Raw genomic sequence first — 57,671 nt, 5'->3', positions numbered from 1 at the left:
GGATCGCCGCTTCCCAGTTGTTGTTGTAGACGAGGTCGTTCCAGTCAGGAATCTGGTTGTGCACCGGGCAGCCGGTGGGGCCGTGGCAATAGGGGATGCCACAGTCCATGCAGCGCGCCGCCTGTTTCTGCACTTCCGGATCCGACATTGGGATCGTGAATTCGCGGAAATGGCGGATACGATCCGACGCCGGCTGGTATTTCGCCACCTGCCGGTCGATTTCCAGAAACCCTGTTACCTTGCCCATCTCTTCGTCCCTTACCCTCATGACCGCCTCATCCGCGGCCAATTGTCTGTCGTCAGTCCCGGCATTCCGGGCGGGTTGCTTCTCTTGACCGTCATTGGAACATATCCCCTGAAACATCCGGGCGATCTGGACGGCCTTTCGCCGTCATGATCGTCACGGATCATCGAGACGTTTCCGATATCCGCCACCCGCAATCAGCACGTGGCGAATATCCCGGTGCAAATCACTCCGCGGCGATGCCCATCCGGCTGCGTTCCATTTCCTCGAGCGCACGGCGGTATTCGACCGGCATGACCTTGCGGAACTTCGGACGGTAGTCGGCCCAGTGATCGAGGATCTGCTTGGCGCGGGCCGAGCCCGTATAGTGCAGATGGTTGGAAATCAGCTGGTAGAGGCGCTCCTCGTCATGGCGGGTCATGTCGCCAGAGACATCGACGCGTCCCTTGTGCATGAGATCGCCGCCGTGATGATGCAGCTTCTCCAGCATGTCGTCCTCCTCCGGCACCGGCTCGAGTTCGACCATCGCCATGTTGCAGCGGCTGGCAAAATCGCCGGCTTCATCGAGCACATAGGCGACGCCGCCCGACATGCCCGCCGCGAAGTTGCGGCCGGTGGCGCCGAGCACGACGACGACACCGCCGGTCATATATTCGCAGCCATGGTCGCCGACACCTTCGACGATGGCGATCGCGCCGGAATTGCGGACGGCGAAACGTTCGCCCGCCACGCCGCGGAAGTAGCATTCGCCCTCGGTGGCGCCGTAAAGCACGGTGTTGCCGACGATGATCGAGTTCTCGGCCACAATCCTGGAGTTTTCCGGCGGCCGGATAATGATCTTGCCGCCCGAAAGTCCCTTGCCGACATAGTCGTTGCCGTCGCCGATCAGGTTGAAGGTGACGCCGCGCGCCAGGAAGGCGCCGAAGCTCTGGCCCGCCGTGCCGCGAAGCGTCACGTTGATCGTGTCTTCCTTCAGCCCGCGATGGCGGTAACGCTTGGCAACCTCGCCGGACAGCATCGCACCGGCCGAGCGGTCGACGTTCTTGATGTCGACCTCAAAGGCGACGGGCGTCTTGTCGGTCAGCGCCGGCTGCGCCTGCTCGATCAACACGCGGTCGAGAATGTCATCGATCGGGTGCTGCTGCCGGCTCGTCCAGAAAGTCTCTTCCTTGGCGGCATCGACCTTGTGGAAGATGCGGCTGAAGTCGAGCCCCTTGGCCTTCCAATGCGCCAGCATCTCGTCCTTCTCCAGGAGCTCCGAAGCGCCGATGATCTCGTCAAGCCGGGTAAATCCGAGCGAGGCGAGGATTTCGCGCACTTCGTTGGCAACGAAGAAGAAGTAGTTGATGACGTGCTCCGGCGTGCCCTTGAAGCGCTTGCGCAGCACCGGATCCTGCGTCGCCACACCGACCGGACAGGTGTTGAGATGGCACTTGCGCATCATGATGCAGCCGGCTGCGATCAGCGGCGCGGTGGCGAAGCCGAACTCGTCGGCGCCGAGCAGCGCCCCAATGATGACGTCGCGGCCGGTCTTCAGACCGCCGTCCACCTGCAGCGCGACGCGCGAACGCAGCCCGTTCAGCACCAGCGTCTGCTGGGTTTCGGCAAGGCCGATTTCCCAAGGGCTGCCGGCATGTTTGAGCGAGGTCAGCGGCGACGCACCCGTGCCGCCGTCGAAGCCGGCGATCGTGATATGGTCGGCGCGCGCCTTGGCGACGCCGGCGGCAACCGTACCGACGCCGACTTCTGAGACGAGCTTGACCGAGACATCAGAGGTCGGGTTGACGTTCTTCAAATCGTAGATCAGCTGCGCCAGATCCTCGATCGAATAGATGTCGTGGTGCGGCGGCGGCGAAATCAGGCCGACACCCGGGGTCGAGTGACGGGTCTTGGCGACCGTCGCATCGACCTTGTGACCGGGCAGCTGGCCGCCTTCGCCGGGCTTGGCGCCCTGCGCCACCTTGATCTGCAGCACATCGGCGTTGACGAGATATTCGGTCGTGACGCCGAAGCGGCCCGACGCGATCTGCTTGATCGCCGAACGCTCCGGATTGCTCGACCCATCGGAGAGCGGCATGTAGCGGTCGGATTCCTCACCGCCCTCGCCGGTGTTCGACTTGCCGCCGATCCGGTTCATGGCGATCGCCAGCGTCGTATGCGCCTCGCGGGAAATCGAGCCGAAGGACATCGCTCCGGTCGAGAACCGCTTGACGATATCGGCCGCCGGTTCGACCTCGTCTATTGATACCGGCTTGCGGCCGAGCGCCTCGGCGCTCTTGATGTTGAACAGCCCGCGGATCGTGTTCATGCGCAGCGCCGAATTGTTCACCATCTCGGCGAATTCGCGGTAGCGGTCCTCGGCATTGCCGCGCACGGCATGTTGAAGGGCGGCGACCGCATCCGGCGTCCAGGCATGGCTTTCGCCGCGCATGCGGTAGGCGTATTCGCCGCCGATATCGAGCGTCGTCGCAAGCAGCGGATCCTTGCCGAAGGCGGCGTTGTGGCGGGCGACGGTCTCTTCGGCGATCGCTTCGAGGCCGATCCCTTCAATCATCGTTGCGGTTCCGAAGAAATACTTGTCGACCAGTTCCGACGACAGGCCGATCGCATCGAAGATCTGCGCGCCGCAATAGGACTGGTAGGTCGAGATGCCCATCTTCGACATAACCTTGAGGATGCCTTTCCCGACCGCCTTGATGTAGCGGTAGACGATTTCGGAGGCATCGACTTCCTTGGGGAACTCGCCCTTGGCATGCATGTCGAGCAGCGTGTCGAAGGCGAGATAAGGATTGATCGCCTCGGCGCCGTAGCCGGCGAGCAGGCAGAAATGATGCACTTCGCGCGGCTCGCCGGTCTCGACGACGAGACCGACAGAGGTACGAAGCCCCTTGCGGATCAGGTGATGGTGCACGGCGGCCGTCGCCAGCAGCGCCGGAATGGCGATTCGATCAGGGCCAATCTGACGGTCGGAGAGCACGATGATGTTGTAGCCGCCCTTGACGGCTGCCTCGGCGCGCTCGCAGAGCCGGTCGAGCATTTCAGGCATGCCGGCGGCGCCGCGCTCGATGTCATAGGTGAAATCGAGCGTCTTGGTGTCGAACCGGTCTTCCGTGTGGCCGATCGAGCGGATCTTCTCGAGGTCACCATTGGTCAGGATCGGCTGACGCACCTCGAGGCGCTTGGCATTCGCCATGCCTTCATGGTCGAGAATGTTCGGGCGCGGGCCGATGAAGGAGACGAGGCTCATGACGAGCTCTTCGCGGATGGGATCGATCGGCGGGTTCGTCACCTGCGCGAAGTTCTGCTTGAAATAGGTGTAGAGCAGCTTCGGCTTTTCCGACATCGCCGAGATCGGCGTATCCGTGCCCATCGACCCGATCGCTTCCTGGCCCGTCGTCGCCATCGGCGACATCAGGATGCGAGTATCCTCGGTCGTGTAGCCGAAGGCCTGCTGACGGTCGAGCAGCGACACGTCGCGACGCAGTGCCCGCGGCTCCACCGGCTTCAGCTCTTCGAGGATCAGTTGGGTGCGGTCGAGCCAGCTGCGATAGGGATGCGCGGTGGCAAGCTGCGACTTCACCTCGTCGTCGGAGATGATCCGGCCTTCTTCCATGTCGATCAGCAGCATCTTGCCCGGCTGCAGGCGCCACTTCTGAATGATCTTATCCTCCGGAACCGGCAGAACGCCGGCTTCGGACGCCATGATGACGCGGTCGTCGTCAGTGACGAGATAACGCGCTGGCCGCAGGCCGTTGCGGTCGAGCGTCGCGCCGATCTGCTTGCCGTCGGTGAAGGCAACGGCAGCCGGCCCGTCCCAGGGTTCCATCAGCGCGGCATGATATTCGTAGAAGGCCTTGCGTTCGGCCGCCATCGACTGGTTGCCGGCCCAGGCTTCCGGGATCAGCATCATCACGGCATGCGCCAGCGAATAACCGCCGCGCACCAGGAATTCGAGCGCGTTGTCGAAGCAGGCCGTGTCCGACTGTCCCTCGTAGGAAATCGGCCAGAGCTTGGAAATATCTTCGCCGAACAGCGGCGAGGAAACCGATGCCTGCCGCGCCGCCATCCAGTTGACGTTGCCGCGCAGCGTGTTGATCTCGCCGTTATGGGCGACCATGCGATAGGGGTGCGCAAGCTTCCACGACGGGAAGGTATTGGTCGAGAAGCGCTGGTGCACCAGGGCGACCGCGCTTTCGAAACGCGGGTCCGACAGGTCCTTGTAATAGGCGCCGACCTGATAGGCCAGGAACATGCCCTTGTAGACCACCGTCGCCGACGACAGCGACACCGGATAGAAATTGCTCTCCTCGCCGTCGAACTCGTCATAGATGCGGTTGGAGATCACCTTGCGCAGCGTGAACAGCCGGCGCTCGAACTCGTCGTTGTTCTCCGCATCCTCGCCGGCACCGATGAAGACCTGCACGTGATGCGGTTCGGTGGCGGCAATCGCCGGCGCCTTTGAGAGAGAGGAATTATCAACCGGCACGTCGCGAAAACCGATCAGGACCTGGCCTTCCTCTTCAATAACGTCCTTGATCACCTTCTTGAAGTGCTCGATCTGCTTTTCATCGCGCGGCATGAAGATATGGCCGACGCCATATTCGCCGGCCGGCGGCAGGGTGATCCCTTGCCCGGCCATCTCCTCACGGAAGAAGCGGTCGGGAATCTGCACCAGAATGCCGGCGCCGTCGCCCATTAGAGGATCGGCGCCGACAGCGCCGCGGTGCGTCAGGTTCTCAAGAATGAACAAGCCGTCCTTGACGATCTGGTGCGACTTCTCACCCTTCATATGCGCGACAAAGCCGACGCCGCAGGCATCATGCTCGTTGCGGGGATCGTAGAGGCCCTGCTTCTTCGGCAGGCCGGAGGCGGATTTGGACGTATTGGCCGTCGCGCGCATCTCAGCAGCGGCAAACCGGTCAAATTCCATGGATGGCGTCTTCGTCATCGTCTTTCCTCCTGTCGAAACCCGCGGGCCGCGGGCGGCTTTTCGTCCCGCACCGCAACCCGAAGATAGGTTCGGCGCATGACAGCGCTGTTGCATTGTGAAGATCGCCGCAGACATCTGCTTCCAGGGAAAGCAAACCGTCGCGTTGCGCGCCTGCCATTCGCCTCCGCGCGCCGCCCATCCTAAGGCTTGGCGCTCGGAAGAACTATAGCGTGAAAGCCCGCCTGTTCCAGGGCTTTCGGCGCTTCTTCGGCCGCAAAGGCCAAAATAGGACAGCAACACTGTCCTAATTCATCTGTTCTATGCCAGAAAGCACTTGGCTTCGCAAGAGCGCCGGGTCAAAAATCGTGATTTTGCGACGGAAGATTGCCAGATCAGTCGCAATCACGAAATAAAATTACGTGAAACGGAAATATTTTATTTATTAATTGCGCGGTTCAATTTTCGTGATGGATTATAAGCAATGGTCTTGATCCCGTGAAGGATTGACGTAATGTCCGCTGCGACCCTCCCAACCTGTTTCACTCCCACGGTCTCCGCTATGTTCTTTGCATCCGACAATTGGGCCGGCGCCCACAGATCCATTGCCGAACGCCTGCTGGCGGAATCGGCTGGTTTTGCCCCTGCCTATGGCGCCGGCGAGCTCGACAAACAAGTCGAGGCCCGCTTCTGCGAGATCTTCGAACGTGAGGTTTCCGTCTTCTTCGTCGCCACCGGCACGGCCGCCAATTCCCTGTCGCTGGCAAGCGTCCAGCGCCCTGGCGGCATCACTTTCTGCCATTCCGAGGCCCATGTGATCGAGGATGAATGCGGCGCGCCGGAATTCTTCTCCGGCTCCGCCCGCCTCGTTGCCGTCGATGGCGAAGCCGGCAAGATCGATCCGGCGAAACTCTCCGCAAAAATCGCCAACTTTCCCGAGGACGCCCTCCGTCACGGCCGTGCCAGCGCCGTCACCATCACCCAAGCAACCGAGATCGGCACCGTCTATTCCCTGCCGGAGATCGGCGAGATCGCCGCCATATCACGAAAGCGCAACCTGCCGCTCCACATGGACGGCGCCCGCTTCGCCAATGCGTTGATTGCGCTCGGCGCCACTCCGGCCGACATGACCTGGAAGCGCGGCGTCGACATGCTCTCTTTCGGCGGCACCAAAAACGGCTGCTGGTGCGCCGAGGCGATCGTCTTCTTCGATCCGGAGCGGGCGCGCGAAATGCCCTTTATCCGCAAGCGCGCCGCCCAGCTCTTTTCCAAATCGCGTTTCATCGCCGCCCAGTTCGATGCCTATTTCGAAAACGGGCTCTGGCTCGATCTCGCCCGCCATTCCAACGGCATGGCCGATCGCTTGCGCGCCGGCATCGGCGCCAGCAATGCCGCGCGGCTCGCCTGGCCGACCGCGTCAAACGAAGTCTTTGCCGTCATCAGCAAGCGCGCGGCAAAAACCGCCGAGGAAAAGGGCGCCAAATTTTACGCATGGCCGGTGCCCGCGGCAACGCCTGAACTGGTCTCCGAAGGCGAAACCCTGATCCGCCTCGTCACCAGCTTTGCGACCACGCAAGCCGATGTGGATGGTTTCCTGAAGTGCCTGGCCGCCTGATCGGCCGAGCCCGCCTGCCGGGCAGGCTCCCGGTGCCGACGATGGCTCACGCCGACCTCAGCCCTCTCACCTTTTGCAGAATATCGTCCGAAAGTGCGGCGACCAGCGCCTGATCGGCGCCCTTGCGCGGCACGAGCACGAATTCCACGTCCTCCAGCGCCGGCAGTCTTCCAGCAGCGATCTCTCTCAGCCCCGACGGCGCCATGCTGCGCGGCTGCACCAGCACGCCCATCCCGGCCCGCGCCGCCGCCGTCAGCCCGCTGAGACTGCCGCAAGTGCAGACGATCCGCCACGGCACGCCATTGCGCCCGAGCGCTTCCAGGGCGATCGCCCGTGTCACGCTCGGTGGCGGGAAAGCAATCAGCGGCAGTGGCCCGGCTGCCAGCAGCCGCTCAGGATCGCGCGCCAGCCAGACGAGCGGCTCGCGATAGACGAGCTTCCCGCGTGCGTCACCGAGCCGGCGCTTGGCAAGCACCAGATCGATGTCGCCATTGTCCTGCATCTCGTAGAGGACGCCGGAGAGCGCCACGGTCAGTTCAAGGTCGACGGACGGGTGCGACCGAACGAAATCTTCCAGCGCCGCCGGCAACTGGCTGGTGACGAAATCCTCCGAGACGCCGAGCCGCAGGCTGCCGCGCAGGCTGTTGCTCTTAAACAGCGACTGCACCTGCCCCTCGATCGAAAGCATGGCGCGCGCATGCGTCAGCAGCGCTTCGCCATCGCCGGTCAGCATGACCTTGTGCGTGTCGCGCGCCAGAAGCTTGCGACTGAGCGTCGCCTCCAGCCGCTGAATATGCTGACTGACCGTCGATTGCCCGAGACCCAGCCTTTCTGCGGCGAGCGTGAAACTGCCCATCTGTTCGACAGCGACGAAACTGCGCAATTGCGAAAGGTCCAGCATGACATCCAGTTTCTTGATAACTGTTATTTCTTGCATCCTGGATCATAATGGCGGACAGAACAATAACCAATCTTGTTTGCCGCGAGACCGCCATGCGCCGCTTTCTGCCCGATAACTTCACCAGCCTGCTTGTCTGCACCGTCATCCTTGCCTCGCTGTTTCCGGCAAGCGGCACCTTCGCGGATTATTTCGGCATCGCCACCGATCTCGCCATCGCCGCCCTGTTCTTCCTGCACGGCGCCCGCCTCTCGCGCGATGTCGTCATCGCGGGCCTCCTGCATTGGCGCCTGCATCTCGTCATCCTGCTGACGACCTTCGGCATCTTCCCGCTGCTTGGCCTGGCGCTCGGCTTCATACCGGACGCGATCCTGCCGCAGCCGCTCTATCTCGGCATCCTCTTCCTCTGCGTGCTGCCGTCGACGGTGCAGTCATCCATCGCCTTCACCTCGATGGCCGGCGGCAACGTGCCTGCCGCCATCTGCTCGGCCTCCGCCTCGAATATTTTTGGCATGTTTCTGACGCCGCTGCTCGTTGGCCTGCTCTTTTCCGTCGGCGGCCATGGCGGCTTCTCCCTCGACGCGCTTCAGCAGATCCTGCTGCAACTGCTTGCCCCCTTCATCGCCGGCCAGATCCTGCAGCCCTGGATCGGCGACTGGATTCGCGCCAGGAGGAAGATTCTGATGCCCGTTGACCGCGGCTCGATCCTGATGGTCGTCTATCTCGCCTTCTCGACGGCAGTCGTCGAAGGACTCTGGCATACCTTCTCGATCGCCGATATCGGCGTCGTCATCGTCGCCGACACCTTCCTTCTGGGGATAGTGCTGTTGCTGACGATGTTCGGCAGCCGCCGGCTCGGCTTCGGCAAGGCCGACGAGATCACCATCACCTTCTGCGGTTCCAAGAAAAGTCTCGCAAGCGGCGTGCCGATGGCAAACGTCATTTTTGCCGGCCAGTCGATCGGCGCGATCGTGCTTCCGCTGATGCTCTTCCACCAGATCCAGCTGATGGTCGGCTCCGTCATCGCCCAGAAATACGCCGCCGCCGCGGCCCGCCGCGCAACCGAACAGCAAATCAAGGATGCCGCCAGCCCCGCCTGAACAGCAGTAAAGCGAGCGCAATAAAAAACGGCGCCCCAAGCGGAGCGCCGTCCATTTATCCGCACGGGATAATGATCAGCCGTTGACGACCTGCGCCTCGATGGCCTTCGGAGCCTCGACCGGCTCTGCGGCAATCGCGATCTTGCGGGGCTTCATGGCCTCAGGAATATTGCGCAGAAGGTCGATGTGCAGCAGGCCGTTCTTCAGCGAAGCGGCGGTCACCTCGACATGGTCGGCGAGCTGGAAGCGGCGCTCGAAGGCGCGCTTGGCAATGCCGCGATAGAGGAATTCACCGCCTTCGGCGGTTTCCTCGTTCTTTTCACCCTTCACGGACAGCACATGGGCATGGGCCTCGATCGAAAGTTCGGTCTCGTCGAAACCGGCGACCGCCATGGTGATGCGATAGGTGTTTTCACCGGTGCGCTCGATATTATAGGGCGGATAGGTCTGCGCCTGCTCCGGCTGAGCAAGGCTGTCGAGCATGGTGAACAGGCGGTCGAAACCGACCGTCGAACGATAAAGGGGAGAGAAGTCTACGTGACGCATGATGTCCTCCTGTGGAAGCGACGTGTTGCGATAAAATGTCCCTGAAACCCCATGTTTGGCGGCCCCGGGACGGTTGCGCGGGCCCTTCTTGGCACCCGCAGCAAGGAGATGGTGATGGGATTTGCGGAGTTCAAGACCTTTTCGGAATCGCCTTGAACGGCCCGTGAACCCCGCATGAACGGCCGGTTCGGAACGCATTCAGACGCAAGCGCCTAGAGATAGCAGCGTCGGGTAAATCTGGTCCCGGCGGCTGAAGTGCATCGTCCCTTCTTCTTCAGCCTCAACCTAGGCCGGCTGCGGGCACCCTCATGCTCCTGCCGGCCCTTTTCTCCCGCCGCTTTGCGGGCGCCGCCGCTTTCCAAGCCGGGAGCCATGCGCTATCCCTGATAACGAAGCACGCAGCAGCGGCGCATTGGCAAAGTCATGGATCAGGTTCTCTATTCGACGCCCGACAATCCCGCCCCGGAAAACCGCACTGAAGGTTATTTTGAAACCCATGACGGCCACCGGCTGCGTTACGCCGTCTTTCGCTCCGGCGCCCAGGTCGCCAGGGGCACGGTGGTCATTCTCCATGGCCGCAACGAGTATATCGAAAAGTACTTTGAGACCATCCGCGACCTGACGGCGAAAGGCCTCTGGGTCGCGACCTTCGATCTGCGCGGCCAGGGCGGGTCGCCGCGGCTGATGAAACGCCGCAATCACGGTCACATCCGCCGCTTTGTCGATTATGAGCACGATCTCGACACCTTCCTCGAAAAGGTGGTGCTGCCGGACACGCGCCTGCCTTTCTACCTGCTCGCCCATTCCACCGGTGGGCTGATCGCGCTGTCAGCCGCCCCTTATCTGACCACTCGCATCGACCGCATGGTGCTGTCCGCTCCCTTCATCGGCCTGACCGGCCAGACGGCCTCACCCCGCGTCATCCGTGCCCTTGCAGGCACGCTGACCGCTCTCGGCCTTGGTTTCCTGCCGTTGACCTCGAAATTGAAGGAGCCGGACTTCAGCCACAACCCGCTGACCTCGGACGAACAGCGCTTCGACCGCAATGTCGCGATGATGAAGGCTCATCCGGAGCTGACGCTCGGTCCGCCGACAGCCCGTTGGCTCACCGAGGCGTTCAGGACCATCGATCGGGTCACCTCACCCAACCATCTTTTTTCGATCACCATACCGACCATCGTCATCGCCCCGACGCGTGACGGCGTCGTTCCCTATACGGCTCAGGAGCGGCTTTCGCGCTATTTCCGCGCCGGTCAGCTGGTGCCGATCAATGGCGCCCGCCACGAAATCTTCCAGGAACGGGATATCTACCGCGCCGCCGCACTCGCCGCCTTCCATGCCTTCATTCCTGGCAGCGATGCCGAGGAAAACCAGAATGTCCCAGCCCTCGGCACGTGAGCCCGGATCAGCAGGCTGACCGCGGGATCAGCCGAGCTGACCGGGGGATCAGGGGAGCTGACGGGGATCAGCGCTGCAGCACGGCGATCGCCTGCTCGTAGACCGCCCGGCTGCCTGCGGCGATGATCGAGCCGCCATTTTCCGGCCGGCTGCCGTCCCAGGTGGTGATGATCCCGCCCGCCCCCTCGATTACGGGAATGATGCCGCCGACATCATAGGGCTTCAGGCCGTTCTCGATGACGAGGTCGATATGGCCGGCAGCCAGCAGCGCATAGGCATAGCAGTCGCAGCCGTAACGGAAGAGCCGCACCTGGCTCTCGATCTCCCGGTATTTTTCCATCTCCTCGCCGCCGAAGAGGTGCGGCGATGTGGTGAACAGAATGGCGTTCGAGAGCCGGTCGCACTGGCGCGTCACCAGCCGCAGCTCGCCCTCCGGCCCGGTATAGATCGAACCGTTTTCGTCGGCGAAATAACGCTCGCCGGTAAAGGGTTGTTCGATCATGCCCATGATCGCCCGACCCTCTTTCTGCAGGCCGATAAGCGTGCCCCACACCGGCACGCCCGCTATGAAGGCGCGGGTTCCGTCGATCGGATCGATCACCCAGACATAGTCACGATCGAGCCCGACATTGCCGTGCTCTTCGCCGAGAATGCCGTGATCGGGGAAATTCTCCTCGATCAGCGCCCGGATGGCGAACTCGGCAGCCCGGTCGCCTTCCGTCACCGGATCGAACCCCGAGGAAAGCTTGTTGGCGACATCGAGGCCGGAGCGGAAGCGCGGCAGCGTCTCGGCGCGGGCGGCCTCCGCCAGACGATTGAAGAACGAACGGTCAGGAAGCATGGTGGCACCATTTGGCTGGCGGGATCGGGGTTTCATAGCGAAACGTGACGGGAATGCAAACGCCGCGGGCAATATCCGACGAACTGCCCAAAGATGACGCAGCGCAATATATTGCTTGACATTTGTGCAATGCAATAGTAGCGTCGTCGGTACAGTCTTCTGACTGTAAATACCCTCCTTGGGTGTTTCCTCCCTAGACTTAGCCGCGCTGACAAGCGCGGTTCTTTTTTGGCCTTGCGAAAGACGACGGCCACACGAAGATCGCCAAACTGATAAAGAAGCCTATTCGGCGGCCAGCGCCCGGTCGCCGGCGAACTTATCGACGTAATCCGCCATCTGCTGCATGAAGGCCGTCACAGCCTCGGCCACCGCGGCAAAATCCTCGCGCTTCTCTAGCGTCACTTCGTCGACATAGATCGCCCGATTCACCTCGATCTGCAATGCATGCAGGCCGCGCGAGGGGCGGCCGTAATGTTCGGTGATGAACCCGCCGGCATAGGGCTTGTTGCGGATCGCCGCGAACCCCATTTCCTCGAGGATGGCGATGGCGGCGCGCGAAAGTTCGGCCGAAGCGCTGGTGCCGTAGCGATCGCCGATGATAAAATCGGGCCGTCCGGTGCAGCCGGCGACGCGCACATTCCCGGGCATCGAGTGGCAATCGATCAGCACGCCGAAGCCGAACTGCACATGGGTACGGGCGATCAGCCGGCGCAGCGCCGCATGGTAAGGCTTGTAGACCGCTTCGACCCGATCCAGCCCCTCCTGCACCGGCAAGCGCCGCGCATAGATCTCCATGTTCTCGGCGACGATGCGCGGAATGGTGCCGAGCCCGCCGGCGACCCTCAGCGAGTTGACATTGGCATAGGGCGGCAGCAGCCCGTCGAACATCCTGGGATCGAGCTCGTAAGGCTCGCGGTTGACGTCGAGATAGGCGCGCGGAAAGTTGGCGGCGAGAAGCGGTGCGCCGAGGGTGACGGCCGAACCGAAGAGCTCATCGACATAGTGATCCTCGGAACGGCGGATGGCGATGCCTTCGAGCCTCGACTGGGCGATGAATTCCGGTGGATAAATGCGGCCGCTATGGGGGGAGTTGTAGACGAAGGGAATGGTCTGCGACACGGGCTCATGGACTTCAAAAAGCTCGTATTCGCGGATTTCCGGCACTTTCTGCCCTCTTTACCATGTCATGAACTGACTGCTTCGGCCATGTTGCCAGTTGCCCGGCCCCAAGTCCATACTATGTAGAAGGGATGGCAATCACGCACAGGCAATTCACCGGTTGTTTACCGGGCAAAGACTAGTGTAAACGGCTGGCACCCACCCAAAACCTATTGATCAGCGGTCTGGATTGATGACTCAGAAGATACTTCTCGCCGAAGACGACAACGACATGCGCCGCTTCTTGGTGAAAGCGCTGGAAAAGGCCGGCTACAAGGTCCTTTCTTATGATAACGGCGCCAGCGCCTATGACCGGCTGCGCGAGGAGCCGTTTTCCCTGTTGCTGACCGATATCGTCATGCCCGAGATGGACGGCATCGAACTGGCGCGCCGCGCCACCGAACTCGATCCCGACCTGAAGGTCATGTTCATCACCGGTTTTGCCGCCGTGGCGCTGAACCCTGATTCGAAGGCGCCGAAGGATGCCAAGGTCCTTTCCAAGCCCTTCCACCTGCGCGACCTCGTCGACGAGGTCAACAAAATGCTTGCCGCATAAGGCTTGCCGGGCGGCGCGTCACAAAACTGAAAAAAGCCTATTGACGGCTCCGAATGTTTTGTGATCTATGCGCCGCCATCGGATGGGCGTGTAGCTCAGCGGGAGAGCACTACGTTGACATCGTAGGGGTCACAGGTTCAATCCCTGTCACGCCCACCATCCAGATTGCTTGACCTAGAAGGCCTTTCGAGAAATCGAGAGGCCTTTTTACATCGCGGCTTGCGGGCGTGATACACCTGCTCCAGTAGGAGTTTCAGACTTGGCCCAGGTCATCAAACGACGCAAAACTCTTGTGGTTTCCAACGACAAGATTTCCCTGGCAAAAGGTGTCAGCCTTCCTGAGGGACGCTACCCCGTCACTGCCGAGTACGTCGTCTCCCATATGCGCGGCAGGCCGGTCGAGCAGGCCGGCCGTATCATGCTTCACCTGACGCGTCAGAACCTCCTGGACTACGGTGTCGATCTGACCGGCAGCGCGATGTTGGGCAGTGACATCGATGTGAGCGGCAATGTTGCCCGCAAGGAAGCCATCCTGGAATGAATTCTTGGGCGGGGTGTTCGCGACCGCGTTAAGGAAGCAATTCAGGCCGAGAACGCCGCCAGATCACGTCGCAGAACCATGCGAATACCTGACTTCCAGCGTACGACCGGTTCGCCGGCACAGTCAGAGGTAGGAGATTATTCGCACCGGCAGCCGCCCCCCTCGTTTCCGCCGCCCTCGCCTTGCCGGCCTTAGCCGCGCCTGCCTCCGCCCATCGCAGTTACCTACGAGCCATCCCCGGAGTCGCGCAGATCACAGCGACGGCTCGACAGCATGTGAGGACATGCTCACGCGCTCGCCACTTGCATTAGCGTTTTCAAGTTTCAACCCCTCGTTAGTCAAGCATCAAGAGCCGCCGAGTTTGTGACGAACAGATGACGAGTTTGTGACAAAACGCGTGTTATTTCAGCAACATAGCTATGCCCGCCTGTTGTCATGATCGATATCCTTATTGCGGCGCAATATCCCCCATGTAACTACCGCGGCGAGGCAGGCAACTGGTTAAAAAGATGCCGCTTCGCTCACACGGGGTGAAGATCCGTAGGGACTGCCGATGGCAACGGTCTTCATCCTCTCGCATCTGAACTGGAGGTTATTCCATGAACATCAAGAGCCTTCTTCTCGGCTCCGCTGCTGCTCTCGCAGCAGTATCCGGCGCTCAGGCGGCTGACGCTATCGTTGCTGCCGAACCGGAACCGGTTGAGTACGTCCGCGTCTGCGACGCTTACGGCACCGGCTATTTCTACATTCCGGGCACCGAAACCTGCCTCAAGATCAACGGTTATGTCCGTTTCCAGGTTGACGTTGCTCCGAACGCCAGCTCGATCGGCGCCAGCGGCGGCGGTTCCGTTGCCAACGACTCGGACTGGGATGCCCGTACGCGCGGCCAGGTTCAGTTCACGGCCAAGAGCGACACCGAATACGGTCCGCTGACCGGTGTCATCGTCATGCAGTTCAATGCTGACAACGCTTCGGCCCAGAAGGCCCAGCTCGATTCCGCTTACATCGACATCGCCGGCTTCCGCGCTGGTCTGTTCTACAGCTGGTGGGACGATGGCCTCTCGGGCGAAACCGACGATATCGGTTCTCAGGTCACCCTGCATAACTCCATCCGTTATCAGTACGAAACCGACGCCTTCTACGCTGGCATCAGCGTCGATGAGCTGGAAGACGGCCCGTTCTACAACGGCGAAACGCCCAACAACGTCGGCGTTGCCGTTGGTCTCGGCGGCAAGGCTGGTATCTTCAGCTACCAGATCACGGCTGGTTACGACACCGACAACGAAGAAGGTGCCGTCCGCGCCATGGGTACCGTTGCTGTCGGTCCGGGCACGCTCGGCCTCGCAGTCGTCTACGCCTCCAACCCGAACGCCTACTACAACAAGGCTGAATGGGCGATCGCTGCCGAATACGCCATCAAGGCGACTGACAAGCTGAAGATCACCCCGGCTGTTCAGTACTACGACAACTACGGCGTCACCGCTGGCGAGTTCAACGACGACGTCAGCGCCTGGAAGGCCGGCGTAACGATCGACTACCAGATCGTTGACAACCTCTCCACGAAGATCTCGGTCCAGTACCTCGATCCGGACAATGCTGACGACGTCACCTCGGGCTTCTTCCGCCTGCAGCGCGCGTTCTGATAAAACATGGCTGCCGGCTAGAACAGGATGATTTTAGGTCCGTTCGGGCTAAAATCTGAATCCTGTTCTAAATTAAGAGTTAGAGGATGATGTCGTCCGAAAACTGCCTACAATTTCGGCATCATGCTCTAGCCGGCAGCCGCAAATTCCTGATCTGACTGACCTCCGATCGGGAAAGAATGGGTCTGGACTTCCCTGCCTGGACCCATTCCCCTGATCAGACAGTGCATTCAAGACGGCAGGCGCTCGACGAGTGCCTTGCCACCGTCAAATCATGCCAGCTTGTCGATACCTGACAAGGACGCCGTTGCCCTGCTTTCCGGCCGGCAAGCTCAGCGGGCTTTTCACCCATTTGCCGTCAACGGCTGACCAGGCGCAGCCGGCGGGAATCTTATGCCGTGGGGATAGCGGAACCAAATTCGGACACAGAACAATGCCATGGCGAATCGAGGATGGGGCGGTGATTCGCCTTGCCAGCACATGGGGTTTGAAATCGAAATGAACTTATCTGCGCTTGCCGCCGCCGCATTTTTGTCCGCCGCCCTTGCCTTGCCGGCCACCGCCGCACCGGCCTCTCCTGCCGAAACCTTTCCCGGCGCGGCCGGCGTCATTACCCTGTCCGGCAAATGCGCCAAGCTCGTCGTTGCCAAATTCGACGCCACCAAGGGCTGCAAGAACGAGCTTGCCAGCGTTACGCTAGCCAACGGCTCGGTGACGTTCATCTTCACGTCGGATGGCAAGGCGCTCGGCTTCCAGGGCGATGGCGCCGGGATCAAGCCCGCGTCCAATGGCAATGCCCGCTTGCCCCTCAGCCTTGTCACGACAGGCGTCGGCAACAAGATGACCGGTCAGGTCAAGGTCGCCGGCTTCTGCACCTTCGGCAATCCCTATGCCGGCAAGCCGATCGCGATCGAATGCACGGCCGAAAGCAAGGATTCCTCCTTCACCGGCAGCTTCCGCACCGGCGGCAAACTGGTGAAAAAGGGCAAGTAACAAATATCAGGCGCACCAGGCGCCGCCCGCCCCTGGCTTGCGCGCCAGCCCCTCGTTAATCAGCTGCGCTCCGAAAGAGCGGCCATCGCGCGAAACGACGCGCGGGGCGCCGGAAGACTCGGTCTTGCCTGCCGCATTCATGGTGAAGGGTCCGGCGTTCAGCAGCGCCAGCAGCCGCGATTTGGCGGCAAAGGCGATCCTGCGCTCGTCATCGCAGCGCGCCCGGTCGACGATCGGACTTGCCATATCGGCGATGACGATCTTCTCGCCCTTGTACCAGAAGACGCCGCCGTCGCCGACGCAGTTGATATGGGCGCCCTGGCCGCAATAGCCGAAGGCGGCCGTTCCCGTTTGTGCATCCCCGGGAGAGACCGCGGTCGGAACCGCCTTGACCGGCTGGATGACTGGCGTCGGGATGGCGGCCGGCGGCAACGATTGCGGCGTGACCGGTGCCGTTTTCGGCGTCGGCGCGGCAAGCGCCACCTGCTTCGGCGGCACATCCCTCCTGGCGACAGGCCTCGGCTCCGCCGTTTCCCGCGTGGCCGGCGCCGATTGGCGGGCAAGCAGCGGCTGAATGCTCTTCCAATGATCGTGAGCAAGAATGCCGCCGATCGCGGCAATGCCGATCACCGCCCAGGGCAGCAATCCACCGCCGCCGCTGCGCGCCCTGCTCTTTCCTCTCGCCGGCGCCTTGCGGCGGCCGCGTGTCGCTGTCTTGCCCATCTGTCCGATTCCCGTGAGGCCGCAATTATCGCCGGCCAATCCTTTCCGAAAGGTTGGCGCGGCGACAGGATGATGCTTGCGCAGCTGATCTTTTCCAGAAACGGCATCGACGCCCCGAACACACTTCGGCCGCAACCCCGGCGGCGCGCCGCTCGGGATGAGCATCGATAGACAGCAAAACGCCCGGCATCATGCCGGGCGCCGGTCTTGCTACAATGGCTCGCCGCTCATTCAGAGCGTGCGGCCGAAGGATCGTTTTTCCCCGTTCGACGTTTGCCGATATCGATGCGCTCGTCCGCCGCCTCACGTATAGCCTGCCATTCATTTTCATGCCGGATGGCAATATCGCGGGGTACAAAGTTAATCGTCATTTGGTTCTCATCCTGTTTCGAAATTCCGGTGGCAAGCGCTAAAAAGGCCGCTGGACAAGCGCTATTTCTTGGTTTCCGCGTGGCCCTTGAGGTCGGGACCGCCTTTGGAGAGATCCGCACCGCTCACATGCGCCGGCACGTGGATGTCATGAATGACGCCGGGCGTCAGCGTCAGGTCGACATGATGCGGCGGCAGCACCTGCACCTTCTGCATGCGGTTCGGCTTCGCCCGCTTCATGCGGTCGGATGCCTCCGTGCGTTTGTCGGGAACGTGGGTCGAAGTGTGCATCATCGGCCTCCTTTTCAGCTCAACCAGGGCCTAACGAGCGGGCGTCGGGATGGTTCCCAAAAAAACTGACAATCTCCCGGCAATGACCGGCTTGACTGAGCCGGGAAGTTGACTACCTAGAGCCTGTCCGCAGCCTTCCAGACATCGGCTGCGGACAATGTTTGGTGCCGGGCCCCTCTGGCGAGAGTTTTTACGGCGCTCTCGTGATGTCGGTACCGCCTGCAGCTTAGCCGGCGGATTTTTCATCGATGAAAAAACTCACCATGCCTTGCCAGCATCCCCGTTGTGGCATGCCGCGTTTTTCGCTCTCCAGGCTCTCCAAAAAGATTTGCGGCCGTGAGGTACGGCCATGAATCAACCTGCAACCCATGAATCCTCGCTCGGCTATTTCCGCTGGGCTTTCATCGTAACTGCTCTCGGCCTTATTCTCGGCGCCGTGCTCGGCTGGCAGACGACCGGCACCATCGGCGGCATGGCGACCGTCTTCTTCATCTGCACCGTGCTTGCGGTACTCGAGATCTCGCTCTCCTTCGACAATGCCATCGTCAATGCCAACAAGCTGAAGGAAATGACGCCGCTCTGGCAGAAACGCTTCCTCACCTGGGGCATCATCATTGCCGTCTTCGGCATGCGCATCGTCTTTCCGTTGGCGATCGTCGCGATCGCGGCACGGATCGGCCCCTGGGACGCGCTGGTGCTGGCTGCCCGCGAGCCCGCAGAATATGCCCGCATCATGAACGATGCGCATCTGCCGATCGCAGCCTTCGGCGGCACCTTCCTAATGATGGTCGGCCTCAGCTATTTCTTCGACCACGAGAAGAAAATCCATTGGCTTCGCGGCCTGGAGAAGGTGATGGCGCGCTCGGCGACCATCAGGGGCATCGAGATCGCCTTCGTGCTGGCGCTGATGCTTGTGTTCTCCTGGCTGATCGGAGGCGAGGAAGCCAGCGTCTTCGTCCATTGCGCCATCTACGGCCTGCTCACCTTCCTGGCGGTCGAGGTCGTCGGCGAGCTGCTCGATGCCTCGCAGCAGACGATGAGCGCCGCCGCCAAGGGCGGCCTTGGCGCCTTCATCTATCTGGAAGTGCTGGATGCCAGCTTCTCCTTCGACGGTGTCATCGGCGCCTTCGCCTTGACGCAGAACCTCTTCGTCATCGCCATCGGCCTCGGCATCGGCGCCATGTATGTGCGCTCGATGACGATCATGCTGGTGGAGAAGGGAACGCTTGCCGAATACCGCTATCTCGAGCATGGCGCGTTCTATGCCATCCTGATCCTCGCGGTGATCATGTATGCGCAGACCCTGGTGCACATCCCCGAGGTGATCACCGGGCTTGGCGGCGCGGCCCTGATCGGCCTGTCGCTCTGGTCATCCATCCGCCACAACAGGCGCGAGCGGGTGGAAGACCACGCCCGGCAGGAAGAGCTTCACGCCTGACGCCAACAAGCCGCAGCGCTTGGCGTTGCGGCTCCCTTGGCCAAAAATGATAAAGCCCGCAACCATCCGGCTGCGGGCTGTTTCATTCATGCATTGAAAATCTTAGCGGGTGACCCGATCGAAGGAGGCCGGATCGATGCCGAGTTCACTGAGGTCGCGGGCGCGCGGCCGGCGGCCGGCTTCGACAGCGGCGCTGACCGCGTTTGCGGCGCCGAGCACGGCAAATGCACGGCCGAGGAAACCGGTGCGGATTGAACTGCGGATAGCGGACATTGTGTTTTGCTCTCGTTCTATGATTGACCACCTGCAAATGGGGCCGCCCGTCCTGCAGGACAATGCACGTAAACTCATCTCAGCCATGCAAGAAAGAAGAGGCCGGCGCATGTCTCCAAGGCCGGCCTTGAGGCAGGGGTAAGTTTGTCTTTTCAGTCTTCGTTTGCCGCCAGCTGCGCAAGCACCTGTCCCCGGCCACGCAGCCGCAGGATCAGTGGGATGAGGAAGGCGGCTGCCGCGACAACGAGCAGGCCGGCTGCGATCGGTGACATGACCAGCGTCGTGACGTCGCCCTGGCTGATCGCCAGTGCCCGGCGCAGCTGCTGTTCAGCAAGCGGCCCGAGGATCAGGCCGACGACCGTCGGCGCAATCGGATAGCCGAAGAGCCGCATCACGTAACCGAGCAGGCCGAAAGCCAGCAGCATGCCGAGTTCGAATACCGACGGATTGGCGCCGATCGTCCCGAGCGTCGCAAACAGCAGGATGCCCGCGTAAAGCCACGGCTTCGGAATGGTCAGCAGCCGCACCCAGAGCCCGATCATCGGTAGGTTCAAGACCAAGAGCATCGCATTGGCGATGAGCAGGCTGGCGATCAGACCCCAGACGAGCTGTGGGTTGGTGGCAAACAGCAGCGGACCGGGCTGCAGCCCGTATTGCTGGAAGCCGGCAAGCATGATCGCCGCCGTCGCCGTCGTCGGCAGGCCCAGCGTCAGCAGCGGCACCAGCGTCCCGGCCGCAGACGCGTTGTTCGCTGCCTCCGGACCGGCCACGCCCTCGATCGCGCCATGGCCGAACTCCTCGGGGTTCTTTGCCAGCCGCTTTTCCGTCGCATAGGAGAGGAAGGTGCCGATTTCCGCGCCGCCCGCCGGCATGGCGCCGATCGGAAAGCCGATCAGCGTGCCGCGCAGCCAGGCCTTCCACGAACGCGCCCAGTCCTGCGCGTTCATCCAGAGCGAGCCTTTGACGGCTTCGACCTTATCTTCGATCCGGTTGCCCTGCGCGGCGATATAAAGCGTCTCGCCGATCGCGAACATCGCCACAGCGAGCGTCGTTACCTCGATACCGTCGAGCAGGTCGGGTATGCCGAAGGAAAGTCGGGCCTGCCCCGTCTGCTGGTCGATGCCGACCATGGCAAGGGCAAAGCCGATGAACAGCGAGGTCAAGCCCCGCAGCGCCGAATCGCCGAAAGCCGAGGAGACGGTGACGAAGGCAAGCACCATCAGCGCGAAATATTCACGCGGTCCAAACACCAGCGCCAGCTTGACGATATAGGGGGCGATGAAGGCGAGCCCGAGTGTCGCTAGCAGGCCGGCGACGAAAGAACCGATCGCCGCCGTCGCCAGCGCCGGCCCGCCACGCCCTGCCCGCGCCATCTTGTTACCTTCGAGCGCTGTGACGATCGAGGCGCTTTCGCCTGGCGTGTTCAAGAGGATCGAGGTCGTCGAACCGCCATACATGCCGCCATAATAGATGCCGGCGAACATGATCAGCGAGCCACCGGGGTCGAGCTTATAGGTGGCGGGCAACAGCAGCGCCACGGTGAGTGCAGGTCCGATGCCGGGCAGCACGCCGACGGCAGTGCCGAGCGTCACGCCGACCAGCGCATAAACCAGGTTCATCGGCTGCATCGCAACCAGGATCCCCTGCCATAGGAATTCGAATGTGCTCATCTTGATATCCCAAGCGCGTTCCCGGCCGTGCGTTACCCGATCCGGCGCTGCGCAAAATCAAAAGTGCCGACAGCGCGCGCGCCGTCAGAAGAACAGGCGTTCGAGCGGGCCGGCCGGCAGCGTCAGCTGCAGCAGCTGCGAGAAGATCGCCCAGACGACGAAGCTGAAGACGATGCCGAACGGCAGCGAGATCCAGAGCTTGCGCTTGCCGAAGCCGCGTGCCGTCAATGCAAACAGTAGACCGGTGGCGATCGAGAAGCCGGCAACGCGCAGAAGCAGCATCTGTCCGACAAGACCGGCAACAATCCAGATGACCGGCGCAACTTCCTGCCGATCGCGTTCCGGAAACTCGCCGCGCCAAGCTTCGGCGACGGTCCAGATCCCAAGACAGAAGAGGCCGAAGGCCACCACTTCGGGCATCGTTGCCGGGCCGATGCGGTCGTACTGCGCGATTGTTTTCAGATGCGATGCATCCCAGAACATCACGCCGGCGACGACAAAGAGGAAAGCGGCAATGATGCACGCCGCCCAATCAGGGCGGCGCGTGGTTGCCGAGGAGATGTTATCCCCGCTCATTGAACAAGTCCGATCTCTTTGAGGATGCCTTCGGTGGCGGCGACATCCTTTTCGAGCTGCGCCTTGAAGGCGTCGCCGGACAGATAGGTGTCGGCCCAGCCCTTGGTCTTCAGAGTTTCCTGCCAGGTGGCGGAGCTGTGCAGTTTCTCGAAATCGGAGGTGATGGCCGCGACCTGCTCTGCCGACAGGCCGGGGGCAGCGGCGACCATGCGCCAGTTCTGGATGCTGACATCGGTGCCGGCTTCCTTCAGCGTCGGAGCATCAACGCCGTCGATTCGCTTGTCGCTGGAAACCGCGAGAAGACGCAGCGTGCCCGCTTTCACCTGCGATTCGAACTCGCTGTAGCTCGAGACACCGGCGGTGACCTGACTGCCGAGAATGGCGGCAAGTGCTTCGCCGCCGCCGGAAAAGGCGACATAGTTGATCTTGGTCGGGTCGACCCCGGCGGCCTTGGCGATCAGGCCGACGGTAATGTGATCGGTGCCGCCGGCCGAGCCGCCGCCCCAGGAAACAGCGCCCGGATCCTTCTTCAGCGCGGCGACCAGATCGGCCATCGTCTTGATATCGGAAGAGGCGGGAACCACGACCGCCTCATATTCGCCAGTCAGGCGAGCGATCGGCGTGACATTCTTGAGCGTCACCGGCGACTTGTTGGTCAGGATGGCGCCGACCATGACATAGCCGCCGACGATCAGCGCGTTCGGGTTGCCGGCAGCCTGGCTGCTGAATTGCGCCAGCCCGATGGTGCCGCCGGCGCCGGGGACGTTCTGGACCTGGACGTTACCGGAAATCTTCTCCTGCTGCAGCGCTGTCTGCAGCGAACGGGCGGTCTGGTCCCAGCCGCCACCGGGCGCGGCCGGCGCGATGATGGTGTAGTCGGCCGCATAGGCCGGCAGCGCGATCGCCGCTGCGATAATGGTTGCAATGAACGTATGCTTCACGATGTGTCCTCCGTCGGCGGCTGAGCGCACCGCCTGTTATTCTCCAGGGAATCGGGAGGGTAGCCGGCCGGCGGACACAGTTGTCCTGAATGACGATCGGAAGACCTCCCAAAGCTTCAGTTCTCCGCCTCCACGGAGAAGAAGTAGCCAAAGCCACCACAACAAGCTGTCATCTAGCTGACATTGGCCAGATATCCAGGAGGAAAGGACACTTTTTTGCCGTAATTGCCGGCGTCGTCTTCGCTGAGAGCCTTCACTGAGCCCGCAGAACCTCGTTCCAGTGCGCGATCAACCGCGCTCGCTTCACCTGGTCGAGATAGACCATCAGCCCGGGGCTGACAGGCACCGGCCGAAGCTGGGCGCCGAGTAGCTCCTGCAGCGTATTGGCCGTGTTCTCGCCGGCCACCTCGGGACTGACCGCGGGGATCTGCAGCTCGCGCGCCATGATCGTCTGGCCCTCCTTCGACATGAAAAAGGTAAGGTAGCGACGCCCGAGCTCCGGCTCGGCGGCCGCCTGCGGCACCAGCCCGATCCGCGACATCACCACCGTATAGTCCTTCGGCAGCACGATCCCGACATCAGGGTGCCGCGACGCCCAATCGGCGGCGTAGGAGCCGAGAATATTGTAGCCGAGCACGAAGCGCCCGTCGGCGACGCGTTCGAGGATCGCCGAGCTCGTCGAGTAAAGTTTGACGCCGGCCGAGCCCATCGCGCCGATCACCGACCAGATGTCGCCGAACTGCTCCTGGTCGCGCGCCATGAACAGAAAGCCGACACCGGAGCGCTCGATATCGTAGGTGCTGATCCGGCCATAGACCGCATTGCCCTTGCGCTTCAGATAGTCGATGAATTCCGCCCGCGAGCTTGGCACCGGCTCATGCGCGAAGCTCGGCTTGTGATAGACGAATACGGCCGGCTCGAAGGTCAGCGCATAAGCGGTGTTGCGCCAGTTCGCCCATTTCGGCCACGCGGCGCTCATCGGCAGGTTGCTGACCTGCGCATAGCCGTCATTCGAAAGCTTCACCTGCAGATCCATCGCCGAGGAGAAAGCAAAATCCGCCGTCTTCTTGCCGGCATCCGTCTCCCCGACGATCCGGTCGTAGATTTCGCCGGTCAGCATATCCTCATATCTGACCGCGACATCGGGATTGGCCTCCTGAAAACCCCGAATCATCGGCTGCGCCAGCGGCTCGTCGAGCGAGGAATAAACGGTCAGCACCGGCGCGTCGGCCTTGCCCGATTTCGCCGGAAAAAAGACCTGATCGGCCAGGGCAAAACCCGGCCAGAATGCCAGCAGCAAGATGAAAATTCTCCTCATGCGGCAACAATGCCCGAGCGTAGCGGGAGGAGCAAGGGCGCGCCGGAGCGAGGCCCTCCGCAAGGCCGGCTCAACTCGATCACGGGTCGTTTTGGTGCCGACCGGCAAGCGTTGACCAAGCGGTATATTTCGTTTCCAACCGACGAGAAGCCCTTCTTTCACCACAAAGGATTAGCAATCAAGGCCGCCCTTCACCCTTTTAGAGTATTGATGAAGACCGGCGACGATATATGGTCGCGCTACCGCGTCAAAATGTCGACGCCACTCGAAATTGTTTTTCGGGGGACGACTCTGCGCGACAAAAACTCTAAAAATAGCTAGGTTATCCCGGGAAGATCCATGGGAGGGTTCATGGAACGACGACTGAGCGCTATTCTCGCTGCGGATGTCGTCGGCTACAGCCGACTGATGGGCATCGATGAGTCAGGCACGCTGCAGGCGCTGAACCGCCATCGCTGCGAGCTGGTCGATGTCAGGATTTCGGATTACAAGGGCCGCATCGTCAAGCTCACCGGCGACGGCATCCTGGCCGAATTCCAGAGCGTGGTGAATGCGGTTGCCTGCGCCGCCGAAATCCAGCGCAGCATGTCGGCCCGCAACGAGAACGTCCCGAAGGATGAGCGCGTCGAATTCCGTATCGGCATCAATCTCGGCGATGTCGTGGTCGAAAACGGCGACATCTTCGGCGACGGCGTCAATCTTGCCGCAAGACTCGAGCGTATCGCCGCCCCCGGCGGCATCGCCGTGTCGGCTTCGGTCCGCGATCAGGTCGGCTCGCGCCTCAATCTCGGCTTCGAATTTATCGGCGAGCACATGCTGAAGAACATCCGCCAGCCGGTGCAGGTCTATACTGTCACCCTCGCGCCACCCTCTTCCGCCAAGCTCATCGCGCAGAATCGCAATACCTGCTTCATCGCGGTGTTGCCTTTCACCAATATGAGCGGCGACGCCGACCAGGATTATTTCTCCGACGGCATCACCGAAGACATCATCACCGATCTTTCCAAGATCTCCAGCCTGCACGTCGTGCCGCGCAATACGATCTTTACCTACAAGGGCATCTCGGTGAAGTTGAAGCGGCTCGCTCAGGAACTCGGCGTGCGCTATGTGCTCGAAGGCAGTGTGCGCATCTTCGACAAGCGTGTGCGCATCTCCGGCCAGCTGATCGACACCGCCAATGGCGATCATCTCTGGGCCGAGCGCTACGACCGCGACCTTACCGACATCTTCGCCATCCAGGACGAGATCACCCATGCGATCGTCGGCCAGCTGAAGGTGCGCCTCCTGCCGGAAGAGAAGAAGGCGATCGCCAACGAGCCGACCGCCAATGTCGAGGCCTATACCTATTATCTCAGGGGCCGCCAGCTCTCCCACACCTGGACGAAATCCTACCTGCAGCTTGCCAGGCGCATGTTCTGCAAAGCGGTCGAGCTTGATCCGGACTATGCCCGCGCCTATGCCGGCATCGCCGATTGCGACGCCGCGATCCGCGACTGGGCGCCCGACGATGTGCCGCTGACACGCATCCTCGAGATGAGCGCCCGCGCGCTCGCGCTCGATCCCGATCTTCCGGAGGCCCATGCCTCCCACGGCCTGGCGCTGCATCAGAGCGGCTATGATGATCGGGCGGCGGCGGCTTTCGAGCGTGCCCTGACGCTCGACCCGAACCTCTTCGAGGCGAATTTCCATTATGCCAGGTTCTTCTTCATGCACGGCAATTTTGCAGAATCCGTGCAATACTTCACCCGCGCCGCCGAAATCCGCCCTGACGACTACGTCTCGCCGATCCATCTGATGGCCGCCTACCATTCGCTCGGCCGTGGGGTGGACAGGGAAAACTGGGCCCGCCTTGGCTTGCTGCGCGCCGAACGTGCGCTCAATCTCAATCCGGAAAATTCCGGCCCCGCCCATCGCGGTGCCCTGGCGCTTGCCCATCTCGGCGATGCGGCGCGCGCACGCGATTGGGCGGCGCGGGCGATCGCCATCGATCCCGACGATATCGTCGCCCAGTATAATCTCGCCTGCGTCTATTCCGTCCTCGGTGATGTCGACCAGGCGATCGACCTTCTGGAGAAGCTGCTGCCGCACAGCTCCGTCTACCATATCAAATGGTTCAACAATGATTCCGACCTCGACAATATCCGCGGCGACCCGCGCTTCCAAAAGCTGCTCGCCGCCGCGATGACGCAGCGCGAGGAGATGGAGCGAACGGGCAGCTGAGATCGATCTTTATGCGCCCCGTTCGCCAATCTTCAAAATCGCTGTGACAAGCCGTCTTCACCCCTGTAACGTCGCTTGAAAAACAGGGGAACATCCGTGCGCATCCTGCTCACCGAAGACAATATCGCGCTGGCCGACGGGCTCTCGGCGATCTTGCGCGGCACGGGCCATGCCGTCGATGTCGTCCATGACGGGGCGTCCGCCAATGCCGTCATCGCGGCGGAAAATTTCGACCTTGTCATCCTCGACCTCAACCTGCCGGAGATGGACGGGCTCGACGTGCTGCGCGCCATGCGCGCCCGCCAGAATCAGGCCGCCGTCCTCATCCTGACAGCACGGGGAGCGCCGGAGGAACGGGTGAAAGGCCTTGATCTCGGTGCCGACGATTATCTGATCAAGCCCTTCGACATCGCCGAATTCGAGGCCCGCGTGCGCGTACTGCTGCGCCGTCAGGCCGGGCTGCGTTCGGCGACGGTCGGCTTCGGCGGCATTTCTTTCGACCTCAACTCCCGCACCTTCTCCGCCGGTTCCACCCCTCTTGACATCCCCGCCCGCGAACTTGGCCTGCTCGAAATACTCTTCATGCGGGCCGGCAAGGTCGTCGCCAAGGAGGCGATCATACAGTCGCTGACCGCCTTCGACGACGACATTTCCGCAAACGCCATCGAGCAATATGTCAGCCGGCTGAGAAAGCGCCTTTTGCCGCATGGCCTGACGGTCAAGACTGCCCGCGGCATCGGCTATTATCTCGACAAGGTGCCAGAGGCTTCATGAAGGCCGCCTATTCTCTCAGGCGCCGCCTGCTCTTCTGGCTGCTCGTCTCCACGGCCGTCATCGGCATGCTCGCGCTTGCCGACACCTATCGCGAGGCTGTGCAGACTTCGAACATCGTCTCCGACCGTGTTCTCGCCGGCTCGGCACTCGCGATCGCCGAACGCGTCGTCGTCGCCGAAGACGGCACGCTGCAGGTCGATATTCCCTATGTCGCGCTCGAAATGCTGACCTCGGCCGCGCAGGACCGCGTCTTCTACCGCGTCGACGGCCCGCCAGGCCAATTCATCACCGGCTACCAGGCTCTGCCGGTCCTGCAGAAGACGCCGAGCGGTGCGGCGGCCTTCGCCGACGACAACTTTCGCGGCGAGCCCATCCGCATCGCCACGCTCGAACGTTCCGCCTCGACCGGCATCCGCTCGGTACCCTTCGTCGTGACCGTCGCCGAAACCACGATTGCCCGCCGGCAGTTGACTCAGGCGATCCTCGTGCGTTCGGCACTGCGCCTCGCTCTCATGATCGCCGGAGCGGCGGTCATCGTCTGGATCTCGGTCACGGTGGCGCTCCGCCCGCTCTATAAGCTCGGCGACGCCATCGGCGAACGCAGTCCTGACGATCTGCATCCGATCGAACAAACCGTGCCGAGCGAGGTCGAGCCGCTGGTCGATACGGTCAATTCCTTCATGGTCCGCCTGCAGTCGGCGCTCGATGCCCTGCGCAATTTCACCGGCAATGCCAGCCACCAGCTGCGCACGCCGCTGGCGATTATCCGCACTCAGCTTGCGCTGTCGGCCCGCGCCGGCTCGCTCGGTGAAGCCCACGCGGCAGCTCTGAAGGGAGACCAGGCCGTCGCACATGCCGAGCGCATTCTTGCCCAGCTTCTGCTGATGGCGAAGATCGACGCCGCCACGGCCAAGGAGGCGCTGACCGCCTCCGCGATCGATCTCGCCGCCATCGCCCAGGAGATCACGGGCGAACAGATCCCGGCCGCTGCCGTCGCCGGCATCGATCTCGGCTACGAGGGTGAGAGCCCGGCGATGATCCGCGCCGAGCCGCTGCTGCTCGGCGAAATGCTGCGCAATCTTGCCGGCAATGCCATCGCCTATGCCGGCAAGGGCGCTGAAGTCACTGTCCGCGTCATCGCCGCCGCCGAGACGATCCGCCTTGAGGTCGAGGACAACGGCCCCGGGATTCCGCGCGAGAAGCTGGAGGCGGTGCGTCGTCGTTTTTCGCGCGGCAATGAATCCGCCGCCCCCGGCGCCGGCCTCGGCCTTCCCATCGTCGAGGAAATTGCCAGTCTTTTCCACGCAGCGTTGACACTGGAATCGGGCAGGGACGGCAGGGGCCTGAAGGCTGCCGTCACTTTCGCCAGAGCGGCCTGAAAGCCGGCGCCCCATCGACCTTTCCACCTTGCTTTCTTTCGCTGCATTGCACACACTGGCTTCGGGAACAGCAAGCCGCACGACGATGCGCGCCGGATAAAAAGAGCAATATGTCGATCAAAGCCAGCATCTATCACCTGACGCACTATACCTATGACAAGCCGGTCCGCCTCGGCCCACAGATCATCCGGTTGAAACCGGCCTCGCATTCGAAGACACGGGTGCTCAGCCACTCGCTGAAGGTCACGCCCTCGAACCACTTCGTCAACCTGCAGCAGGACCCCTACGGCAACTATCTCGCTCGCTACGTTTTCCCAGACCCGGTGACAGAATTAAAGATCGAGGTAGATCTTGTCGCCGACATGACGGTCTACAATCCCTTCGACTTCTTCGTTGAGGAAGAGGCGACCAAGTGGCCCTTCGGCTATCCCGAAACGATTCAGGAGGATCTGTCGATCTACATGACGCCGGAGCCGGCCGGCCCGCGCCTGAAAGCGCTGCTTCCGACGCTCGACTGGTCTCCCGGCCAGCCAACGGTCGATATGATCGTTGGCTTGAATGCCCGCCTGCAGCGGCAGATCGGTTATGTCATCCGGATGGAAACCGGCGTGCAGACACCGGAGGAGACCCTGGAAAGCGCCAAGGGCTCATGCCGCGACACCAGCTGGCTGCTCGTCCAGATCCTTCGTCATCTCGGCCTGGCCGCCCGCTTCGTCTCCGGCTATCTCATCCAGTTGACGCCTGATCTGAAGGCACTCGACGGCCCCTCCGGCACCGAAGTCGATTTCACCGACCTGCATGCCTGGGCGGAGGTCTATCTGCCCGGCGCCGGCTGGGTCGGCCTCGATCCGACCTCCGGCCTGTTGACCGGCGAAAGCCACATCCCGCTGGCAGCCACGCCGCATTACCGCAACGCCGCCCCGATCTCGGGCGGTTATTTCGGCGAGGCCGAGACCGAATTCGCCTTCGACATGAAGGTCTCTCGCGTCGCCGAACACCCGCGCATCACCAAGCCCTTCTCCGATGAAAGCTGGAACGAGCTCAACGAACTCGGTAAGAAGGTCGACCGCGTCCTCGAGGCCGAGGATGTGCATCTGACGATGGGCGGCGAGCCGACCTTCGTCTCGATTGACGATTTCCAATCCGAGGAATGGAATACCGCGGCCGTCGGCCCGACCAAGCGCGAAAAGGCTGACAGCCTGATCCGCCGGCTGCAGGAACGCTTCGCCCCCGGCGGCTTCCTGCATTACGGCCAGGGCAAATGGTATCCGGGCGAAAGCCTGCCGCGCTGGACTTTTTCGCTCTACTGGCGCCGCGACGGCAAGCCGATCTGGCAGAACGTCGATCTGGTCGCCGCCGAAGGCAAGGATACCGGCGCTGCGGCAGAGGATGCCGAGAAGCTCCTGACGTTGATCGCAAAGGAACTGGCAATCAAACCTGACATGGTGCAGCCGGCTTATGAGGATCCGGCCGACTGGATCATCAAGGAAGGCAATCTTCCCGACAACGTCGATCCGGCGAATTCGAAGCTGAAGGATCCCGAGGAGCGTAACCGCATCGCCCGCGTCTTCGACCGTGGCCTCACTGTCCCCACGGGGTACATCCTTCCGGTCCAGGCATGGAACGCCAAGGCAGCTGAAAGCCGGGTCTGGGTCAGTGAGAAATGGCGCACCCGCCGCGGCAAGATCTTCCTCGTCCCGGGCGACAGCCCTATCGGTTACCGCCTACCGCTCGGCACCCTGCCCTATGTCCCGCCGGCGCGCTATCCCTATATCCACCCGGCCGATCCGACCATTCCGCGCCAACCGCTGCCCGACGTTTTCGTGCCGGCCGGCCGCGCCATGCCGGAAGCCTCCTTCCACGCCGGCGAGAACAATCGGGGCCGGATCGAACAGACGCTCGGCGAAATCGGCGGTGCCGTGCGCACCGCTATGTCGGTCGAGCCGCGCGACGGCAGGCTCTGCGTCTTCATGCCGCCGGTCGAGCGGATCGAGGATTATCTTGAGCTGATCGCCGCTGCCGAAAACGCTGCCGCCGAGCTCAAGCTTCCCGTTCATATCGAAGGTTATCCGCCGCCGCAGGACGAGCGCATCAACGTCATCCGCGTCGCCCCGGATCCCGGCGTGATCGAGGTCAACATCCATCCAGCCTCGAACTGGCGGGAATGCGTCGATATCACCACCGCAATCTACGAGGAGGCGCGCGCCACCCGGCTCGGCGCCGACAAGTTCATGATCGACGGCCGCCACACCGGCACCGGCGGCGGCAATCATGTCGTCGTCGGCAGCGCCAATCCGAACAACAGCCCTTTCCTGCGCCGTCCGGATCTGTTGAAGAGCGTCGTCCTCCACTGGCAGCGCCACCCTTCGCTCTCCTACCTCTTCTCCGGCATGTTCATCGGCCCGACCAGCCAGGCGCCGCGCATCGACGAGGCTCGCCACGACAGCCTCTACGAGCTGGAGATCGCCATGGCGCAGATCGCGGCGCCCGGCCGCGGTCAGCCGCCGCTGCCATGGCTCGTCGATCGCCTGTTCCGCAATCTTTTGACCGATGTCACCGGCAACACCCACCGCGCCGAGATCTGCATCGACAAGCTGTTTTCGCCCGACGGCCCGACCGGCAGGCTCGGCCTCATCGAGTTCCGCGGCTTCGAGATGCCGCCGAACGCACGTATGTCGCTTGCCCAGCAATTGCTCGTGCGCGCGCTGATCGCCCGCTTCTGGGTCAACCCGGTCGACGGCAAGTTCGTCCGCTGGGGCACGACCCTGCACGACCGTTTCATGCTGCCGCATTTCGTCTGGGCCGATTTCCTCGACGTGCTCGCCGATCTTCGCGAAAACGGCTTCGACCTCAGCCCGGAATGGTTCAAGGCCCAGCTCGAATTCCGCTTCCCCTTCTGCGGCGAAGTCGAATACGAGGGCTCGAAGCTGGAACTGCGCCAGGCGCTGGAGCCTTGGCATGTTATGGGCGAGGAAGGCGCGGTCGGCGGCACCGTCCGCTATGTCGACTCCTCCGTCGAACGCCTCCAGGTGCGGTTCGAAACCAGCAATACCGCCCGCTACACGGTGACTTGCAACGGCCGCACCCTGCCACTGACGCCGACCGGCACCTCTGGCGTATCGGTCGCCGGCGTCCGCTACAAGGCATGGCAGCCGGCTTCGGGCCTGCATCCGGTCCTGCCGGTCAACACACCTTTGACTTTTGACATTTATGATACATGGTCGAAGCGTTCGATCGGCGGCTGCATCTATCATGTTGCCCATCCGGGCGGCCGGACCTATGACACCTTCCCGGTGAACGGCAACGAGGCCGAAGCAAGGCGGCTCGCCCGCTTCGAGCCGTGGGGGCATACGGCAGGCGGTTATATCCCGCGCGCAGAGACGGGTTCGCTTGAATTCCCGCTGACGCTGGATCTGCGGCGGCCCGCCGGAATTTGAGGCGGGGTCGGGGCCGAGGGCTGAGGCCGGGGTTGGGATGTGAGATTTGATGGGTAAAAGGCCCGCAGCGGAGCGCAAGGGTGAGGCAGAGGTTCGCATCGACAAGGATGCGGCCTTCGACTATGCGCCGCTTCCGGGCACTGCCGACGAGATGGTCGACAATAATGGCGTCGTCCGCCCCGTCTGGCAGCGTTTCCTCTCGCATCTCGGCGCAATGCCGGAAAAGGACCTCGCCGAGCGTTTCGCCCGCGCCGACCGCTATCTCAGAGATGCCGGCGTCTTCTACCGCGCCTATGGCAGCAAGGGCACCGGCGAACGCGCGTGGCCGATCTCGCATATCCCCGTGCTTATCGACGAGCGCGAATGGCAGGCGCTGTCGGCGGGCCTGGTCCAGCGCGCCGATCTCTTGGAAGCGATCGTCGCCGATATCTATGGCGACAACCGGCTGGTGGAGGAAGGGGTCCTGCCGCCGGCGCTGATCGCCGCCAATCCGGAATTCCAGCGCCCGCTCTCCGGCATCAGACCGGCATCCGGCCACTATCTGCATTTCTGCGCTTTCGAGATCGGCCGCGGGCCTGACGGCAATTGGTGGGTGCTCGCCGACAGGACGCAGGCGCCGTCGGGCGCCGGTTTCGCGCTGGAAAGCCGCGTCGCCACCACCCGCGCCTTCTCGGATATCTACGCCGAAACCCCGGTCCACCGCCTCGCCTCCTTCTTCGGCGCCTTCCGCGATGCGCTGCAGGGCATGAAACACTCCGGCGACGACCGCATCGCCGTGCTGACGCCCGGCCCGGCCAACGAGACCTATTACGAACACGCCTATATTGCCCGCTATCTCGGCTTCATGCTGCTCGAGGGCGAGGATCTCGCCGTCGTCAAGGGCCGCGTCATGGTGCGCACCGTCGCCGGCCTGAAGCCGATCGGCGTGCTCTGGCGCCGTCTCGATTCCGCCTTCGCCGACCCCCTGGAATTGAACCAGAATTCGCATATTGGCACGCCCGGCCTCGTCGAAGCCTTGCGCACCGAAAGCGTCACCATCGTCAATGCGCTCGGCACCGGCATTCTCGAAACCCGGGCGCTTCTGGCCTTCATGCCGACCATCTGCCGCCGTCTGTTGGGGCAGGATCTGCGGCTGCCCTCGATTGCGACCTGGTGGTGCGGCCAGGAGGAAGAGCGCGAGCACGTCGCCAAGAATATCGAGAAGATGGTGATCGGCCCGGCCTATTCCCGAGCGCCCTTCTTCGACGACGACGGCGAATCCGTGCTCGGCTCGTCGCTGCGGGCGACCGCCAGGGATTCCATCACCGATTGGCTGAGTTCGGACGGCCCCAAGCTGGTCGGCCAGGAGGTCGTCACACTCTCGACGACGCCCGCCTGGATGGACGGCAAGCTGGTGCCGCGGCCGATGTCGCTGCGCGTCTTCGCCGCCCGCACCGCCAATGGCTGGCAGATCATGCCCGGCGGTTTTGCCCGCATCGGCTCCGGCGCCGATGTCGCGGCGATTGCCATGCAGTCGGGCGGCGCAGCCGCCGATGTCTGGATCGTCAGCGACAAGCCCGTCGAGCGTCACACGCTGCTGCCGGCCGAAGGCAGCTTCACCCGCAACATGCCGGGCAGCCTTCCGAGCCGGGCGGCCGACAACCTGTTCTGGCTCGGCCGTTACATCGAACGCGCCGAAGGGGCGTTGCGCATCCTGCGCGCCTGGCACTCGCGTTATGCCGAGGCCGCCGATCCGAGCCAGCCGCTGCTCGCCGATGTCTCCGCCTATCTCGCTGCCGTCGATATCGATACGGCTGAAGCCGTACCGGAAACGCTGTTGCGCAACATCGACAGTGCGGTTTATTCGGCCAGCAACATCCGCGACCGTTTCTCGCCTGATGGCTGGCTGGCGCTCAACGATCTCGCCAAGACGGCCCGCCGTTTCCGTGTCACCGTCACTGCCGGCGACGACGCCAGCCACGCGATGACCATCCTTCTGCGCAAGCTCGCCGGTTTTGCCGGCCTCGTGCACGAGAACATGTACCGCTTCATGGGCTGGCGCTTCCTCTCGCTCGGCCGCTATATCGAGCGCGGCCTGCACATGACCCGCCTGCTAGGCCACATGTCCGGACCGGAAGCGCCCGACGGCGCGCTCGACATGCTGCTCGAGATCGGCGACAGCGTCATGACCCACCGCCGTCGCTACAACGTCAATACGGCGCGCCTGACCGTCACCGACCTGCTGGCACTCGATCCCCTCAATCCGCGCTCGGTCCTCTTCCAGGTGAACGAGATCCACCGTGAGGTCGAGCAACTGCCGAATGCCCTGATCAACGGCCAGATGTCGCCCTTCTACCGCGAGGCGATGCGGCTTCATTCCGGCCTGGCGGTGATGACGCCGGAGGGCATGGGGCCTGAGGTCTATCAGCGGTTCGAACGCGAATTGGAGCAGCTTTCCGACCTGCTCGCCCAGACCTATCTCGGGTGACGGCAGTGCTTTACGACCTCTCGCTCCGCATGGGTTACAGCTACGATGTGCCGGCATCCGGCGCCCGCCACATCATGCGCCTGATGCCGCTGTCGCTGACCAACCGGCAACGCCTGGTCGCCGGCTCGATCACGATTTCGCCGACGCCGGACGAGCAGTCGCATTTCCTCGATTTCTTTCAACACCCCGCCACCGCCTTCATGCTGCGTGCGCCGCACGAGGCGCTCGACATTCGCATGCAGGCCCGCGTGCAGGTCGAAAGCCAGCCGATCGCCGCCGATTTCTCGCCGCTGCTTGCCGACCTGCCCGAGGAGATAGCAGGCATCTGGTCGCTGGCGCCGGATTCGCCGCACCATTTTCTCGGCGACAGCCCGCGCCTGACGCCGACGCGCGAGATCGCCGACTATGCACGAAGCTGCGCCAAGCCCGATCTGACGGCGATGCAGATCGCTCATGCGCTCTGCACCCGCATCAACAAGGATTTCACCTACGATCCCGACGCGACGACGGTCGACACGACGCCGCTTGAGGCTTTCAAGCTGAAGCGCGGCGTCTGCCAGGATTTTACCCACATCATGATCCTGGCGCTGCGAAGCCTCGGCATTCCGGCAGGTTACGTCTCCGGCTTCCTGCGCACCATTCCGCCGCCCGGCAAGGAACGGCTGGAAGGGGCTGATGCCATGCATGCCTGGGTCAGGATCTGGTGCGGCGAGACGATCGGCTGGATCGAGCTCGACCCGACCAACGACATTCCAGCCGGCACGGACCATATCGTCGTCGCCTACGGCCGGGACTATTCCGACGTCGTCCCGGTCATCGGCGTGTTGAAAAGCTATGGCGGCCAGCGCGCCGTCCAGGCGGTCGACGTGATCCCGCTGAAATGATCCCAAAATTGGAAAAATTAGCCGATTCGTTAAAATTCTATTGACGCCGTAAGCGCCGCGTAAAGAAGCAGCGTGCGTAAATCACCTGACAGGGTTTCCAGTTGGGTGAACATGATGAGCACCTCCTTTTTGCGTCCCTGCCTGCGTCGCATGTTCAGCGATCGAGGCGGTAATTTCGGTATCATGACGGCGATTTTGGCGCCGGTTCTTCTCGGCGTCGCGGGCATGGCGATCCAGGTCGGCGATATGCTGCTGTCGAAACAGCAATTGCAGGAAGCGGCCGATTCAGCCGCGCTGGCAACGGCGACTGCTCTGGGGAACGGCACGATCCAAACCTCTCAGGCGGAAGCCTTCGCGCGGAATTTCGTCGCTGGGCAAATGGCGAATTACCTGCAGGACGGCGTCGATATCAAGAACGCGACTGCCGTCAATGTCCAAACGAGTGCATCGGGCAAATCGGCATCCTACCAGGTAACGGTTACACCGAGCTACGACCTCGCGGTCAATCCGCTCATGCAGGCGGTCGGCTTCAGCACGCAGCATCTTTCGACGTCAAGCACGACGATCAGCGGTCCTTCACAGACCCCGGGCTCCAATAGCCAGGGCTCCGTCTCAATGTTTCTCGCGCTCGATAAGTCAGGGTCGATGGGGGACCCTACCGAAACCGTCAACAAGGATCATCCGACGGAAACCTTCACCTATGACTGCAACCCCCACCTTAACAAGAAGGACAAGTGGGTTTACGATACCTGCACGGGCAGCCGCACGAACTACTATACGAAGATAGAGGCGCTGAAGATGGCCGCCGGCAATCTTTTCGGCCAGCTCACCAGCGCCGATCCCAGCGCCCAATACGTACGCACCGGCGCAGTCTCTTACGATATCGTTCAATACACACCCAGCACTCTTGCCTGGGGGACTGCGGGTGTCTCGAGCTACGTCAATGCGCTCCAGGCAGGAGGTGGCACCAACTCGAGCGGGGCGGTCGGCACGGCGTATTCATCCCTCACGGCAAAGAATGCAGCAGGGAATGATGCCGAGGACGCCGCCCATAAGTTGAAGACCGGGCAAATACCCAAAAAATACATCGTCTTCATGACGGATGGCGACAACAACAACGATAGCAGCGGCGGCCGTTCCTATGACACCCTGACCAAGGCGACATGTGACACAGCAAAGTCCAAGGGCATCGAAATCTATACGATCGCCTTCATGGCGCCGCCGGGCGGACAGGCGCTGTTGCAATACTGCGCCTCCGATGCTGCCCACTATTTTCAGGCGGAACAAATGGAAGACCTCCTGGCCGCGTTCAAGGCGATAGGAGCGAAGGCTTCCACACAACTGACTCGCCTGACTAACTAGCGATCCGCCAAGAGAAAAGCCGTACAAAAAGCCGCGCCGGAGCAAACCGGCGCGGCCTTTTGTTATCTCTATCCCCACATCAGATCGGGAAAAGCCATTGAAATCAACCCCCTTAATTCGCGCGAATACGAAGGTTTCGCAAATTTTTCGTTTGTCCAAATCCTTTGTTGCAAGTGCTTCCTAACGATGCATAAACTGTCGCAAGCGCAGGCGACAAATCGATTAAATCAGCCATAACACCCTGATACCAAATTAAAATTGGCGAGATCTGACCATGAATACCGTTTCCAAGCCGGTTATCCCCTCTCCCGCTCCCCGCAGCTCAAGGCCGGAGATTCTCGCTGAAGAAATCATCGAACGTCTGACCTACCGCATCGGCAAGGACGCCAAGGTGGCAAAGCCGCATGACTGGCTGACGGCGACGATCCTGGTGGTGCGCGACCGCATCATCGACAAGTGGATGGCCTCCACCCGCGAGGTCTACGCGACGGGCGCCAAGCGCGTCTATTATCTTTCCCTCGAATTCCTGATCGGCCGCCTGATGCGCGATGCCATCTCGAATCTCGGCCTGATGGAAGAGGTGCGCGATGCGCTCGCCTCGCTCGGCGTCGATGTCAACGTCATTGCCGGGCTGGAGCCGGATGCCGCACTCGGCAATGGCGGCCTCGGGCGTCTCGCCGCCTGCTTCATGGAGAGCATGGCGACGGTCAACGTCCCGGCCTATGGCTACGGTATCCGCTATGTCCATGGCCTCTTTCGCCAGCAGCTGGCCGACGGCTGGCAGGTTGAACTGCCCGAAAACTGGCTCGCCCACGGCAATCCCTGGGAGTTCGAGCGTCGCGAGAGCTCCTATGAAATCGGCTTTGGCGGTTCCGTCGAATTCATCACCACCCATGACGACCAGCCGCGCTACGTCTGGAAACCGGCGGAGCGCGTCATCGCCGCCGCCTTCGACACGCCGGCCGTCGGCTGGCGCGGCACACGCGTCAACACGCTGCGCCTCTGGTCGGCACAGCCGATCGATCCGATCCTGCTCGATGCCTTCAACGCCGGCGACCACATCGGCGCGCTTCGCGAAAGCAACAAGGCCGAAAGTCTGACCCGGGTTCTCTATCCGGCCGACGCAACGCCGGCCGGCCAGGAGTTGCGCCTGCGTCAGGAATTTTTCTTCTCGTCCGCTTCGCTGCAGGACATCCTGCGCCGCCATCTGCAGCAATATGATGATTTCACCTCGCTGCCGGACAAGGTGGCCATCCAATTGAACGACACCCATCCAGCCGTCTCGGTCGCCGAACTCGTGCGTCTGCTCTGCGACGTGCACGGCATGGATTTCGAACAGGCCTGGGAGATCACCCGCCACACTTTCTCCTATACCAATCACACGCTTCTGCCCGAGGCGTTGGAAAGCTGGCCGGTACCGCTGTTCGAGCGCTTGCTGCCGCGCCACATGCAGATCGTATATGCGATCAACGCCAAGATCCTGCTCGATGCCCGCAAGACCAAGAACTTTTCCGACAGCGAAATCCGCTCGATCTCGCTGATCGAAGAGAGCGGCGACCGCCGCGTGCGCATGGGCAACCTCGCCTTCATCGGCTCGCATTCGATCAACGGCGTCTCGGCGCTGCACACCGATCTGATGAAGGTCACGGTCTTTGCCGACCTGCACAAGCTCTATCCCGACCGCATTAACAACAAGACCAACGGCATCACGCCGCGCCGCTGGCTGCAGCAGTGCAATCCCGGCCTCACCGGCCTGATCCGCGAGGCGATCGGCGACGAGTTCCTGGATGATGCCGAAAAGCTGCGCCCGCTCGAGGCGCACGCTTCCGATCCCAGCTTCCAGCAGAAGTTCGCGGCGATAAAGCGGGCCAACAAGGTGGCGCTCTCCAATCTCGTCGCCAGCCGCATGGGCGTGAAGCTCGATCCGTCGGCGATGTTCGATATCCAGATCAAGCGCATCCATGAATATAAGCGCCAACTGCTGAACATCATCGAAGCCGTCGCCCTCTACGACCAGATCCGCTCGCATCCGGAGCTGGACTGGGTACCGCGCGTCAAACTCTTCGCCGGCAAGGCGGCGCCGAGCTACTACAACGCCAAGCTGATCATCAAGCTGATCAACGACGTCGCCCGCACCATCAACAACGACCCGTCGGTGCGCGGCCTGCTGAAGGTCGTCTTCGTGCCGAACTACAATGTCTCGCTCGCCGAGGTCATGGTTCCGGCCGCCGATCTCTCCGAGCAGATCTCGACCGCGGGCATGGAGGCATCCGGCACCGGCAACATGAAGTTCGGCCTCAACGGGGCGCTGACGATCGGCACACTCGACGGCGCCAATGTCGAGATGCGCGACAATGTCGGCGAAGACAACATCGTCATCTTCGGCCTCAGGGCCGATGAGGTCGCCAAGGTCCGCAGCGACGGCCACAATCCCCGCGCCATTATCGAGGGCTCGCGCGAGCTCTCGCAGGCGCTCTCCGCCATCGGCTCCGGCGTCTTCTCGCCCGATGACCGCAACCGCTACGCCGCGCTGATCGACGGCATCTATTCGCACGACTGGTTCATGGTCGCCGCCGATTTCGATGCCTATGCCCAGGCTCAGCGCGACGTCGACCAGATCTGGACCAACCAGTCCGACTGGTACACCAAGACGATCAACAACACGGCGCGGATGGGCTGGTTCTCTTCCGATCGCACGATCAGGCAATATGCAGACGAAATCTGGAGAGCCGGATGAAAACGCCGAAAACCATCCCTGAAGTAAAGCTTTCCTGGGAAATTTCGGCAGATGAAATCACGGCGATCCTTGCCGGCTCGCATTCCAATCCCTTTGCCGTCCTCGGTGTTCACCAGGCCGGCGACGCCTTCGTCGCCAGGTGTTTCATCCCGGGCGCCGAAGACGTGACCGCCATGACGCTCGACGGCGGCGTCATCGGCGAACTGAAGCAGCTTCATGCCGACGGCGTCTTCGCCGGCCCGGTTTCCTTGACAAAGCTCCAGCCGGTGCGTTACCGCGCCCGGCGCGGCGATTCCGAATGGGCCGTCACCGATCCCTACAGCTTCGGGCCGGTGCTCGGGCCGATGGATGATTATTTCGCCCGCGAAGGCTCGCACCTGCGCCTGTTCGACAAGATGGGTGCGCATCTCATCAAGCATGATGGCGCCCAGGGCATCCATTTCGCCGTTTGGGCCCCGAATGCTCAGCGCGTCTCGGTCGTCGGCGATTTCAACAATTGGGACGGTCGCCGTCACGTCATGCGGCTGCGCGCCGACAGCGGCATCTGGGAGATATTTGCCCCTGATGTGCCGATCGGCGTTGCCTACAAATTCGAGATCCGCGGCCATGACGGCGTATTGCTGCCGCTGAAGGCCGATCCGTTCGCCCGGCGCAGCGAGCTGAGGCCGAAGACCGCCTCGGTAGCGGCCGCCGAGCTGGAGCAGGTCTGGGAGGACGAGGCCCATCTGAAGCATTGGCGCCAGACCGACAAGCGCCGCCAGCCGATCTCGATCTATGAGGTTCATGCCAGCTCCTGGCAGCGCCGGCAGGACGGCACCATGCTGTCCTGGGACGAGCTCGCCTCCAGCCTCATTCCCTATTGTGTCGACATGGGTTTCACCCATATCGAATTCCTGCCGATCACCGAGCATCCCTACGATCCCTCCTGGGGTTACCAGACGACCGGCCTCTACGCGCCGACCGCCCGCTTCGGCGAGCCGGAGGGCTTTGCCCGTTTCGTCAACGGCTGCCACAAAGTCGGCATCGGCGTCATCCTCGACTGGGTGCCGGCGCATTTCCCGACCGACGAGCATGGTCTCGGCTGGTTCGACGGCACGGCGCTCTATGAGCATGAAGACCCGCGCAAGGGCTTTCATCCCGACTGGAACACGGCGATCTACAATTTCGGCCGCACCGAGGTCGTCTCCTATCTCGTCAACAATGCCCTCTATTGGGCGGAGAAGTTCCATCTCGACGGCCTGCGCGTCGATGCAGTCGCCTCGATGCTCTATCTCGATTATTCGCGCAAACACGGCGAATGGATCCCGAACGAATATGGCGGCAATGAAAATCTCGAAGCTGTCCGCTTTCTGCAGGACCTCAATATCCGCATCTATGGCCTGCATCCCAATGTCATGACCATCGCCGAGGAATCCACTTCATGGCCGAAGGTCTCGCAGCCCGTGCACGAGGGCGGCCTCGGCTTCGGTTTCAAGTGGAACATGGGCTTCATGCACGACACGCTGAGCTACATGAAACGCGATCCGATCCACCGCAGGCACCACCACAACGAGCTCACCTTTGGTCTGCTCTATGCCTATTCCGAAAATTTCGTCCTGCCGCTGTCGCATGACGAGGTCGTCCACGGCAAAGGCTCGCTAATCGCCAAGATGCCAGGTGACGACTGGCAGAAATTCGCCAATCTGCGCGCTTATTACGCTTATATGTGGGGCTATCCTGGCAAGAAGCTGTTGTTCATGGGGCAGGAATTCGCCCAGTGGAGCGAATGGAGCGAGGCGAAGTCGCTCGACTGGAACCTGCTGCAGTATCGGATGCACGAAGGCATGCGGCGCTTGGTGCGCGATCTCAACTTCACCTACCGCAGCAAGCCGGCGCTGCATGAGCGTGACTGCGAAGGCGACGGTTTCGAATGGCTGGTCGCCGACGACCATCAGAATTCCGTCTTTGCCTGGCTGCGCAAGGCGCCGGGCAAGAAGCCGATTGCCGTGATCACCAATTTCACGCCCGTCTATCGCGAGAATTATTCGATCCGCCTGCCCCTGGCGGGCCGGTGGCGGGAGATTCTGAATACCGATGCCGACATCTACGGCGGCAGCGGCAAGGGCAATGGCGGGCGCGTGCAGGCCGTCGATGCCGGCGGCAACATCACCTGCTCGATCACCCTGCCGCCCTTGGCGACAATTATGCTTGAACCTGAAAATTAAGACTGGTGGGAGGAGAAAATGGTAGAAAAGCGTATTCAGCCACTTGCCCGCGATGCAATGGCCTATGTTCTGGCAGGCGGCAGGGGGAGCCGTCTCAAGGAACTCACCGATCGGCGTGCCAAACCCGCCGTCTATTTCGGCGGCAAGGCCCGCATCATCGATTTCGCTCTGTCGAACGCGCTGAATTCAGGCATCCGCCGCATCGGCGTCGCCACGCAATACAAGGCGCATTCGCTGATCCGCCACATGCAGCGCGGCTGGAACTTCTTCCGCCCTGAGCGCAACGAGAGCTTCGACATCCTGCCGGCCAGCCAGCGCGTTTCGGAAACGCAGTGGTATGAAGGCACCGCCGACGCCGTCTACCAGAACATCGACATCATCGAGGATTATGGTGTCGAATACATGGTCATTCTCGCCGGCGACCACGTCTACAAGATGGACTATGAATGGATGCTGCAGCAGCACGTCGATTCCGGCGCCGACGTCACCATCGGTTGCCTGGAAGTGCCGCGCATGGAAGCGACCGGCTTCGGCGTCATGCATGTCAACGACAAGGACGAGATCATTGCCTTCGTCGAGAAGCCGGCCGATCCGCCGCCCATTCCCGACAAGCCCGATTTCGCGCTGGCCTCGATGGGTATCTACGTCTTCCACACAAAGTTCCTGCTCGATGCGCTGCGCCGCGACGCCGCTGATCCGACCTCGAGCCGCGACTTCGGCAAGGACATCATTCCCTATATCGTCAAGAATGGTAAGGCGGTCGCCCATCGCTTCGCCAAGTCCTGCGTCCGATCGGATTTCGAGCACGAGCCCTATTGGCGCGACGTCGGCACGATCGACGCTTATTGGCAGGCCAATATCGACCTGACCGCGATCGTTCCGGAGCTCGATATCTACGACAAGTCCTGGCCGATCTGGACCTATGCCGAGATCACCCCGCCGGCGAAATTCGTCCATGATGACGAGGATCGCCGCGGCTCGGCCACATCATCCGTCGTGTCGGGCGACTGCATCATCTCTGGCGCCAGCCTCAATAAGAGCCTGCTCTTCACCGGTGTCAGGGCCAATTCCTTCTCCAAGCTGGAAGGGGCGGTCATCCTGCCGAATGTGAAGATCGGACGGCGCGCGCAGCTCAAGAATGTGGTGATCGACCACGGCGTCGTCATTCCGGAAGGTCTTGTTGTCGGCGAGGATGCCGAACTCGACGCCAAGCGCTTCCGGCGGACGGAAAGCGGCATTTGCCTGATCACGCAGCCGATGATCGACAAGCTGGATATCTGACGTATGAAAGTTCTTTCGGTTTCGTCCGAAGTCTTCCCTTTGATCAAGACAGGGGGCCTGGCGGATGTGTCCGGCGCCCTGCCGATTGCTCTCAACGCCTTCGGGGTCGAAACCAAGACTCTCCTGCCCGGCTATCCCGCCGTCATGAAGGTCATTCGCGACCCGGTTGTCAGGCTCGAATTCGCGGACCTGCTCGGAGAAAAGGCGACCGTGCTCGAGGTCCAGCACGAGGGCCTCGATCTTCTCGTCCTCCATGCCCCGGCCTACTACGACAGGCCGGGCGGCCCCTATCTCGATCCGCTCGGCAAGGACCATCCCGACAATTGGCGCCGTTTCGCCGCTCTGTCGCTCGCCGCCTCCGAGATCGCCGCCGGTCTGCTGCCCGGCTGGCGGCCGGATCTGGTCCACACGCATGATTGGCAAGCAGCGCTGACATCCGTCTACATGCACTATTATCCGACGCCGGAACTTCCGAGCGTGCTGACGATCCACAACATCGCCTTCCAGGGCCAGTTCGGCTCCGAGATCTTTCCAGGCCTGCGCCTGCCCGATCATGCCTTCGCCATCGACGGCGTCGAATATTACGGCACGACCGGCTTTCTGAAAGGCGGCCTGCAAACCGCCCATGCGATCACCACTGTCAGCCCCACCTATGCCGATGAGATCCTGACGCCGGAATTCGGCATGGGGCTCGAAGGCGTGATTGCCGCCCGCATCGACAATCTGCACGGCATCGTCAACGGCATCGACACCGATATCTGGAATCCGGCAACCGATCCCGTCGTCCACACCCATTACGGCCCCACGACGCTGAGGAACCGCGACGAGAACCGCCGCTCGATCGCCGAGTTCTTCCATCTCGACAATGACGATGCCCCGATCTTCTGCGTTATCAGCCGTCTCACCTGGCAGAAGGGCATGGATATCGTCGCCAATGTCGCCGACGAGATCGTCGGCATGGGTGGCAAGCTCGTCGTGCTCGGTTCCGGCGAAGCCGCTCTCGAAGGCGCGCTGCTTGCTTCCGCCAGCCGTCATCCCGGCCGCATCGGCGTCTCGATCGGCTATAACGAGCCGATGTCGCATCTGATGCAGGCCGGCTGCGACGCGATCATCATCCCCTCGCGCTTCGAGCCTTGCGGCCTGACCCAGCTTTATGCTCTGCGCTATGGCTGCGTGCCGATCGTCGCCCGTACCGGCGGGCTGAATGACACGGTGATCGATGCCAATCACGCCGCACTTGCGGCGAAAGTGGCAACCGGCATACAATTCTCATCCGTGACGGAAACGGGCATGCTGCAGGCAATCCGCCGTGCAATGCATTTTTACGCGGACCGAAAACTCTGGACCCAATTGCAAAAGCAGGGCATGAAATCGGATGTCTCCTGGGAGAAGAGCGCCGAACGCTACGCTGCCCTCTATTCAAGCCTCGTCTCGAAAGGCATGTGACCTAAAATGATCAAGTCCGTACCCACCACGCCCTACCTGGACCAGAAGCCCGGCACATCCGGCCTGCGCAAGAAGGTTCCGGTCTTCCAACAGGCGAATTATGCGGAGAACTTCATCCAGTCGATCTTCGATTCGCTGGAAGGCTACCATGGCAAGTGCCTCGTCATCGGCGGCGACGGACGCTATTACAATCGCGAAGTCATCCAGAAGGCGGTCAAGATGGCCGCCGCCAACGGCTTCGGCAAGGTGATGGTCGGCAAGGGCGGCATTCTGTCGACGCCGGCCGCGTCCCACATCATCCGCAAATACAAGGCTTTCGGCGGCATCATTCTGTCTGCCAGCCACAATCCCGGCGGCCCGACCGAAGATTTCGGCATCAAGTACAACATCAACAATGGCGGTCCGGCTCCGGAAAAGATCACCGACGCGATCTATGCCCGCTCCAAGACGATCGACAGCTACAAGATCGCCGATTTCGCCGACGTCAATCTCGATCGCATCGGCAAGGACGAACTTCCCGGCGGCATGATCCTCTCCGTCATCGACCCGGTCGAGGACTATGCCGCGCTGATGGAAGAGCTATTCGATTTCGGCGCCATCCGCAATCTGATCAGCCTCGGCTTCCGCATCGCCTTCGATGGGATGAGTGCGGTCACCGGCCCCTATGCCAAGGAAATCTTTGAAAATCGTCTCGGCGCTCCCTCGGGATCCGTGCGCAACTTCATGCCGCTGCCGGATTTCGGCGGTCATCATCCGGATCCCAACCCAGTTCACTGCAAGGAACTCTTCGATGAGATGATGGGCGAGGACGCGCCTGATTTCGGCGCCGCTTCCGATGGCGACGGCGACCGCAATCTGATCATCGGCCGCGGCATCTTCGTCACTCCCTCCGACAGCCTGGCGATTCTTGCCGCCAACGCCAATCTCGCTCCCGGTTACTCCGGCGGCCTCGCCGGCATCGCCCGCTCGATGCCGACCTCGGGGGCTGCCGACCGCGTCGCCGAAAAACGCGGCATCGGCATGTATGAGACGCCGACCGGCTGGAAGTTCTTCGGCAACCTGCTCGACGCCGGCATGGCGACGATCTGCGGCGAGGAAAGCTCCGGCACCGGATCCAGCCACGTCCGCGAAAAGGATGGCCTCTGGGCGGTGCTGCTCTGGCTGAATATTCTTGCCGTGCGCGGCGAGAGCGTCGCCGATGTCGTCACCCAGCACTGGCAGACCTACGGCCGCAACTATTATTCGCGCCACGATTACGAAGGCCTCGACATCGATGCGGCGACCGGGCTGATGGACAATCTCCGCAGCCAGCTTTCCACGCTGCCCGGCAAGAGTTTCGGCAGCCTGAAGGTCGAGAAAGCCGACGATTTTGCCTATCACGATCCGATCGACAAATCGGTGAGCGAGCACCAGGGCATCCGCGTCCTCTTCGAAGGCGGCTCCCGCGTCGTCTTCCGTCTCTCCGGCACCGGCACGTCTGGCGCGACCTTGCGTGTCTATATCGAGCGCTACGAGCCGGATTCGACTCGCCACAACTTCGAAACGCAGGAAGCGCTCGCCGATCTCATCGCAGCAGCCGACAGCGTTGCCAGCATTCGGGAACGCACGGGACGCGACGCGCCAACCGTGATCACCTGATCCGGGGGAAACATGCGCGAGAACAATGCGGCGCAGGTCGGCGCGATCGTCTTTGACACCGGCGTCGAATTTGCCGTCTGGTCGCATCATGCCGCGCAGGTCGAGCTCTGCCTGTTCGACAATGACGGCAATAGAGAATTCGCGCGCCTGCCGATGGCACGCGACGGCAACCACATCCATCGTCTGTTTGTCGACGGGCTGAAGGCAGGCGCGCGTTATGGCTATCGTGCCGACGGTATCTACGCGCCGGACAACGGCCTCTGGTTCGATCCGTCGAAATTGCTGATCGACCCCTACGCCAAGGAGATCGACCGGCCGTTTCGCTACGATCCCCGCCTCGGCGTCTACGGCGAAGACAGCCAGGATCTGATGCCGAAGGCGATCGTCACCACCGATACGCGCGCCGCCGTCGCCAAGCCACTCTTCAAACCGGGCGGCTTCATCTACGAAGTGGCGGTGCGGCCCTTCACCATTCTTCATCCCGACATACCGGAGCACCAGCGCGGCACGATCGCCGCTCTTGCCCATCCCTCCGTCATCGCCCACCTGAAGCGGATCGGGGTCGATGCCGTCGAACTGATGCCGATCACCGCCTGGATCGACGAACGCCACCTGCCGCCGCTCGGCCTCACCAACGGCTGGGGCTACAATCCTGTCGCCTTCATGGCGCTCGATCCGCGGCTCGCCCCGGGCGGCATGGCGGAGCTGCGCGAGACCGTTGCCGCCCTGCATGCCGAGGGCATCGCCGTCATCCTCGACCTCGTCTTCAACCATACCGGCGAGAGCGATCGTTACGGCACGACGCTGTCGCTGCGCGGCCTCGACAACCTGCACTATTTCCGCCATGTCCAGAATTGCCCGGGCGAACTGGTCAACGATACGGGAACCGGCAACACGCTTGCCTGCGACCATCCCGAAGTTCGCCGTCTCGTCATCGACAGCCTGCGCCATTTCGTGCTCAATTCGGGCGTCGACGGTTTTCGCTTCGACCTCGCCCCGGTGCTCGGCCGAACCGCGGCCGGCTTCGAGCGCGATGGCGGAACACTTGCCGCGATTCTGGCCGACACCGTGCTTGCCGACCGGATCATGATCGCCGAACCCTGGGATATCGGCCCGGGCGGTTACCAACTCGGCAACTTCCCGCCGCCCTTCCTCGAATGGAACGACCGGGTTCGCGATGATTTGCGCTGCTATTGGCGCGGCGATCAATGGAAAACCGGCGCGCTGGCGACAGCCCTTGCCGGCTCTTCCGACATCTTCGCCCGCAATGACGGCAAAGGGACGCGCAGCGTCAATTTCCTTGCCGCCCATGACGGCTTCACGCTGATCGACCTCGTCTCCTATGCCGGAAAGCATAACGACGCCAATGGCGAGCACAATCGCGACGGCCATAATGAAAACCACTCGTGGAACAATGGCGTCGAAGGTGAAACACTCTACCCCTCGATCCGCAAGCGCCGAAAAAACGATGTGATGGCGCTGATATCAACGCTCTTTGCCACCCGCGGCAGCATCATGCTGACGGCCGGCGACGAAGGCGGACGCAGCCAGCGCGGCAACAACAATGCCTATTGCCAGGACAACGAGATCACCTGGCTCGACTGGAAGACATTGGATGAGGACCTCATCGCCCATACCGCCTTCGTCGCCGGGCTGCGCCGCCGCTTCACCGTCTTTTCCGAAACGGATTTCCTGTCGGGAAATGGCGACGTCGAATGGATTTCGGTTTCGGGCGAACCGATGACGGTCGCCGAATGGGAGACGCCGTCGCTCCACACGCTCGGCATGCTGCTGGCAACCGGCGACCGGGCCTCAAGAGGCCAACGCACCCGGCTTGCCGTGCTCTTCAATCGCTCCGAAAGCCGCGAGCTCTTTACGCTTCCGGCGGAAGGCGAAGCTTCCTGGCGTCAATTGACGCCGGCAGGCGCGAAGAGGGCCGGTGCCCGAGTTACCGTCGAGCCACGCTCCGTCGGCTTTTTCATAGAAAAATGACCGGCGCCTCCCATTGGCGCAAATCCTTATCGCAATCGTCATAAATGCACGATAAGGCTTTGGCGCGGCGGGCTTATCTGACGGGGAAATGCATGGGCACGGAAATTTCACTCTCCGACGTGCGGGGATTGATCGGCATGGAAACGGGCCTTTCGGATTGGATCACCGTCGACCAGACGATGATCGATGCCTTTGCGGGGGCAACGGATGACCATCAGTTCATTCACGTCGATCCTGAGCGCGCCGCCGCCGAAAGCCCCTTCGGCGGCACCATCGCTCATGGCTTCCTGACTCTGTCTCTGCTCTCGGCGATGAATTACAACTGCCTGCCGAAAGTGCGCGAGCAGACCATGGGCATCAATTATGGCTTCGACCGTGTCCGCTTCATGACACCGGTCAAAAGCGGCGCCCGCGTGCGCGGCCGCTTCCTGCTCTCCGACGCCCGCTTCCGCGGCGGCGGCATGCTGATGACCACCTACGACGTTACGATCGAGATCGAAAACGAGAAGAAGCCGGCCCTGACGGCAAAATGGATCACCATCATCCAGTTCGACCCGAAGGATCGTCCCGAGGACGTCTAAGTAAAACGGCGCTATTGTTTATACAGCCGAATTGAAGACGGCTTCGATTGCGTGCCCGTCCGGATCTATCACGAACGCAGCATAATAGTATTCGCCGTAATGGAGTCGCAGGCCTGGACCACCGTTGTCACGGCCGCCATGCGTGATCGCCGCCGCATGAAACTGATCGACCGCCTGACGGTTCGGCGCGGCAAAAGCCAGATGAAAACCAGGGCCTGCGGGGCGCTGGCAATCCGGCCGATGTTTGATCGCTAGCTTGTCCCCGCCGCCGGGAGGGCCGTATCCGACCGCCTGCCCTATCTGGCCCGGCCTGATGTCATCCCAGACCCTGACATAACCGAGCGCGCCAAGAGCGGCATCGTAAAATGCCGCCGACCACTCGATATCGGAAACGCCGAGGGAAGCATGATGCAGCATTCGTCCATCCCTCGACCAAGTGCCTATGCGGGCAGATTGTTACAGCGCCGCGCGGCTTTCCAGAGGCTGACGCTGTAAAACTTTGAGCTACTGCATTTTTTATCCGTAAATCGATTCCGATTTAAGAGAATAATGCGGTGCGGCCTCAATGCCCGGCATCATGAGCCGCTTCGTTGAGTAGCCCGAAAACGAAGTCCGAAAACGACCGCCAGCACTCCACCCGGAATGTCTCTTCCTCCGTGCGCAGAAGCACGATTTCCGCCTTGCCGAAGACCGTGCGCGACGCGGCCCCTACCGGAAAGGAAGCAAGCGACAGATCCTGCGGGCAGCCGGCGGCAAGCGTCGTCTCCGCGCCCGGTCCCGAGACGATGATCGCGACATTGCGGTGGGAAACGTCGGTCGCCGAATGCACGGCACGGAGGCTGGAAAGCACCGCCATCAGATCGGCGCCGTCCTCGTCGACTACCAGCCATTCGTCCGGCCCGATCCAGAGCGCTGAGCGCGCGCCGGCCCGCCTGGAGGTCTTCGGAGCGTTCGGCAGAGTGAGACCGAGCGCTTTGGAAAGCGCGGCGATCGATTCCGCAGGCGCGCGCAGCGCCACCCGGCCCGCTGCCGGTGCCACCGTCAGCCGTACCGTTGCGGAGCCGCCGAGACGGCCGGCAAGCACTGGCTTGCGAATTGCGACATCAGCCATGGATGCGGCCTCCTTCCTTGTCAAAGAATACCAGATCCGTCACCTCGACGGCGATCGTCCGGTCCGGCATCGGCACGTAGAGCGTCTCGCCCATCCGCGCCCGGCCGCCGGCGACGAGCGCGAAGGCGATCGACCGGCCGCAGTTTTCCGACCAATAGGCCGAGGTGACATGACCGAGCATCGTCATCGGCTTCGGCTCGTTCGGGTTGGCCACGACCTGTGCACCTTCTTCGAGCACCAGCTTCGGATCCTTGGTGATAAGGCCTACGAGCTGCTTGCGCCCCTCTTTGACGAGGTCCGGCCGCTGAAGGCCGCGAATACCGACGAAGTCCTTCTTCTTCTTCGAAACGGCCCAGGCAACGCCCGCGTCGTCAGGGGTCACGGTCCCGTCAGTATCCTGCCCGACGATGATGTAGCCCTTCTCGGCGCGAAGAACGTGCATCGTCTCCGTACCGTAGACGCAGGCCCCGAGCGGCTCGGCATTGGCCCAGACGGCTTCGAGCACGGACTGGCCATAATCGGCCGGCACATTGATTTCGAAGCCGACTTCACCGGTGAACGAGACGCGGAAGAGCCGGGCCGGCACGCCGAAGACCGTGCATTCGGCAACGCTCATATGCGGGAAGGCCTCATTCGAGAGGTCGACCCCTTCGACCAGTGGTTCGACGATCTCGCGCGCCTTCGGCCCCTGCACGGCAATCACCGCCCATTGCTCGGTCACCGAGGTCAGCCATACCTTCAGGTCCGGGAATTCCGTCTGCAGGTAATCTTCCATGTGGTGAAGAACGCGTGGCGCACCGCCGGTCGTCGTCGTCACATGGAAACGGTCCTCGGCCAATCGCCCGACGACGCCGTCGTCATAAACGAAGCCGTCTTCGCGGGTCATGATGCCGTAGCGGGCCTTGCCGGGCTTCAGCGTATCCCAGGCATTGGTGTAGATGAGGTTGAGGAACTTCGCGGCATCCGGCCCCACCACCTCAATCTTGCCAAGCGTCGAAGCGTCGAAGATGCCGGCCGACTCTCGGGCTGTGCGGCATTCGCGGGCGACCGCCTGATGCATCGTCTCGCCAGCACGCGGGTAGAACCAGGCGCGTTTCCAGTTTCCGACATCTTCGAAAACGGCACCATGGGCTTCTTCCCATTCGTGCAGCGGCGTCTTACGCGTCGGATCGAACAACTCTCCGCGCGAATGGCCGATCAGCGTGCCGTAGGTGACTGGCGTGTAGGGCGCGCGGAAGGTGGTGAGACCGACCTGCGGGATTTCCTTGCCGAGCATCTCGGCGGCGATCGCCAGCCCATGCATGTTGGACAGCTTGCCCTGGTCCGAAGCCATGCCATTCGTCGTAAAGCGCTTGATGTGCTCGATCGAATGCATGCCCTCGCGCACGGCAAGGCGGATATCCTTGGCACAGACATCGTGCTGGAAGTCGATGAACGCCTTGGCGTTGGTTTTCGGCCCGGCACCTTCGGCAGCACCGATCATGCCGCCTGTCCATTCAAAGGCCTGCTCAGCCGAAATTGCGATCTTCTCGCCGCTGCTTCCGCCGGTGGCCTGCGCCATCAGCTCGCCGGCGGCAAGCGATTCCTCGATCGTCCGCTGCAGATCGTCGGTGCCGTTGCAGGCGCCGACCGACAGGCAATCCTGCGCGTAGGAGCCGGGCAGGAAACGCTGGCTTTCAGCGTCGAAGGCCACTTTGCCGCGCGACTGCGAGAACAGATGCACGGACGGTGTCCAGCCGGCCGAAACCAGCAGCGCATCGACGGCGATCTTGCGCGGCGAACCGCCGCCGTTGCGCGCCACCGTCATTGACGAGATGCGCAACCGACCCGCAGTATTGATGACCGACTGGCCGGCCAGGACGTCGATACCGAGCGCACGTGCCTCCGCCAGCACCGCCGCGCCCGGCGCCTGCCGGCAATCGACGATCGCGGCGATCGACACACCTGCTCGTTTCAGATCGAAAGCCGCCTCATAGGCCGAGTCATGCGCCGTGTAGATGCCGACATTCTTCCCGACGGCGACGCCGTAATGGTTGAGATAGGTCCGCGCCGCCGAGGCCAGCATGACGCCGGGCCGGTCGTTGTTCGGAAATACCATGTGCCGTTCGATCGCGCCGTTGGCGAGGATCACCCGCTTGGCCCGGACCTGCCAGAGCCGTTCGCGCGGCAGATCATGCGCGGGATTAGCGAGATGGTCGGTGACGCGCTCGGCAAGGGCGACAAAATTGTGGTTGTAGTAGCCGAAGGCAGTGGTGCGCAGTAGCACTTGCACATTGTCCATCGCCTTCAGCTGCGCTACGGCCTTCTGCGCCCACGTGAAGCCGTCCTGCCCGTCGATCTTTGCGCCGGCATCATAGCGCAGCGCACCGCCCGCTTCCGGCTGCTCGTCGCAGAGGATCACCCTGACGCCGGTCCGGGCCGCGGCCAGCGCCGCCGAAAGCCCGGCAACGCCAGCGCCGACCACCAGCACGTCGCAATGAGCGTAACGGCTGGCATAATGGTCCGGATCGCCTTCCGTCGGCGCAACACCGAGGCCGGCGGCGCGACGGATGAGCGGTTCATAGACATGCTTCCAGGCGGCGCGTGGCCACATGAAGGTCTTGTAGTAGAAGCCGGCGGCGAAGAACGGCGACATCAGATTGTTGATCGCCCCGATATCGCGGGCAAGCGAGGGCCAGCGGTTCTGCGAGCTGACGATCATGCCGTCGAAGACTTCCTGCACGGTGGCGCGCACGTTCGGCTGCTTGCGTGCTGCATCGCGAGCGACGTCGATCAGGGCGTTCGGTTCCTCGGCGCCAGCTGACAGAATGCCGCGCGGCCGGTGATATTTGAACGAACGGCCGACGAGGTGCACGCCGTGGGCGATCAGCGCCGAGGCGACGCTATCGCCTTCGAGCGCCGTGTAGCTCTTGCCGTCGAAGCTGAGGCGCGCGGTTTTGGCCGGCGTCAGGCGCCCCTTGCCGGCGATACGGTTGACGCCGCTCATTGCGCCTCTCCTTCCAGGGCTTCATATGTCTCGACAGGCGCGTGCTTCTCGGCTGCAGGACCGATCTCGGGCTTCGGCTCGCCTGCCTTGTAGGTCGTGATGAACTTGTCGCTCACCGTGTCGCGGACTGCATTGAAGAAACGTCCGCAGCCATGGATGTGCCGCCAGCGTTCGAATATCAGCCCCTTCGGATTGTCGCGCAGAAAGAAATAGGCTTCGAATTCCGCGTCCGAGATCGAGGCAATATCTGCGGGCCGCGCAATATGCGCGTCACCCGCGCCGCGGAATTCGAGCTCGGAGCGCTCTTCCTGGCAGTAAGGGCAATGGATCAGCAGCATGTAGGATTTCCTTCTCCTCCACTTCTCCCCAGCGGGGAGAAGGTGCCTGAAAGACGGATGAGGGGGTGAGCGACAGAAGCGGCGAGCGTTGGCACGAAAACACCCATCGTCAGTGCGCCACCGCCGCCGCTGCAGCCTCGTCGATCAGCCGGCCGCTGCGGAAACGTTCCAGCGTCAGGCCGGCGCTGAACTTGTGCGGTTCGTCGCGGGCGATCAGATGGGCGAACAGATTGGCCGAGCCCGGCGTCGCCTTGAAGCCGCCGGTGCCCCAGCCGCAATTGACGTAAAGCCCGGGAACCGGCGTCTTCGACTGGATCGCCGAGCGATCCGGCGTGTTGTCGACGATGCCGCCCCATTGGCGCATCATCTTGACGCGCCGGAACATCGGGAAGAGTTCGCAGATGGCATCGAGCGTGTGGGTGATGATCTGCAGCCCGCCGGTCTGGGAATAGGAATTGTACTGGTCGGTGCCGGCGCCGATCACCAGTTCTCCCTTGTCGGACTGGGAGATATAGGCGTGCACCGTGTTCGACATGACAACGCAGGGGAAGATCGGCTTCAGCGGCTCGGAAACCAGCGCCTGCAGCGGGCTCGATTGCAGCGGCACCCGCACATCGGCCATCTTCATGATTGTCGTCGTGTGGCCGGCCGCCGACACGCCGATCTTTCTGGCGCCGATGAAACCGCGCGTGGTCTCGACGCCGGTCACGCTTCCATCGGGCCCACGGCGGATGCCTGTCACTTCACAATTCTGGATGATGTGGACACCGCGGTCCGATGCTGCGCGGGCATAACCCCAGGCAACCGCGTCATGCCGCGCCGTGCCGCCGCGCCGCTGCAGTGCCGCACCGTTGATCGGGTAGCGCGCGCTGGCGGAGATATCGAGCGGCGGGCAATAGGCCTTCGCCTGTTCCGGCGTCAGCCATTCATTGTCAATGCCGTAGAGCCGGTTGGCGTGGATATGCCGCTTGAACGACTGCTGGTCGTGAATATTGTGCGAGAGCATCATCACGCCGCGCGGCGAATACATCACATTGTAGTTGAGCTCCTGTGAAAGCCCCTCCCAGAGCTTCATCGAATGCTCGTAAATGTGCATGCTCTCTTCATAGAGATAGTTTGAGCGGATGATGGTGGTGTTACGCCCGGTATTGCCGCCGCCGAGCCAGCCCTTCTCGATCACCGCCACATTGGTGATGCCATGCTCCTTGGCGAGATAATAGGCGGCGCCCAGGCCGTGTCCGCCGGCGCCAATGATGACGACGTCGTATTCGGCGCGCGGTTCCGGCGACGTCCACTGCTTCTCCCAGCCTCTGTGGCCACGAAGGGCCTCTCGCGCCACGGCAAAAACCGAATATTTCCGCATCCGCCTTCTTCTCCTTCGGGCAGGCCATTCTCCGTGTCATACAAATCGCAAATCCAAATGCGGCACAACGGCTCTTTTGCGACGCGCGAGAGCTTTGGTTTTGACACTGAGCGACATGATGTCGAAAAGCGCCCTGTTTTTCAGGACACACCTGCCCGAGTCTGAAGCGAATGCCATTCACGGGAGTGGCGTTAAACGCAATGGGATCGGGCCGTCGGCTAGCCCTCACCCAAGAGGGCGAGAAGACAAGAAGTTACTAAAATGTTAATTCTCCCCCCTTGCCGGGGTTCTTGTGTCATGTGGGGTCGGCGTTCATTCTTCCACGCGCTTTTCATCGCCTTTTGCAGCGCCCAGGCGGCGCCCGCTGCCGAGCCGGTCGGCCAGGCTGTCCTCATCAAGACCGAAGTCACCGGACAGGCTGGACCAATAGAGGTCAATGCCAGCGTTCACCGCGACGAGCGGATCCGAACATCGCAATCCGGCCTTGGCCAGTTTCTGTTTCGTGACGGCACCAAACTTGCGGTCGGCTGGGGGTCCTCTGTCGTCATCGACAAATTTGTGTTCGACGATACGCAATCGGTCAGAAAGCTCACCATCAAGGCCGCCAAGGGCACTTTCCGCTGGGTCAGCGGCAATTCCAAATCGTCGGCCTATCAGATCCTGACGCCAGCCGGCACGATCGGCGTGCGCGGCACCGCATTCGATTTCTATGTCGGCGCCGACGGCACCACCGCCGTCGTACTCCTGAACGGCGCGGCCAGCTTTTGCGGCCCCGGCGGCTGTCGCCAGCTGCAGCAACGCTGCGATTGCGTTGTCGCCAACCCGAATGGCGATATGACGGCGGCCGGCCGGGTCGATCGCAACATCCTTGACAGACTTGGAAACCAGCGTGCCCTGCCCTTCCTTTCCGGCAACCAGCGGCTTTCGGGCGGCCTCGGCATGCTCGGCGGCTGCAATATGGCCTCCGTTGTGCCGGAAAGAAGGGACAGAACAAGGCCGCCGCCAGCAGTTGCACCTGCTCCGCAGAGGCAGGATCCGCCACAGGCCGAGCCGCGAAAGGAGCAACCGAACAAGCCCGACAAGCCTCATCACGACAGGCCTTATCACGACAGGCCGCACCATGATAAGCCCCACCATGACAAGCCGGATAGACCCGACAAGCATGAGGGCCATGGGAGCCATGACGATGACGGAAAGCCCGGAAATCACGGTTTGGATCATCGGGAGCCCCAGCGCCACCATGATGGCGATCGCGATCATAAGAATGATCGAAACCACGACAGAAGTCGGAATTTCAATCGCGGTCGGTGAGGCTGTTTTCGGGATCCTTGCAAGTCAAGGCGTCGGCACTGGTATGTCCGCCAGACGGTGGGGTAGTGCGTCGACGAGCAGTGCGAAGGCCGGCGAGGACTGCCGGCGTGTCGGGCAGTGAAGGCGATATCCCGAAGAAGGACACCGCTCTTCGAAAATCGCTTCTACTTTTCGGCATCGGCAGCGCTCTTTTCGTTCCCGGCAGACAATTCCCGAAAATGGCCAGTCCTGCTGGGGATCCGCCGATAGAATTCCACCAAACCGCCCAGCACTTCATCCGCCCTGAGCTTTGCCGTATCCATAAGTTTGCGGGTATTCTTTGAATGCGAATGCAGGGCTTGCATCAATTGCCGGTGAACGGCATTGAGCGCGGCGAATTCCCGGGATGCCGCTACCTGCTCATCGCCGAGAACGGCAAGGATCTTGGTGCGGCTGCTCTTTCCCTTCAGTGGAATGGCCCCGGCGTCGATCAGCGCCATTCCTTTCACTGAACGTGCAGTGCTGTCGGAGATGAGGATATCGAAGCCTACCTCTTTGCATGATGACTCGATGCGGGCGGCGACGTTGACGGCATCTCCGACAGCCGAATAGTTGAAGCGGGTCTTGGCGCCCATATTGCCGACGCAGGCAATGCCGGTATGGATGCCGATGCCGATGCCGACCTCCTGATCGGGACCGAAGCCGAAGGCGTCGCTGGCGTTCAGTTCGACGAGTGTCTCGCGCATGGCCAGGGCTGTGCGAACGGCCTTGGCTTCATGATCCGCAACATCAACCGGCGCATTCCAGAACGCCATGATCGAATCGCCGATAAACTTGTCGAGTGTGCCTTCATTGGCCACGACATGACGGCTCAGCGCGTCGAGCAATGTGTTCAGGAAGGCGACGACATCCGTCGGCGCCAGCCGTTCACTCATCTCGGTGAAGTTCCTGACGTCGACGAACATGACCGTCAGCTCGCGGTCGTCGCCGCCGAGGCGCAATGCGTCGCGGTTATGCTCGATGCGATGGAGCAGCGACGGAGACAGATAATGTCCGAAGGCGCGCCGCACCTCGCGCCTTTCCCGATCGATCACCAGAATGCGGAACGAGGTTGCGGCAAAATGGGTGATCGATCCGCTCACGATCGGCGCCAGCGGATCGAGAAGGAGCCCCGCATGGAGAAAGGAGAGCCAGGAGGCCACGAGGGCCATTGCAGTAATGAGTAGGCCGCAGACCAGGGCGACGGCGGGACTGACGAAGGTCGTGATCACGACGAGCAGGCATCCGAGCACCGCGATCGTCAGGATTTCCAGCCCGTCCGCCCAGTCGGGCCGTGACAGGAACTGGCCGGAGAGAATCTGCTCGACGGCCTGCGCATGCAGCGAGACGCCAGGGACATTCTCGCCGAGCGCGGTGACGCGAATGTCCTGCAGGCCGGCGGCCGAAGTCCCGACGAAAATGACGCTGCCGTTGATGGCGGCCGCAACGTCGGGGCTGGCGCCAGTACCGGAGAGCACCTGGCGTGCAGAGATATAGCGCTCAGCCCGGTCCGGCGTGACATAGAGCCAGAGTTCGCCGACGGCCGTCAGCGGCACGACGAAGTCGCCGATCTTTGCCGATGTCATAATGCCGGCGCGGTCGGGCGCGCCCGACAGCACATAAGTCGACACCCCCTGCGCCACCCGCAGCGCCTCAATAGCCAGATTCGGATAGAGCTGCTCGCCATCGGTCAGGAACAGCGGAACCGCGCGAACCACAGGCGAGGGATTGCCCGGATTGAGGCTAATATGGCCAAGCCCTGCCGCATTGGCCTCCAGTTGCGGCCTGAGCGGCGTCGAAGCGCGGAGAACGGGCGGGGCCGAGATCGGGCTTTCGCCCGTGAAGGCGAAGCCCGCCTTGACGGGCGGTCGGTAACTGCCCTCGTTGGACAGGCCGAAGCCGAGCACGACGGGTTTACCGGCAATCGAGCCGGCGAATATCTCGTCGTTATCGGGCAATTTCTCCGCCAGCAGAGGATCGACGCCGGCGACTTCGCGAACGACGGTGCGCGGCGACAGCCGGTCCGGTTCGGCGAAAAGAACATCGAAGGCGATGGCCGCCGCCCCCATTTGCGAGAGCCTGT

General features: G+C 62.2%; 44 protein-coding genes and 1 tRNA gene (2 of these 45 only partly in view). 25 read left to right on the top strand and 20 right to left on the bottom strand.

What is annotated here, in order from left to right:
- Positions 1 to 247, bottom strand: the 5' end (the start) of a protein-coding gene (locus tag PYR71_RS18070) for a glutamate synthase subunit beta (protein WP_275620424.1). Its footprint begins 1,208 nt before the window's first position; only the first 247 of its 1,455 coding nucleotides appear in the window; its start codon is at positions 245 to 247; the stop codon falls past the left edge of the window.
- A 223-nt stretch (positions 248 to 470) separates the two neighbouring features.
- Positions 471 to 5,192, bottom strand: a complete 4,722-nt coding sequence (gltB, locus tag PYR71_RS18065; protein ID WP_275620309.1) for a glutamate synthase large subunit — start codon at positions 5,190 to 5,192, stop codon at positions 471 to 473.
- A 541-nt stretch (positions 5,193 to 5,733) separates the two neighbouring features.
- On the opposite strand from gltB, the gene PYR71_RS18060 reads away from it, so the two are divergent.
- Positions 5,734 to 6,786 carry a threonine aldolase family protein gene (locus tag PYR71_RS18060; RefSeq protein ID WP_183918222.1) on the top strand — a complete coding sequence of 351 codons (1,053 nt, stop codon included), beginning with the start codon at positions 5,734 to 5,736 and terminating at the stop codon, positions 6,784 to 6,786.
- Between the two features lie 46 nt (positions 6,787 to 6,832).
- Here PYR71_RS18060 and PYR71_RS18055 read toward each other — a convergent pair whose 3' ends face one another.
- Complete coding sequence (locus tag PYR71_RS18055) at positions 6,833 to 7,687, bottom strand: LysR substrate-binding domain-containing protein (RefSeq protein WP_275620308.1); 855 nt, start codon at positions 7,685 to 7,687, stop codon at positions 6,833 to 6,835.
- A 92-nt stretch (positions 7,688 to 7,779) separates the two neighbouring features.
- On the opposite strand from PYR71_RS18055, the gene PYR71_RS18050 reads away from it, so the two are divergent.
- Positions 7,780 to 8,784, top strand: a complete 1,005-nt coding sequence (locus tag PYR71_RS18050; RefSeq protein WP_275620307.1) for a bile acid:sodium symporter family protein — start codon at positions 7,780 to 7,782, stop codon at positions 8,782 to 8,784.
- 75 nt (positions 8,785 to 8,859) lie between these two features.
- On the opposite strand, the gene PYR71_RS18045 is transcribed toward PYR71_RS18050, so the two are convergent.
- Positions 8,860 to 9,330 (bottom strand): Hsp20 family protein, encoded by a 471-nt coding sequence (locus tag PYR71_RS18045; RefSeq protein ID WP_183917955.1) that lies wholly within the window; start codon positions 9,328 to 9,330, stop codon positions 8,860 to 8,862.
- Between the two features lie 423 nt (positions 9,331 to 9,753).
- Between PYR71_RS18045 and PYR71_RS18040 the strand changes: the two genes are divergently transcribed.
- Positions 9,754 to 10,728: an alpha/beta fold hydrolase gene (locus PYR71_RS18040; RefSeq protein ID WP_275620306.1), complete on the top strand. Its 975-nt coding sequence runs from the start codon at positions 9,754 to 9,756 to the stop codon at positions 10,726 to 10,728.
- Positions 10,729 to 10,795: 67 nt separating this feature from the next.
- Here the strand turns inward: PYR71_RS18040 and hisN are convergent, their stop codons facing one another.
- Together hisN and PYR71_RS18030 are read right to left on the bottom strand one after the other, a co-directional pair.
- On the bottom strand, positions 10,796 to 11,569 hold the full coding sequence (gene hisN / locus PYR71_RS18035; RefSeq protein WP_275620305.1) for a histidinol-phosphatase: 774 nt from the start codon (positions 11,567 to 11,569) through the stop codon (positions 10,796 to 10,798).
- A gap of 282 nt (positions 11,570 to 11,851) precedes the next feature.
- Positions 11,852 to 12,733: an N-formylglutamate amidohydrolase gene (locus PYR71_RS18030; RefSeq protein WP_183917949.1), complete on the bottom strand. Its 882-nt coding sequence runs from the start codon at positions 12,731 to 12,733 to the stop codon at positions 11,852 to 11,854.
- 187 nt (positions 12,734 to 12,920) lie between these two features.
- Here PYR71_RS18030 and cpdR1 point away from each other — a divergent pair, with 187 nt between their 5' ends.
- The 5 genes from cpdR1 to PYR71_RS18005 all read left to right on the top strand — a co-directional run bounded on the left by cpdR1 (position 12,921) and on the right by PYR71_RS18005 (position 16,460).
- Entirely contained in the window at positions 12,921 to 13,283 is a 363-nt protein-coding gene (cpdR1, locus tag PYR71_RS18025) for a response regulator CpdR1 (protein WP_003542883.1), read from the top strand.
- Positions 13,284 to 13,367: 84 nt separating this feature from the next.
- A tRNA-Val gene (locus PYR71_RS18020) sits at positions 13,368 to 13,442 on the top strand.
- A gap of 100 nt (positions 13,443 to 13,542) precedes the next feature.
- Positions 13,543 to 13,824, top strand: coding sequence for a hypothetical protein (locus PYR71_RS18015; protein ID WP_210314515.1), 282 nt, complete (start codon positions 13,543 to 13,545; stop codon positions 13,822 to 13,824).
- Positions 13,825 to 14,423: 599 nt separating this feature from the next.
- Complete coding sequence (locus tag PYR71_RS18010) at positions 14,424 to 15,467, top strand: porin (protein WP_275620304.1); 1,044 nt, start codon at positions 14,424 to 14,426, stop codon at positions 15,465 to 15,467.
- Between the two features lie 498 nt (positions 15,468 to 15,965).
- A complete protein-coding gene (locus PYR71_RS18005; RefSeq protein ID WP_183917945.1) occupies positions 15,966 to 16,460 on the top strand; it encodes a hypothetical protein in 495 nt (164 codons plus the stop codon).
- Between the two features lie 6 nt (positions 16,461 to 16,466).
- Here PYR71_RS18005 and PYR71_RS18000 read toward each other — a convergent pair whose 3' ends face one another.
- From PYR71_RS18000 to PYR71_RS17990, 3 genes are all read right to left on the bottom strand, one after another.
- A complete protein-coding gene (locus PYR71_RS18000; RefSeq protein WP_275620303.1) occupies positions 16,467 to 17,183 on the bottom strand; it encodes a hypothetical protein in 717 nt (238 codons plus the stop codon).
- 227 nt (positions 17,184 to 17,410) lie between these two features.
- On the bottom strand, positions 17,411 to 17,554 hold the full coding sequence (locus PYR71_RS17995; protein WP_275620427.1) for a hypothetical protein: 144 nt from the start codon (positions 17,552 to 17,554) through the stop codon (positions 17,411 to 17,413).
- 61 nt (positions 17,555 to 17,615) lie between these two features.
- Entirely contained in the window at positions 17,616 to 17,846 is a 231-nt protein-coding gene (locus PYR71_RS17990) for a hypothetical protein (RefSeq protein ID WP_275620302.1), read from the bottom strand.
- Positions 17,847 to 18,192: 346 nt separating this feature from the next.
- On the opposite strand from PYR71_RS17990, the gene PYR71_RS17985 reads away from it, so the two are divergent.
- On the top strand, positions 18,193 to 19,281 hold the full coding sequence (locus tag PYR71_RS17985; RefSeq protein WP_275620301.1) for a DUF475 domain-containing protein: 1,089 nt from the start codon (positions 18,193 to 18,195) through the stop codon (positions 19,279 to 19,281).
- Between the two features lie 102 nt (positions 19,282 to 19,383).
- Here the strand turns inward: PYR71_RS17985 and PYR71_RS17980 are convergent, their stop codons facing one another.
- The 5 genes from PYR71_RS17980 to PYR71_RS17960 all read right to left on the bottom strand — a co-directional run bounded on the left by PYR71_RS17980 (position 19,384) and on the right by PYR71_RS17960 (position 24,041).
- A complete protein-coding gene (locus PYR71_RS17980; protein ID WP_275620300.1) occupies positions 19,384 to 19,554 on the bottom strand; it encodes a hypothetical protein in 171 nt (56 codons plus the stop codon).
- A gap of 152 nt (positions 19,555 to 19,706) precedes the next feature.
- Positions 19,707 to 21,224, bottom strand: coding sequence for a tripartite tricarboxylate transporter permease (locus PYR71_RS17975; protein ID WP_183917931.1), 1,518 nt, complete (start codon positions 21,222 to 21,224; stop codon positions 19,707 to 19,709).
- A gap of 84 nt (positions 21,225 to 21,308) precedes the next feature.
- Positions 21,309 to 21,800 carry a tripartite tricarboxylate transporter TctB family protein gene (locus tag PYR71_RS17970; RefSeq protein WP_183917929.1) on the bottom strand — a complete coding sequence of 164 codons (492 nt, stop codon included), beginning with the start codon at positions 21,798 to 21,800 and terminating at the stop codon, positions 21,309 to 21,311.
- Positions 21,797 to 22,741, bottom strand: coding sequence for a Bug family tripartite tricarboxylate transporter substrate binding protein (locus PYR71_RS17965; protein WP_275620299.1), 945 nt, complete (start codon positions 22,739 to 22,741; stop codon positions 21,797 to 21,799). The genes PYR71_RS17970 and PYR71_RS17965 overlap by 4 nt, the downstream gene beginning before the upstream one ends.
- Before the next feature lie 253 nt (positions 22,742 to 22,994).
- Positions 22,995 to 24,041, bottom strand: coding sequence for an ABC transporter substrate-binding protein (locus PYR71_RS17960; RefSeq protein ID WP_183917925.1), 1,047 nt, complete (start codon positions 24,039 to 24,041; stop codon positions 22,995 to 22,997).
- Positions 24,042 to 24,068: 27 nt separating this feature from the next.
- On the opposite strand from PYR71_RS17960, the gene PYR71_RS17955 reads away from it, so the two are divergent.
- The 15 genes from PYR71_RS17955 (at position 24,069) to PYR71_RS17885 (ending at position 48,461) form a co-directional block, all read left to right on the top strand.
- Entirely contained in the window at positions 24,069 to 24,380 is a 312-nt protein-coding gene (locus PYR71_RS17955) for a hypothetical protein (protein ID WP_275620298.1), read from the top strand.
- Positions 24,381 to 24,410: 30 nt separating this feature from the next.
- Positions 24,411 to 26,279 carry an adenylate/guanylate cyclase domain-containing protein gene (locus PYR71_RS17950; RefSeq protein WP_275620297.1) on the top strand — a complete coding sequence of 623 codons (1,869 nt, stop codon included), beginning with the start codon at positions 24,411 to 24,413 and terminating at the stop codon, positions 26,277 to 26,279.
- 96 nt (positions 26,280 to 26,375) lie between these two features.
- Positions 26,376 to 27,053, top strand: coding sequence for a response regulator (locus PYR71_RS17945; RefSeq protein ID WP_183917921.1), 678 nt, complete (start codon positions 26,376 to 26,378; stop codon positions 27,051 to 27,053).
- On the top strand, positions 27,050 to 28,432 hold the full coding sequence (locus PYR71_RS17940) for a sensor histidine kinase (protein ID WP_275620296.1): 1,383 nt from the start codon (positions 27,050 to 27,052) through the stop codon (positions 28,430 to 28,432). The genes PYR71_RS17945 and PYR71_RS17940 overlap by 4 nt, the downstream gene beginning before the upstream one ends.
- A 110-nt stretch (positions 28,433 to 28,542) precedes the next feature.
- Positions 28,543 to 31,869, top strand: a complete 3,327-nt coding sequence (locus PYR71_RS17935; RefSeq protein ID WP_275620295.1) for a transglutaminase family protein — start codon at positions 28,543 to 28,545, stop codon at positions 31,867 to 31,869.
- A gap of 49 nt (positions 31,870 to 31,918) precedes the next feature.
- Positions 31,919 to 34,336: a circularly permuted type 2 ATP-grasp protein gene (locus PYR71_RS17930; protein WP_275620294.1), complete on the top strand. Its 2,418-nt coding sequence runs from the start codon at positions 31,919 to 31,921 to the stop codon at positions 34,334 to 34,336.
- The gene (locus tag PYR71_RS17925; RefSeq protein ID WP_275620293.1) at positions 34,333 to 35,220 is read left to right on the top strand and encodes a transglutaminase family protein; all 888 of its coding nucleotides are present in this window, start codon (positions 34,333 to 34,335) and stop codon (positions 35,218 to 35,220) included. The genes PYR71_RS17930 and PYR71_RS17925 overlap by 4 nt, the downstream gene beginning before the upstream one ends.
- Before the next feature lie 114 nt (positions 35,221 to 35,334).
- A complete protein-coding gene (locus PYR71_RS17920; RefSeq protein WP_275620292.1) occupies positions 35,335 to 36,582 on the top strand; it encodes a vWA domain-containing protein in 1,248 nt (415 codons plus the stop codon).
- A 274-nt stretch (positions 36,583 to 36,856) separates the two neighbouring features.
- Positions 36,857 to 39,319 (top strand): glycogen/starch/alpha-glucan phosphorylase, encoded by a 2,463-nt coding sequence (locus PYR71_RS17915; protein WP_275620291.1) that lies wholly within the window; start codon positions 36,857 to 36,859, stop codon positions 39,317 to 39,319.
- On the top strand, positions 39,316 to 41,523 hold the full coding sequence (glgB, locus tag PYR71_RS17910; RefSeq protein ID WP_275620290.1) for a 1,4-alpha-glucan branching protein GlgB: 2,208 nt from the start codon (positions 39,316 to 39,318) through the stop codon (positions 41,521 to 41,523). The genes PYR71_RS17915 and glgB overlap by 4 nt, the downstream gene beginning before the upstream one ends.
- Positions 41,524 to 41,541: 18 nt before the next feature.
- Entirely contained in the window at positions 41,542 to 42,804 is a 1,263-nt protein-coding gene (glgC, locus tag PYR71_RS17905; protein WP_183917905.1) for a glucose-1-phosphate adenylyltransferase, read from the top strand.
- A gap of 3 nt (positions 42,805 to 42,807) precedes the next feature.
- Positions 42,808 to 44,250 (top strand): glycogen synthase GlgA, encoded by a 1,443-nt coding sequence (gene glgA, locus PYR71_RS17900; RefSeq protein WP_275620289.1) that lies wholly within the window; start codon positions 42,808 to 42,810, stop codon positions 44,248 to 44,250.
- A gap of 6 nt (positions 44,251 to 44,256) precedes the next feature.
- Entirely contained in the window at positions 44,257 to 45,888 is a 1,632-nt protein-coding gene (locus PYR71_RS17895) for an alpha-D-glucose phosphate-specific phosphoglucomutase (RefSeq protein ID WP_275620288.1), read from the top strand.
- A gap of 12 nt (positions 45,889 to 45,900) precedes the next feature.
- Positions 45,901 to 47,880: a glycogen debranching protein GlgX gene (glgX, locus tag PYR71_RS17890; RefSeq protein WP_275620287.1), complete on the top strand. Its 1,980-nt coding sequence runs from the start codon at positions 45,901 to 45,903 to the stop codon at positions 47,878 to 47,880.
- 92 nt (positions 47,881 to 47,972) lie between these two features.
- On the top strand, positions 47,973 to 48,461 hold the full coding sequence (locus PYR71_RS17885; protein WP_038691313.1) for a MaoC family dehydratase: 489 nt from the start codon (positions 47,973 to 47,975) through the stop codon (positions 48,459 to 48,461).
- A gap of 18 nt (positions 48,462 to 48,479) precedes the next feature.
- Here the strand turns inward: PYR71_RS17885 and PYR71_RS17880 are convergent, their stop codons facing one another.
- The 5 genes from PYR71_RS17880 to PYR71_RS17860 form a co-directional block, all read right to left on the bottom strand.
- A complete protein-coding gene (locus PYR71_RS17880; protein WP_275620286.1) occupies positions 48,480 to 48,878 on the bottom strand; it encodes a VOC family protein in 399 nt (132 codons plus the stop codon).
- A gap of 145 nt (positions 48,879 to 49,023) precedes the next feature.
- Positions 49,024 to 49,572, bottom strand: a complete 549-nt coding sequence (locus PYR71_RS17875) for a sarcosine oxidase subunit gamma (protein WP_275620285.1) — start codon at positions 49,570 to 49,572, stop codon at positions 49,024 to 49,026.
- Positions 49,565 to 52,558: a sarcosine oxidase subunit alpha gene (locus PYR71_RS17870; protein ID WP_275620284.1), complete on the bottom strand. Its 2,994-nt coding sequence runs from the start codon at positions 52,556 to 52,558 to the stop codon at positions 49,565 to 49,567. Before PYR71_RS17870 ends, PYR71_RS17875 begins: the two co-directional genes overlap by 8 nt.
- A complete protein-coding gene (locus PYR71_RS17865) occupies positions 52,555 to 52,896 on the bottom strand; it encodes a sarcosine oxidase subunit delta (protein WP_183917891.1) in 342 nt (113 codons plus the stop codon). The genes PYR71_RS17870 and PYR71_RS17865 overlap by 4 nt, the downstream gene beginning before the upstream one ends.
- A 109-nt stretch (positions 52,897 to 53,005) precedes the next feature.
- Positions 53,006 to 54,259 carry a sarcosine oxidase subunit beta family protein gene (locus PYR71_RS17860; protein WP_275620283.1) on the bottom strand — a complete coding sequence of 418 codons (1,254 nt, stop codon included), beginning with the start codon at positions 54,257 to 54,259 and terminating at the stop codon, positions 53,006 to 53,008.
- A gap of 297 nt (positions 54,260 to 54,556) precedes the next feature.
- Between PYR71_RS17860 and PYR71_RS17855 the strand changes: the two genes are divergently transcribed.
- Complete coding sequence (locus PYR71_RS17855) at positions 54,557 to 55,570, top strand: FecR family protein (RefSeq protein WP_275620282.1); 1,014 nt, start codon at positions 54,557 to 54,559, stop codon at positions 55,568 to 55,570.
- 164 nt (positions 55,571 to 55,734) lie between these two features.
- On the opposite strand, the gene PYR71_RS17850 is transcribed toward PYR71_RS17855, so the two are convergent.
- Positions 55,735 to 57,671, bottom strand: partial view of a CHASE2 domain-containing protein gene (locus PYR71_RS17850; RefSeq protein ID WP_275620423.1) — the 3' portion only. Its footprint extends 244 nt past the window's final position; the window shows 1,937 of its 2,181 coding nt (coding positions 245-2,181); its start codon lies beyond the right edge, outside the window; the stop codon is at positions 55,735 to 55,737.

The organism is Rhizobium mulingense (assembly GCF_029194105.1).
Lineage (GTDB): Bacteria > Pseudomonadota > Alphaproteobacteria > Rhizobiales > Rhizobiaceae > Rhizobium > Rhizobium mulingense.
Note: the sequence above shows the minus strand (reverse complement) of the source record. Positions and strands in the feature narration are given on the sequence as shown.

Bases quoted from the DNA above. Each gene is read 5' to 3' on its own strand.
- PYR71_RS18055 (WP_275620308.1), bottom strand. From the start codon at position 7,687: ATGCTGGACCTTTCGCAATTGCGCAGTTTCGTCGCTGTCGAACAGATG.
- PYR71_RS17950 (WP_275620297.1), top strand. From the start codon at position 24,411: ATGGAACGACGACTGAGCGCTATTCTCGCTGCGGATGTCGTCGGCTAC.
- PYR71_RS17985 (WP_275620301.1), top strand. From the start codon at position 18,193: ATGAATCAACCTGCAACCCATGAATCCTCGCTCGGCTATTTCCGCTGG.
- glgX (WP_275620287.1), top strand. From the start codon at position 45,901: ATGCGCGAGAACAATGCGGCGCAGGTCGGCGCGATCGTCTTTGACACC.
- PYR71_RS17970 (WP_183917929.1), bottom strand. From the start codon at position 21,800: ATGAGCGGGGATAACATCTCCTCGGCAACCACGCGCCGCCCTGATTGG.
- PYR71_RS17980 (WP_275620300.1), bottom strand. From the start codon at position 19,554: ATGTCCGCTATCCGCAGTTCAATCCGCACCGGTTTCCTCGGCCGTGCA.
- PYR71_RS17885 (WP_038691313.1), top strand. From the start codon at position 47,973: ATGGGCACGGAAATTTCACTCTCCGACGTGCGGGGATTGATCGGCATG.
- gltB (WP_275620309.1), bottom strand. From the start codon at position 5,192: ATGACGAAGACGCCATCCATGGAATTTGACCGGTTTGCCGCTGCTGAG.
- PYR71_RS17975 (WP_183917931.1), bottom strand. From the start codon at position 21,224: ATGAGCACATTCGAATTCCTATGGCAGGGGATCCTGGTTGCGATGCAG.
- PYR71_RS17860 (WP_275620283.1), bottom strand. From the start codon at position 54,259: ATGCGGAAATATTCGGTTTTTGCCGTGGCGCGAGAGGCCCTTCGTGGC.
- PYR71_RS17990 (WP_275620302.1), bottom strand. From the start codon at position 17,846: ATGATGCACACTTCGACCCACGTTCCCGACAAACGCACGGAGGCATCC.
- PYR71_RS17920 (WP_275620292.1), top strand. From the start codon at position 35,335: ATGAGCACCTCCTTTTTGCGTCCCTGCCTGCGTCGCATGTTCAGCGAT.
- PYR71_RS18045 (WP_183917955.1), bottom strand. From the start codon at position 9,330: ATGCGTCACGTAGACTTCTCTCCCCTTTATCGTTCGACGGTCGGTTTC.
- PYR71_RS17875 (WP_275620285.1), bottom strand. From the start codon at position 49,572: ATGGCTGATGTCGCAATTCGCAAGCCAGTGCTTGCCGGCCGTCTCGGC.
- PYR71_RS18010 (WP_275620304.1), top strand. From the start codon at position 14,424: ATGAACATCAAGAGCCTTCTTCTCGGCTCCGCTGCTGCTCTCGCAGCA.
- PYR71_RS17995 (WP_275620427.1), bottom strand. From the start codon at position 17,554: ATGACGATTAACTTTGTACCCCGCGATATTGCCATCCGGCATGAAAAT.
- PYR71_RS17930 (WP_275620294.1), top strand. From the start codon at position 31,919: ATGGGTAAAAGGCCCGCAGCGGAGCGCAAGGGTGAGGCAGAGGTTCGC.
- PYR71_RS17955 (WP_275620298.1), top strand. From the start codon at position 24,069: ATGCCCGAGCGTAGCGGGAGGAGCAAGGGCGCGCCGGAGCGAGGCCCT.
- PYR71_RS17915 (WP_275620291.1), top strand. From the start codon at position 36,857: ATGAATACCGTTTCCAAGCCGGTTATCCCCTCTCCCGCTCCCCGCAGC.
- glgA (WP_275620289.1), top strand. From the start codon at position 42,808: ATGAAAGTTCTTTCGGTTTCGTCCGAAGTCTTCCCTTTGATCAAGACA.
- PYR71_RS18000 (WP_275620303.1), bottom strand. From the start codon at position 17,183: ATGGGCAAGACAGCGACACGCGGCCGCCGCAAGGCGCCGGCGAGAGGA.
- PYR71_RS17880 (WP_275620286.1), bottom strand. From the start codon at position 48,878: ATGCTGCATCATGCTTCCCTCGGCGTTTCCGATATCGAGTGGTCGGCG.
- PYR71_RS18060 (WP_183918222.1), top strand. From the start codon at position 5,734: ATGTTCTTTGCATCCGACAATTGGGCCGGCGCCCACAGATCCATTGCC.
- PYR71_RS17855 (WP_275620282.1), top strand. From the start codon at position 54,557: ATGTGGGGTCGGCGTTCATTCTTCCACGCGCTTTTCATCGCCTTTTGC.
- PYR71_RS18005 (WP_183917945.1), top strand. From the start codon at position 15,966: ATGAACTTATCTGCGCTTGCCGCCGCCGCATTTTTGTCCGCCGCCCTT.
- PYR71_RS17895 (WP_275620288.1), top strand. From the start codon at position 44,257: ATGATCAAGTCCGTACCCACCACGCCCTACCTGGACCAGAAGCCCGGC.
- PYR71_RS17935 (WP_275620295.1), top strand. From the start codon at position 28,543: ATGTCGATCAAAGCCAGCATCTATCACCTGACGCACTATACCTATGAC.
- hisN (WP_275620305.1), bottom strand. From the start codon at position 11,569: ATGCTTCCTGACCGTTCGTTCTTCAATCGTCTGGCGGAGGCCGCCCGC.
- glgB (WP_275620290.1), top strand. From the start codon at position 39,316: ATGAAAACGCCGAAAACCATCCCTGAAGTAAAGCTTTCCTGGGAAATT.
- cpdR1 (WP_003542883.1), top strand. From the start codon at position 12,921: ATGACTCAGAAGATACTTCTCGCCGAAGACGACAACGACATGCGCCGC.
- PYR71_RS18040 (WP_275620306.1), top strand. From the start codon at position 9,754: ATGGATCAGGTTCTCTATTCGACGCCCGACAATCCCGCCCCGGAAAAC.
- PYR71_RS17870 (WP_275620284.1), bottom strand. From the start codon at position 52,558: ATGAGCGGCGTCAACCGTATCGCCGGCAAGGGGCGCCTGACGCCGGCC.
- glgC (WP_183917905.1), top strand. From the start codon at position 41,542: ATGGTAGAAAAGCGTATTCAGCCACTTGCCCGCGATGCAATGGCCTAT.
- PYR71_RS17865 (WP_183917891.1), bottom strand. From the start codon at position 52,896: ATGCTGCTGATCCATTGCCCTTACTGCCAGGAAGAGCGCTCCGAGCTC.
- PYR71_RS17940 (WP_275620296.1), top strand. From the start codon at position 27,050: ATGAAGGCCGCCTATTCTCTCAGGCGCCGCCTGCTCTTCTGGCTGCTC.
- PYR71_RS18050 (WP_275620307.1), top strand. From the start codon at position 7,780: ATGCGCCGCTTTCTGCCCGATAACTTCACCAGCCTGCTTGTCTGCACC.